Origin of the sequence: Nitrosomonas marina (assembly GCF_900110145.1) — a bacterium.
GTDB lineage: Bacteria > Pseudomonadota > Gammaproteobacteria > Burkholderiales > Nitrosomonadaceae > Nitrosomonas > Nitrosomonas marina.
In genome coordinates, this window is the sequence record NZ_FOCP01000023.1 from 1 (window position 1) to 50,665 (window position 50,665).

General features: G+C 48.1%; 50 protein-coding genes, 1 tRNA gene and 1 pseudogene. 28 read left to right on the forward strand and 24 right to left on the reverse strand.

Annotation, left to right across the window (positions count from 1 at the left end):
* Nucleotides 1-17: 17 nt before the first annotated feature.
* Both BMX44_RS17565 and BMX44_RS16900 read left to right on the forward strand, forming a co-directional pair.
* On the forward strand, nt 18-107 hold the full coding sequence (locus tag BMX44_RS17565) for a PEP-CTERM sorting domain-containing protein (protein ID WP_218143972.1): 90 nt from the start codon (nt 18-20) through the stop codon (nt 105-107).
* Between the two features lie 175 nt (nt 108-282).
* Nucleotides 283-435: a hypothetical protein gene (locus BMX44_RS16900; RefSeq protein WP_177167765.1), complete on the forward strand. Its 153-nt coding sequence runs from the start codon at nt 283-285 to the stop codon at nt 433-435.
* Nucleotides 436-760: 325 nt separating this feature from the next.
* Here the strand turns inward: BMX44_RS16900 and BMX44_RS13335 are convergent, their stop codons facing one another.
* Nucleotides 761-1,762 (reverse strand): bifunctional methionine sulfoxide reductase B/A protein, encoded by a 1,002-nt coding sequence (locus BMX44_RS13335; protein ID WP_090633917.1) that lies wholly within the window; start codon nt 1,760-1,762, stop codon nt 761-763.
* A gap of 287 nt (nt 1,763-2,049) precedes the next feature.
* Here BMX44_RS13335 and BMX44_RS13340 point away from each other — a divergent pair, with 287 nt between their 5' ends.
* The 6 genes from BMX44_RS13340 (at nt 2,050) to BMX44_RS13365 (ending at nt 9,949) form a co-directional block, all read left to right on the forward strand.
* The gene (locus tag BMX44_RS13340) at nt 2,050-4,824 is read left to right on the forward strand and encodes a type I restriction endonuclease subunit R (protein ID WP_245738940.1); all 2,775 of its coding nucleotides are present in this window, start codon (nt 2,050-2,052) and stop codon (nt 4,822-4,824) included.
* Complete coding sequence (locus BMX44_RS13345) at nt 4,821-6,254, forward strand: restriction endonuclease subunit S (RefSeq protein WP_090633921.1); 1,434 nt, start codon at nt 4,821-4,823, stop codon at nt 6,252-6,254. The genes BMX44_RS13340 and BMX44_RS13345 overlap by 4 nt, the downstream gene beginning before the upstream one ends.
* Nucleotides 6,251-7,162, forward strand: coding sequence for a GIY-YIG nuclease family protein (locus BMX44_RS13350; protein ID WP_090633923.1), 912 nt, complete (start codon nt 6,251-6,253; stop codon nt 7,160-7,162). Before BMX44_RS13345 ends, BMX44_RS13350 begins: the two co-directional genes overlap by 4 nt.
* Nucleotide 7,163: 1 nt before the next feature.
* Nucleotides 7,164-8,654, forward strand: coding sequence for a class I SAM-dependent DNA methyltransferase (locus tag BMX44_RS13355; protein ID WP_090633926.1), 1,491 nt, complete (start codon nt 7,164-7,166; stop codon nt 8,652-8,654).
* A 148-nt stretch (nt 8,655-8,802) separates the two neighbouring features.
* Complete coding sequence (locus BMX44_RS13360) at nt 8,803-9,435, forward strand: DsbA family protein (RefSeq protein WP_090633928.1); 633 nt, start codon at nt 8,803-8,805, stop codon at nt 9,433-9,435.
* 37 nt (nt 9,436-9,472) lie between these two features.
* Nucleotides 9,473-9,949: a hotdog fold thioesterase gene (locus BMX44_RS13365; RefSeq protein WP_090633930.1), complete on the forward strand. Its 477-nt coding sequence runs from the start codon at nt 9,473-9,475 to the stop codon at nt 9,947-9,949.
* A 116-nt stretch (nt 9,950-10,065) separates the two neighbouring features.
* On the opposite strand, the gene BMX44_RS13370 is transcribed toward BMX44_RS13365, so the two are convergent.
* Entirely contained in the window at nt 10,066-10,347 is a 282-nt protein-coding gene (locus BMX44_RS13370) for an Lpp/OprI family alanine-zipper lipoprotein (RefSeq protein WP_090633933.1), read from the reverse strand.
* 184 nt (nt 10,348-10,531) lie between these two features.
* A complete protein-coding gene (locus BMX44_RS13375; protein ID WP_090633935.1) occupies nt 10,532-11,089 on the reverse strand; it encodes a L,D-transpeptidase in 558 nt (185 codons plus the stop codon).
* 104 nt (nt 11,090-11,193) lie between these two features.
* On the opposite strand from BMX44_RS13375, the gene BMX44_RS13380 reads away from it, so the two are divergent.
* The 4 genes from BMX44_RS13380 to BMX44_RS13395 all read left to right on the forward strand — a co-directional run bounded on the left by BMX44_RS13380 (nt 11,194) and on the right by BMX44_RS13395 (nt 15,546).
* A complete protein-coding gene (locus tag BMX44_RS13380) occupies nt 11,194-11,451 on the forward strand; it encodes a HypC/HybG/HupF family hydrogenase formation chaperone (protein WP_090633936.1) in 258 nt (85 codons plus the stop codon).
* Nucleotides 11,448-12,599 carry a hydrogenase formation protein HypD gene (hypD, locus tag BMX44_RS13385; RefSeq protein WP_090633938.1) on the forward strand — a complete coding sequence of 384 codons (1,152 nt, stop codon included), beginning with the start codon at nt 11,448-11,450 and terminating at the stop codon, nt 12,597-12,599. The genes BMX44_RS13380 and hypD overlap by 4 nt, the downstream gene beginning before the upstream one ends.
* Nucleotides 12,599-13,657, forward strand: a complete 1,059-nt coding sequence (hypE, locus tag BMX44_RS13390) for a hydrogenase expression/formation protein HypE (RefSeq protein ID WP_090633940.1) — start codon at nt 12,599-12,601, stop codon at nt 13,655-13,657. Before hypD ends, hypE begins: the two co-directional genes overlap by 1 nt.
* A gap of 143 nt (nt 13,658-13,800) precedes the next feature.
* On the forward strand, nt 13,801-15,546 hold the full coding sequence (locus tag BMX44_RS13395) for a hydrogenase maturation protein (RefSeq protein ID WP_090634016.1): 1,746 nt from the start codon (nt 13,801-13,803) through the stop codon (nt 15,544-15,546).
* Between the two features lie 119 nt (nt 15,547-15,665).
* Here the strand turns inward: BMX44_RS13395 and phoB are convergent, their stop codons facing one another.
* Nucleotides 15,666-16,409 carry a phosphate regulon transcriptional regulator PhoB gene (gene phoB, locus BMX44_RS13400; protein ID WP_090633942.1) on the reverse strand — a complete coding sequence of 248 codons (744 nt, stop codon included), beginning with the start codon at nt 16,407-16,409 and terminating at the stop codon, nt 15,666-15,668.
* Nucleotides 16,410-16,894: 485 nt separating this feature from the next.
* On the opposite strand from phoB, the gene BMX44_RS13405 reads away from it, so the two are divergent.
* Genes BMX44_RS13405 through BMX44_RS13435 form a run of 7 tightly spaced genes read left to right on the forward strand, consistent with a single transcriptional unit; the run spans nt 16,895 to nt 25,339 of the window.
* A complete protein-coding gene (locus BMX44_RS13405) occupies nt 16,895-17,671 on the forward strand; it encodes a DUF3450 family protein (RefSeq protein WP_090633944.1) in 777 nt (258 codons plus the stop codon).
* Nucleotides 17,668-19,182: a MotA/TolQ/ExbB proton channel family protein gene (locus tag BMX44_RS13410; protein ID WP_090633946.1), complete on the forward strand. Its 1,515-nt coding sequence runs from the start codon at nt 17,668-17,670 to the stop codon at nt 19,180-19,182. Before BMX44_RS13405 ends, BMX44_RS13410 begins: the two co-directional genes overlap by 4 nt.
* Before the next feature lie 37 nt (nt 19,183-19,219).
* On the forward strand, nt 19,220-19,810 hold the full coding sequence (locus BMX44_RS13415) for a MotA/TolQ/ExbB proton channel family protein (RefSeq protein ID WP_245738941.1): 591 nt from the start codon (nt 19,220-19,222) through the stop codon (nt 19,808-19,810).
* A 6-nt stretch (nt 19,811-19,816) separates the two neighbouring features.
* Nucleotides 19,817-20,221, forward strand: coding sequence for an ExbD/TolR family protein (locus tag BMX44_RS13420; RefSeq protein WP_090633950.1), 405 nt, complete (start codon nt 19,817-19,819; stop codon nt 20,219-20,221).
* A gap of 16 nt (nt 20,222-20,237) precedes the next feature.
* The gene (locus BMX44_RS13425) at nt 20,238-20,891 is read left to right on the forward strand and encodes an energy transducer TonB (RefSeq protein ID WP_245738942.1); all 654 of its coding nucleotides are present in this window, start codon (nt 20,238-20,240) and stop codon (nt 20,889-20,891) included.
* A 14-nt stretch (nt 20,892-20,905) separates the two neighbouring features.
* Complete coding sequence (locus BMX44_RS13430) at nt 20,906-22,078, forward strand: tetratricopeptide repeat protein (protein ID WP_090633952.1); 1,173 nt, start codon at nt 20,906-20,908, stop codon at nt 22,076-22,078.
* A 42-nt stretch (nt 22,079-22,120) separates the two neighbouring features.
* A complete protein-coding gene (locus BMX44_RS13435) occupies nt 22,121-25,339 on the forward strand; it encodes a TonB-dependent receptor domain-containing protein (RefSeq protein WP_090634020.1) in 3,219 nt (1,072 codons plus the stop codon).
* Between the two features lie 20 nt (nt 25,340-25,359).
* Here the strand turns inward: BMX44_RS13435 and hpnA are convergent, their stop codons facing one another.
* From hpnA to tsaE, 10 genes are all read right to left on the reverse strand, one after another.
* Nucleotides 25,360-26,346 carry a hopanoid-associated sugar epimerase gene (gene hpnA / locus BMX44_RS13440; protein WP_090633954.1) on the reverse strand — a complete coding sequence of 329 codons (987 nt, stop codon included), beginning with the start codon at nt 26,344-26,346 and terminating at the stop codon, nt 25,360-25,362.
* A gap of 42 nt (nt 26,347-26,388) precedes the next feature.
* Nucleotides 26,389-27,447, reverse strand: coding sequence for a phytoene/squalene synthase family protein (locus tag BMX44_RS13445; RefSeq protein WP_090633956.1), 1,059 nt, complete (start codon nt 27,445-27,447; stop codon nt 26,389-26,391).
* Between the two features lie 51 nt (nt 27,448-27,498).
* The gene (gene lysA / locus BMX44_RS13450; protein ID WP_090633958.1) at nt 27,499-28,755 is read right to left on the reverse strand and encodes a diaminopimelate decarboxylase; all 1,257 of its coding nucleotides are present in this window, start codon (nt 28,753-28,755) and stop codon (nt 27,499-27,501) included.
* On the reverse strand, nt 28,752-28,931 hold the full coding sequence (gene lptM, locus BMX44_RS13455) for an LPS translocon maturation chaperone LptM (protein ID WP_090633960.1): 180 nt from the start codon (nt 28,929-28,931) through the stop codon (nt 28,752-28,754). Before lptM ends, lysA begins: the two co-directional genes overlap by 4 nt.
* Before the next feature lie 109 nt (nt 28,932-29,040).
* A complete protein-coding gene (locus tag BMX44_RS13460; protein WP_090633963.1) occupies nt 29,041-29,661 on the reverse strand; it encodes an ABC-type transport auxiliary lipoprotein family protein in 621 nt (206 codons plus the stop codon).
* A gap of 12 nt (nt 29,662-29,673) precedes the next feature.
* A complete protein-coding gene (locus BMX44_RS13465) occupies nt 29,674-30,561 on the reverse strand; it encodes an MlaD family protein (protein ID WP_090633966.1) in 888 nt (295 codons plus the stop codon).
* Nucleotides 30,534-31,340 carry an ABC transporter ATP-binding protein gene (locus BMX44_RS13470; protein WP_090633968.1) on the reverse strand — a complete coding sequence of 269 codons (807 nt, stop codon included), beginning with the start codon at nt 31,338-31,340 and terminating at the stop codon, nt 30,534-30,536. Before BMX44_RS13470 ends, BMX44_RS13465 begins: the two co-directional genes overlap by 28 nt.
* Nucleotides 31,341-31,348: 8 nt before the next feature.
* Complete coding sequence (locus BMX44_RS13475) at nt 31,349-32,494, reverse strand: MlaE family ABC transporter permease (protein ID WP_090633970.1); 1,146 nt, start codon at nt 32,492-32,494, stop codon at nt 31,349-31,351.
* Between the two features lie 171 nt (nt 32,495-32,665).
* A complete protein-coding gene (locus BMX44_RS13480) occupies nt 32,666-34,099 on the reverse strand; it encodes an N-acetylmuramoyl-L-alanine amidase (RefSeq protein ID WP_090633973.1) in 1,434 nt (477 codons plus the stop codon).
* On the reverse strand, nt 34,060-34,554 hold the full coding sequence (tsaE, locus tag BMX44_RS13485) for a tRNA (adenosine(37)-N6)-threonylcarbamoyltransferase complex ATPase subunit type 1 TsaE (RefSeq protein ID WP_090634022.1): 495 nt from the start codon (nt 34,552-34,554) through the stop codon (nt 34,060-34,062). Before tsaE ends, BMX44_RS13480 begins: the two co-directional genes overlap by 40 nt.
* On the opposite strand from tsaE, the gene queG reads away from it, so the two are divergent.
* The 4 genes from queG to BMX44_RS13505 all read left to right on the forward strand — a co-directional run bounded on the left by queG (nt 34,549) and on the right by BMX44_RS13505 (nt 38,485).
* A complete protein-coding gene (gene queG / locus BMX44_RS13490) occupies nt 34,549-35,676 on the forward strand; it encodes a tRNA epoxyqueuosine(34) reductase QueG (RefSeq protein ID WP_090633975.1) in 1,128 nt (375 codons plus the stop codon). The genes tsaE and queG overlap by 6 nt on opposite strands.
* Before the next feature lie 5 nt (nt 35,677-35,681).
* On the forward strand, nt 35,682-36,896 hold the full coding sequence (gene purT, locus BMX44_RS13495) for a formate-dependent phosphoribosylglycinamide formyltransferase (protein ID WP_090633978.1): 1,215 nt from the start codon (nt 35,682-35,684) through the stop codon (nt 36,894-36,896).
* A 29-nt stretch (nt 36,897-36,925) separates the two neighbouring features.
* Nucleotides 36,926-37,825, forward strand: coding sequence for a D-hexose-6-phosphate mutarotase (locus BMX44_RS13500; protein WP_090633980.1), 900 nt, complete (start codon nt 36,926-36,928; stop codon nt 37,823-37,825).
* 351 nt (nt 37,826-38,176) lie between these two features.
* A complete protein-coding gene (locus tag BMX44_RS13505) occupies nt 38,177-38,485 on the forward strand; it encodes a DUF1840 domain-containing protein (RefSeq protein WP_342708044.1) in 309 nt (102 codons plus the stop codon).
* 30 nt (nt 38,486-38,515) lie between these two features.
* Here BMX44_RS13505 and rnk read toward each other — a convergent pair whose 3' ends face one another.
* Both rnk and BMX44_RS13515 read right to left on the reverse strand, forming a co-directional pair.
* Nucleotides 38,516-38,929, reverse strand: a complete 414-nt coding sequence (gene rnk / locus BMX44_RS13510) for a nucleoside diphosphate kinase regulator (RefSeq protein WP_090633982.1) — start codon at nt 38,927-38,929, stop codon at nt 38,516-38,518.
* Between the two features lie 415 nt (nt 38,930-39,344).
* Nucleotides 39,345-39,731 carry a hypothetical protein gene (locus BMX44_RS13515; RefSeq protein WP_090633984.1) on the reverse strand — a complete coding sequence of 129 codons (387 nt, stop codon included), beginning with the start codon at nt 39,729-39,731 and terminating at the stop codon, nt 39,345-39,347.
* A 388-nt stretch (nt 39,732-40,119) separates the two neighbouring features.
* Between BMX44_RS13515 and BMX44_RS13520 the strand changes: the two genes are divergently transcribed.
* Nucleotides 40,120-40,488, forward strand: coding sequence for an Mth938-like domain-containing protein (locus tag BMX44_RS13520; protein ID WP_090633986.1), 369 nt, complete (start codon nt 40,120-40,122; stop codon nt 40,486-40,488).
* 152 nt (nt 40,489-40,640) lie between these two features.
* Here the strand turns inward: BMX44_RS13520 and BMX44_RS13525 are convergent, their stop codons facing one another.
* The 3 genes from BMX44_RS13525 to metG are packed head-to-tail and all read right to left on the reverse strand — an operon-like array spanning nt 40,641 to nt 43,912.
* Nucleotides 40,641-41,399: a YggS family pyridoxal phosphate-dependent enzyme gene (locus BMX44_RS13525; protein WP_090633988.1), complete on the reverse strand. Its 759-nt coding sequence runs from the start codon at nt 41,397-41,399 to the stop codon at nt 40,641-40,643.
* Nucleotides 41,400-41,408: 9 nt separating this feature from the next.
* Nucleotides 41,409-41,786: a nuclear transport factor 2 family protein gene (locus BMX44_RS13530; protein WP_090633990.1), complete on the reverse strand. Its 378-nt coding sequence runs from the start codon at nt 41,784-41,786 to the stop codon at nt 41,409-41,411.
* 26 nt (nt 41,787-41,812) lie between these two features.
* A complete protein-coding gene (gene metG, locus BMX44_RS13535; protein ID WP_090633992.1) occupies nt 41,813-43,912 on the reverse strand; it encodes a methionine--tRNA ligase in 2,100 nt (699 codons plus the stop codon).
* A 302-nt stretch (nt 43,913-44,214) separates the two neighbouring features.
* On the opposite strand from metG, the gene apbC reads away from it, so the two are divergent.
* From apbC to BMX44_RS13560, 4 genes are all read left to right on the forward strand, one after another.
* Nucleotides 44,215-45,303 (forward strand): iron-sulfur cluster carrier protein ApbC, encoded by a 1,089-nt coding sequence (gene apbC / locus BMX44_RS13545; RefSeq protein ID WP_090633997.1) that lies wholly within the window; start codon nt 44,215-44,217, stop codon nt 45,301-45,303.
* Between the two features lie 25 nt (nt 45,304-45,328).
* Nucleotides 45,329-45,895 carry a dCTP deaminase gene (dcd, locus tag BMX44_RS13550; RefSeq protein WP_090633999.1) on the forward strand — a complete coding sequence of 189 codons (567 nt, stop codon included), beginning with the start codon at nt 45,329-45,331 and terminating at the stop codon, nt 45,893-45,895.
* Between the two features lie 30 nt (nt 45,896-45,925).
* The gene (locus BMX44_RS13555; protein WP_090634001.1) at nt 45,926-46,510 is read left to right on the forward strand and encodes a hypothetical protein; all 585 of its coding nucleotides are present in this window, start codon (nt 45,926-45,928) and stop codon (nt 46,508-46,510) included.
* Nucleotides 46,511-46,621: 111 nt separating this feature from the next.
* Nucleotides 46,622-46,713: transfer RNA gene (locus BMX44_RS13560), tRNA-Ser, on the forward strand.
* Nucleotides 46,714-46,736: 23 nt separating this feature from the next.
* Here BMX44_RS13560 and BMX44_RS13565 read toward each other — a convergent pair.
* The 5 genes and pseudogenes from BMX44_RS13565 to BMX44_RS16905 all read right to left on the reverse strand — a co-directional run.
* Nucleotides 46,737-47,894, reverse strand: a complete 1,158-nt coding sequence (locus BMX44_RS13565) for a site-specific integrase (RefSeq protein ID WP_090634003.1) — start codon at nt 47,892-47,894, stop codon at nt 46,737-46,739.
* Nucleotides 47,895-48,654: 760 nt separating this feature from the next.
* Nucleotides 48,655-49,260, reverse strand: a complete 606-nt coding sequence (locus BMX44_RS13575) for a DUF6378 domain-containing protein (RefSeq protein WP_090634007.1) — start codon at nt 49,258-49,260, stop codon at nt 48,655-48,657.
* Nucleotides 49,253-49,480: a hypothetical protein gene (locus BMX44_RS13580; protein ID WP_090634009.1), complete on the reverse strand. Its 228-nt coding sequence runs from the start codon at nt 49,478-49,480 to the stop codon at nt 49,253-49,255. The genes BMX44_RS13575 and BMX44_RS13580 overlap by 8 nt, the downstream gene beginning before the upstream one ends.
* A gap of 2 nt (nt 49,481-49,482) precedes the next feature.
* Nucleotides 49,483-49,953, reverse strand: a complete 471-nt coding sequence (locus tag BMX44_RS13585) for a hypothetical protein (protein WP_090634012.1) — start codon at nt 49,951-49,953, stop codon at nt 49,483-49,485.
* A pseudogene (locus tag BMX44_RS16905) lies at nt 49,950-50,665 on the reverse strand (recombinase RecF); the annotation flags it as partial. The pseudogene BMX44_RS16905 and the gene BMX44_RS13585, both read right to left, overlap by 4 nt.

Genomic DNA, 50,665 nt, shown 5'->3' on the forward strand with positions numbered 1-50,665 from the left:
CAACGCCAGATGTAACGGTGCCGATACCTGAGCCAACCAATATAGCGTTGATGTTTATGGGTTTGTTAGGTATTACGCTGGTACGACGCTCATCTAGGGCCGTTTAACAACCAACTAAACCAAGTGGGCAGTTCTCGATGCTGATGACTGGACAGTTTTTAAAGCTGATTGACATTATCTTCTTTGAGTAAATACGGGGCCAGGTTCTTGGCTTCGCCGCACTGACTGCCGACAAGAATCATTCATCTTCCACCGGCACTACACCAAGCGCCGTAAAGGGTAATGCTCGCATGGCTTGAATTTTCCGGTAAGCCTGCTCAATTTCTTGTTCAAATTCCGGGTTATATCCAGCGTGCCCATGTTGGTGACCGTGGCCAGTTGATTGAAATTAGAGCCCAGTCAAGACTGCCTCAATTCGGAGAGTGCCATGGCTAGTATGGCTGTATCGGTCCTGGGTTTTTTGACGACGCGGCTTTTCCTTGTCTTTTCGGCAAACAAGTGATCACGAATATAAGATCCGAGGGGCTGATTTGCCGTCCTTTCACCGGACTGCTTGCGTATCTCGACCGTAAGTCGCAAAGAGAACGGCGGGGTATAACGCCGTTTCGATTATTTGCGGGGTAGGGCAGTACTGACCGACAATGCCTCAAGAACCGTTCATGGTGCCGGTTAATGAATTGGCCCGGTTATACCGATCAGACCGTATTCGGGGGATCATTTTGGCTTTTAAATGATAATGTCTTTCTGTCCATTTTGCGGCTTAATTCTCTGCAACTCGGTTTTTCAATGCCCATTCCGGACGGACCCAGTGACAGGTATATCCCCACGGATGTTTTTCCAGATAGTCCTGATGCTCTTCTTCCGCATCGTGAAACTGTGAAGCTTTAACCACCTCGGTTTGAATACTGCCGGGCAGAACGCCGCTTGCTTCGATTTCAGCGATCAGATCCCGGGCTGTTTTTTCCTGCACTTCGTTCAGAAAAAAAATCGCCGAGCGATAGCTGTCGCCGATATCGTTTCCCTGGCGGTTCTTTGTCGTCGGATCATGCATGGTGAAGAAAAACTCCAGCAGTTTTCGGTAAGACGTCAGGCGAGGGTCGAATACCACTTCAATGGCTTCCGCGTGACCGGTATCGCCCTTTTTGATATCCCGGTATGTAACGTGCGGCGTGTGACCGCCGGTATAACCAGCGCGCGTACGCAGGACGCCCGGTTGCTTGCGGAACAAATCCTGCATACCCCAGAAACATCCGCCGGCAAGGATGGCGGTTTCTTCCTGGCTATCGGATTGAACACGCTTTCCAGTGTTCTCTTTGCTGTTTTCAAACAGATCAAGATATTCGCCGTAGCCTTCTTCTTCAAGCCTGTTTTTGGGGATAAACCGCAGTGATGCCGAATTGATGCAATAGCGCAAACCGCCCTTGTCGCGGGGGCCGTCAGGAAAAACATGGCCGAGATGCGATCCGCCGTGGCGCGATTTTACTTCCGTACGGATCATGCCGTGGCTGGTATCCGAATGCTCAGTCACATATTCGTCACGTACTGGTCTGGTAAAACTCGGCCAGCCGGAGTGGGAGTCATATTTGTCTGTCGAGGAAAACAGGGGCTCCCCGGAAACGACATCCACATACAGTCCTTCTTCTTTATGGTCCCAGAAAGTATTGCGAAAGGGCGGCTCGGTATCGCCGTGCTGAGTGACCTGGAACTGTAATTCATCCAATTTTTCAACTGCTTGCTGTGTTTTTTCATATTTTCCTGTCATTGCGGCCTCCTTCAGTTTTTTGCAGGCAAATTCATTGATATTGTATGGGTCAATTTAAAGCCGATAAAGTGGCAACTGTGTAAAACTTGTTCAAAACCACACTGAAAAACACATCGTGGCACTTAAATCGAACTCAGGATGCCTCATATACCTCGTGTATGCTTCCTTTTTTCGTACGCTTCAATCTGTTGCCTAAGCAGATATAATCAGGCTTTAACACAGTAACCCGAAATAGTATATTGAGTTAATTGAACTGATTGAAATATACGTTGAAAAAAAATTAATGGATGGCAATGACCGATAAATACCGGAATCCTGAACAAAAGGCCCGGGACAACATTGATAACATGTTGCGCCAGGCTGGCTGGCGGGTTCAGGACAAGGACAAGATTAATTTCACGGCAGGACCGGGTATTGCCGTCCGTGAGTATCAATCCGATGTTGGCCCAACTGACTATGTGTTGTTCGTAGACAAGCGAGCCGTTGGCATTATCGAAGCCAAACGAGAAGAAGAAGCACAGAATATTACGGTCGTCGAAGAACAATCCGGCATTTATGCCGTGTCCAGACTGAAATGGATCAAGAACAGCGAACCGTTACCGTTTGTTTATGAAAGCACCGGGGTCATCACCCGCTTTACCAACAGCAAAGACCCGAAACCGCGATCACGGGAAATCTTTTCCTTTCACAAACCGGAAACGCTTAAAGAATGGTTTGAACAGCCCAAATCGTTGCGAAGACGATTGCAGGAACTGCCTCCACTTAACCATGAAGGGCTACGGGATTGTCAGATTACAGCTATTGAAAACCTCGAGCAATCGTTCAAAGAAGACCGCCCCCGCGCCTTGGTGCAGATGGCTACAGGTTCAGGCAAAACCTTCACCGCTATTACGTCAGCTTACCGTCTTCTAAAACATGCCGACGCCAAGCGCATCCTGTTTCTGGTTGATACCAAAAACCTCGGAGAGCAGGCCGAGCAGGAATTCATGAAGTTCGTACCGAATGACGATAACCGCAAATTTACCGAGCTTTACAATGCTCGACGACTATCATCCCGTTATGTGCCAAGAGACGCGCAAGTCTGTATCAGTACCATCCAACGAATGTACTCGATCCTGAAGGATGAAGAGCTGGACGAAGTGGCAGAGGAAATTCCACTGGCCGAGCAGTTAACCAAGCCGAAAGAGCCTGTGCCTGTCGGCTATAACGAGAAAGTCCCGCCTGAGTTTTTCGATTTCATCATCATCGACGAATGCCACCGTTCAATTTATAACCTGTGGCGGCAGGTACTGGAATATTTTGACGCTTACCTGATCGGTCTGACCGCCACGCCGGACAACCGCACCTACGGTTTTTTTGATAAGAACGTGGTCAGTGAATACGATCACGAAAAAGCCGTAGCCGACGGTGTGAGTGTTGGCAACGAAATTTATGTGATCGAAACCGAGAAAACCAAAAGTGGCGGTACCATCAAGGCCAACCAGCAAGTCGAACGCCGGGAAAAGCTCACACGAAAAAAACGCTGGGAAACACAAGACGAAGATGAAGTTTATGCAGCGACCCAGCTTGATAAGGATATCGTTCTTCCGGATCAGATCCGCACCGTCATTCGTACCTTCAAGGAACAACTGCCCAATATCTTCCCCGGACGGAGCGAAGTGCCGAAGACGCTGATCTTTGCCAAAACCGACAGTCACGCCGACGATATTATCCAGACGGTACGCAAGGAATTCGGCGAAGGAAACGAGTTTTGCAAAAAAGTCACTTACCAGTCGAAGGAAGACCCAAAATCCGTACTGGCACAATTTCGCAATGACTATAATCCGCGCATTGCCGTGACGGTTGACATGATCGCCACGGGAACAGACGTAAAGCCGCTGGAATGTTTGCTATTTATGCGCGATGTCAAAAGCCGTAATTACTTTGAGCAAATGAAGGGCCGCGGTACAAGAACACTGGGCTATGACGATTTGAGGAAAGTTACGCCGTCGGCAACCAGCGCCAAAACCCACTATGTGATTGTGGACGCTATCGGCGTAACTAAATCGCTGAAAACAGCCAGCCAGCCTTTAATCACGAAACCTTCTGTGCCGCTTAAAGACCTAGCAATGGGTGTGATGATGGGCGCGACGGATGAAAATACGGTCAGCTCCCTTGCAGGCCGCCTGTCGCGCCTGAATAAACAGCTCAACGATAAAGACCTTGAGCGGATCAAAGAAAAATCCGGCGGTCTGGAACTCACCGACATTGTTGGCAACCTGCTCGCCGCCATTGACCCGGACAATATCGAGAAAAAAGCGCGAGAAATTGATAAAACACCGGCAGATCAGGAGCCACAACCCGAAACTCGTTCAAAAGCGCAAAGCGATCTGGTCAGTAACGCTGCAAATGTTTTCACCGGCGAGTTGATAGAGTTGCTCGATAGCATCCGGCGGGACAAGGAACAAATCATCGACCACGGCGTGATTGATAAGCCGACAAATGTAGGTTGGGTTGGCGACGCAGAAGAAAATGCGCGAGCGATGGTACAGGATTTTGAAGCCTACCTGGAAGAAAATCGGGACGAAATCGAAGCGTTGACCATATTTTATAAAATCCCGCATCGGCGTCAGGATATAACGCTAGCCATGATTAAAATGGTCAAGGCAAGACTTCACGAAGATAAGCCGATGCTGGCTCCGCTTCGTGTATGGAAAGCCTATGCCTACCTTGACGGCTATCGGGATGAGAATCCGGTCAATGAACTAACTGCACTCATTTCCCTCATTCGTCGGGCCTGCGGTATTGATAAAACCGTGTCCCGGCACAGCGAAACGGTACGGAAAAACTTCCAGGACTGGATCATGAAGCACCACAGCGGCGGCGACACAAAATTTAACAAAGAACAAATGGAATGGCTCCATATGATCCGGGATCACATCATCAACTCTTTTCATATTGAGCGTGATGATCTGGAATCAAACCCTTTTGATGCCAAGGGCGGTCTTGGCAAAATGTATAAGCTGTTCGGGGATGATATGGACAAGCTCATTAATGAATTGAATGAGGCACTGGTGGCGTGAGTGAATTGCCTAAAAACTGGACAATTACAAAAGTTCAGGATATCGGTGACGCTGTTACCGGTAATACGCCTTCAACAAAACAGAAGGAAAATTACGGAGATCATATCCCATTTGTAAAGCCTCCAAATCTTTTAAATTCAGTTATTGCAAATACAAAAGAAAATCTTTCGCAAGTCGGGATGGAGAAAGGCAGAGTTGCTCCAGAAAACTCTATTTTAGTTTCCTGTATAGGCAATTTGGGGAAAATAGGTATCAATAAATCACCAGTAGCATTCAATCAACAAATCAATGCCATATTACCGCATGCAGAAATAAATCCCTCATTTGTATTTTATCAAACCCAATCCGCATACTTTCGCTCCCAGCTTGAGGAATATTCTTCGGCAACAACCATATCGATCATAAATAAAGGTAATTTCGAGAAATTGAATTTTCGTTTGGCACCATACAACGAGCAAAAGCGGATTGTGGCCAAGATTGAAGCGCTGTTTTCCGAACTGGATAAGGGGATAGAAAGCCTCAAAACCGTCCGTGAACAACTCAAAATCTACCGCCAAGCCGTTCTCAAACACGCCTTCGAAGGCAAACTCACCGCCGACTGGCGCGAAGACAACAAAGATAAACTCGAAACCGCTGAAGAGTTGCTTGCGAATATTTCGTCGGAACGGTTTAAGAAGCTTGAAGAGCCTGCCGCCGATGAGCTTAAGAAACTGCCTTCTTTGCCAAAAAGTTGGAAGTATGCTCGCTTGGGATATTTCATTGAAAATATTGGTGCTGGAAAAAGTTTCAAATGTGACGAAAGAGAGCCAAAGCAAGATGAGGTAGGAGTAGCAAAAGTCAGTGCCGTAACATGGGGAGAATACGATGAATCGGAAAGCAAGACTTGCACCAACCCCGAAAAAGTCAATTCTTCTTACTTTATTGAACCAGATGATTTTCTGTTCAGCCGTGCAAATACTATAGAGCTTGTTGGTGCATGCGTAATTGCAAAAAAAGTTACAAAGAGCATTATGCTAAGCGATAAGACGCTAAGAATTAAATTTGAAGATATAAACCCTTACTATTTTTTGTATTATCTTCGTGCTCAAGCTGGGCGGAATGAAATAATGAAACGTTCTACTGGTAATCAAGATTCGATGCGGAACATTGGGCAGGAGCGCATAAAAAATATTGTTGTGCCAATTTGCAGTACGGAAGAGACAGAACAAATTCAAAAAGAAATTCAGTTTCGTTTCTCAATAATTGATAATTTTGAAGAAATCATAGACTCAGAACTCCAAAAAACCGAAGCCTTGCGCCAATCCATTCTCAAACAAGCCTTCTCAGGAAAACTGGTTGCTCAAGACCCAAGCGATGAACCCGCCTCTGTCCTGCTCGAACGCATCAAGGCCGAAAAAGACGGCAATAAAAAGAAAAGGAACGCGGCATGACGCCTAATAAAAAAGGACGATCTATAGAGTTGTTTTTTGTAAATGGTGATCCCGATGGCATGCTGACGGCAACCATCCCGTTTCAATGGACGGGGCATGTGCTTGTGACCAGCCGCACGCAGCTTAAAGACGCCCTTAAGCGTGAGGAAGCCAGCAGACCGGGTGTGTATCTTCTGCTCGGTGAAAATGATGACGGGCCGTTATTGTATATTGGCGAAAGTGACGATATTGGCAAACGCATCAAAAATCATGATGCGCTAAAAGATTGGTGGTCTACCTCAATTTTTATCACATCAAGCGGCGAACAACTCAACAAAGCCCACATACGATATCTTGAAAACCGGTTGGTTGAGAAAGCAAGACAGGCGAATAAAATACCGCTGGATAATGGTAATAATCCTGCAACCTCTCTATTAAGTGAGGCGGCGGAAGCGCATATGGAAGATTTTCTGGACAACATTTACCTTGTGTTACCTGCGCTGAAATTTGATTTCTTTATCCAGAATACTAGAGCCACAGAACGGTTGGAAGCTGCAAACACCAACAGTGACAAACCGATTTTTGTATTGAACACACCCAAGCACGGACTGACGGCACGGGCCACAATCGAAGACAGTCACTTCATCGTCGAAGCCGGATCAAAAGCAAAAATGGAGTGGACGAGCGCTACGGCTAAAAACAGTAGCTACGGCAAGCTTTTTGATGAACTGGTCGATCAGGGTGTTTTGATTGTAGATGGGAAGAACCGTGTTTTCACTCAAAATTATGCATTCAACAGTCCCAGTGCGGCAGCAGCAGTCGTCAATGGCAGGCCTGCATCTGGGCCTATGGAATGGAAAGTTGAAGGCACGCGTAAAAATTATAAGAAATGGGAAGCTGAAGAAATTATGAAAGAAGGTCACGCATAGCATGAATACAGCATCAATCGTATCAAAAGTCTGGAGCTTCTGTACCACCCTGCGGGATGACGGTGTGGGCTATGGCGACTATCTGGAGCAGCTGACCTATCTGATCTTTCTGAAGATGGCCGATGAATATACCAAGCCGCCCTATAACCGCGATGTGGGTATTCCTGCCGAATATAACTGGCAAAGTCTTAAATCCAGGAAAGGCGCTGAGCTGGAAGGCCATTACATTACCTTGCTGCGTGAACTCAGCACCAGGAAAGGCATGCTTGGCCAGATATTCACCAAGTCACAAAACAAAATCCAGGACCCGGCCAAGCTATTCCGCTTGATCGATATGATTGACGGCACGGAATGGGTAACAATGGGCGCGGACACCAAAGGCGACATTTACGAAGGATTGCTGGAAAAGAACGCAGAAGACACCAAGTCCGGCGCTGGCCAGTACTTTACACCGCGCTCGCTTATCAAGGCTATGGTGGAGTGCGTGCGGCCCGAACCGGGCAAGACGATTGCCGACCCCGCTTGCGGTACCGGTGGTTTTTTTCTGACGGCTTATGATTTCATCACCAACCCGGATAACTATGCACTCGACAAAGATCAGAAAGCCTTCTTAAAACATGAAACCTTTTCTGGAAATGAGATTGTGGCCAACACGCGCCGCCTGTGTCTTATGAATATGTTCCTTCATAACATTGGCGAGATTGACGGGGAAAGCGTGGTCTCGCCTAATGATGCGCTGGTAGCGGATGAAGGGAAACGCTTTGATTATGTGTTGGCTAACCCTCCCTTTGGTAAGAAAAGCTCGATGAGTTTTACCAACGAGGAAGGCGAACAGGACAGGGAAGACCTCACCTATAACCGGCAGGATTTCTGGGCAACGACCTCAAACAAACAGCTTAACTTTGTACAGCATATCCGTACCATGCTTAAGACCACGGGCCGTGCTGCCGTTGTCGTACCAGATAACGTGCTGTTTGAAGGCGGTGCGGGTGAAACAATCCGGCGTAAACTGCTTGATAACACTGATCTGCATACGATCTTGAGATTGCCTACCGGGATTTTCTATGCGAACGGCGTAAAAGCGAACGTCATCTTTTTCGATAACCGCGAAGCCAGTCCGAACCCGTGGACGAAAGAAGTCTGGTACTATGATTACCGCACGAATATTCACCATACGCTGAAAAAGAAGCCGCTGAGGTTCGAAGACTTGGCGGAATTTATTGATTGTTATAACCCCCACAACCGTCACGAACGCAAAGCGACATGGGATGAGGAAAAGAACCCGGAAGGACGCTGGCGCAAATTCACCTATGAAGCGCTTATGGCACGGGACAAAACCAGTCTTGATCTGTTCTGGCTGAAGGACAAGAGCCTCACAGACCTGGAAAATCTGCCCGAACCGGATGAGTTGGCAGAGGAAATCATTGAAAACCTGGAGGCGGGCCTAAACAGCTTTCGCGAAGTATTGTCTGGTTTGGAAAATGCATCTTAATTCTTGTTCTTGCAGGGTGATTTATCATTACGTGTCACTGAATGTTTGTCGCGCGTCGGCTGAAATATCTTCCAGCATTTGATATCATCTGGACGGTTTCTTTTGTATCGATTCAAATGTGGCGTCAGTGTCTGTGAATTTTTCATCAATGGCTGAACCAAGCCGGCTTTATTATGTCTACGATCCGATGTGCAGTTGGTGCTATGCGTTCGTCAATAGCTGGTCTGCGCTGCAACGGGCGTTGCCCGAGGATGTCGAAGTGGTTTATGTGCTGGGTGGTCTTGCGCCGGATACGACGGAACCCATGCCGGAGGCCACGCGTAATATGATTCGGCAAACATGGCGGAAAATTGAAGAAACGGTGCCGGGCGTGTGTTTCAATTATGATTTCTGGACGCTTAACACACCGATGCGCTCGACTTATCCGGCATGCAGAGCAGTTCTGGCGGCCGGAAAACAGAATCCTGCTGCCGGTGAGGAAATGCTGCGGGCGATTCAGAATGCCTATTATCAGTCCGCCAGGAATCCGTCTCTTTTAGAAACGCTGCAGGAATGTGCCAAAGCGATCGGCTTGAATGGCGCCGTATTCAGATCGGATCTGACCAGCGAAAATACCGATGCGTTACTGCATCAGGAGCTTCAGCTGGCGGCCGAACTGAATGCATTTTCATTTCCTTCGTTGAGGCTGATGCATCAGGGCGCGGTTTATTCGATCGCGGTCGATTACCGTGATCATCACACCATGCTGAAGGAAATCGATGCAGTGATCAATAGCAAATAATGGTTTTTAAAAACGTTTATATCAACAGGGAATTTTCATGAGCAGTATCTGGTTTAAGGATTATACAATTGAATATCTGGAAGGTTTGCGCAACGCCAACATGGGCGAGCATATTGGTATACATTTTACTGAAGTCGGCCCTGATTTTCTGAAAGCGCGCATGCCGGTCGACAAACGTACAACGCAGCCATTTGGCATTATGCACGGCGGTGCCAGCTGTGTATTGTCGGAATCACTGGGTAGCGTTTCAGGATGGATGACGATTGATCCGGACAAATACCGTGCGGTTGGTCTTGAGCTCAATATCAATCATATCCGTGCAGTGACCAAGGGGCATGTCATCGGAACCTGCACGCCGTTGCATACGGGAAGGCGCACGCAGGTCTGGCAGACCGATATTACCGAAGAAGCCACGGGCAAGCGCGTGGCGATTTCCAGGCTGACACTGGCGATCATTGACCACGGTACGCTGAGTGCGCAAAAAGAACATGTGGTCGTGGATAGAAAAGACTGAACAGATTCTTGTTCAGCGCCGGTATTACAGGAAAAGCGGCCAAAGAGCCCAAAGAGCCCGGAAACAAAAAACCCCTCGTGATGAGGGGCTCAGCATATCAAATCACATGAAATTAATTATTTTTGCATTGATTTTTTGAACATACGATCGATTTTTTCTGCTGTATCCATTGAGCGTCTATTCGCTTCGTTAGCAATATTGACGGCATCATTGGCTTTTGCATTGGCTGCCGCAGCATCTGATTTTGCTGCAGCGACATCGGCTGACAGTCTGTCGATTTGAGTTTGCAAATCGGCTCTTGTTGAATCCAAATCGCCTGTGGTTGCGCAGCCGGTTACACCAATGAATGCGCCTGCTGTTACGACTAATGCCAGTGTGCGTTTAATGTCTCTAGTCATGCTAATTTAACTCCTCTTTCATTTTAACGATTTTTTCAATAATGAATCCAACCTTGTTACGAGGCACTTCTGATTTTTTAATATCAGCAGTGATTAGGAATATTAGCTGATTTATTGAGTAAAATAAATGGCTTCCACGGTGAATATGGAAATCTTTTTTTTATGCTGTGTTTTTAACCGGCAGCTAACGGATTTTGACCATAACGCCAGGCTTGAGCCATTTTCCCAGCAGGTCGATTTGTTCGTTTGTTAGTGCAATACAGCCATTGGTCCAGTGAAACTGATCATGGACTTCAGGATCTCCACGACCTATACCGTGAATCCCGATATAGCCGCCTAGGACGGTATTTTGCGGCGGTGTTCTTTCCTGATTGGTCGCTTTCAGTATTGTCAGCCAGGTATCCTGGTCAATCCGGTTTTCTTCAAACGCGCGTCGCGCTGTTTCACGGTCAGGATAGTCCAGGCCGAAAAACCGATAGTACTGGCTTTTTTCATTGATCCATCCGATTCTGAAGTCGCCCAGGGGTGTTTTATCGTCTTTTGTTACCTTGTGCCAGGTTGTACCAAAGCGTCCGATGGCGATGTTTTCGAAAACTTCCTGTATTTTATCGCCCTGCATGACTGTGAGCGTATGATCGATCGTGTTTACGTCTATCCATACATCGCTGGCTTTTGCGCCGCAAGCCAGGAGAAAGAAAAAAAACAGACCAAGAACCTTACTCAAAAACCCAGGTGTATGCATATGTACTATTCAACCGTATTGACTTGACGATAAACACATGTATCAATGTATTCGGCGATTATGTCATAATTTGTGTGTCGATGATCTAATTGTTGAAATTTTATATGTGCCTGGCTATCCCTGCAAAGGTCGAGCAATTTACCGCTGATGAGAACGCGATTGTCGAGTTGTCCGGAATACGCAAGGAAATTTCTTTGGCACTGGTCGATGAGGTCAATCCGGGTGATTACGTAATCGTGCACGCCGGATATGCAATACAGAAACTTGATGTCGAGGAAGCGGAACAAACGCTCGCGCTGTTCGAAGAACTGTACGCGCAAACTGACGATTTTCCGGATTCTTCGAAAACCGGTACCCCATGAAGTATATTGAAGCGTTCCGAGATGGCAGACTGGCGCGTAAAATTGCCGGGCAGATTGCCAAAGAAGCCGATCCGCGCCGCCATTATTATTTGATGGAATTCTGCGGCGGTCATACCCATGCAATTTCCAGATACGGCATAGTCGATCTTCTTCCGACGCATATTTACATGATCCATGGGCCGGGTTGTCCGGTCTGCGTGCTGCCGATGGGGCGACTGGAGAACGCAATTCAACTTGCGCAAACACCCGGAGTCATTTTGTGCAGCTACGGCGACATGCTGCGCATACCGACGGCGAAAGGCAACAGCCTGCTGAAAGTAAAAAGCCGGGGTGCCGATATACGCATGGTCTATTCCAGTTCGGAAGCACTGGACATAGCCCGGCAGAACCCGGACAAGTGTATCGTTTTTCTGGCCATCGGCTTTGAAACCACTACGCCGCCAACAGCCGTTGTGATCAAACAGGCCCAGGCGCTTGGTTTGTCTAATTTTACCGTTTTCTGCAATCATGTGCTTACGCCTTCAGCAATCTCGCATGTTCTTTTGTCGCCGGAAATACGGCAGCTTGGCCAGGTGCGGCTGGATGGGTTCATTGGTCCGGCGCATGTGTCCACCGTGATCGGCTCCAGGCCGTACGAATACTTTGCAGAAGAATTTCAAAAGCCTGTCGTGATAGCCGGATTTGAGCCGCTCGACGTGATACAGGCGGTCCTGATGCTGGTCCGGCAGATAAACGAAGGCCGCGCTGAAGTGGAAAACGAATTTACCCGTGCGGTATTGCCGCACGGAAATATCAAGGCGCAGAAGCTGGTCGCTGACGTATTTGAATTGCGCCGCTCTTTCGAATGGCGTGGCCTGGGGCATGTGCCGTACAGCGCGCTGCGTATCAAATCCTGTTTTGCAGATTTCGATGCAGAGCAGCGTTTCGAGATCCCTGCTTTGTCGCTTCCAGATCACAAGGCATGCGAATGTGGTGCGATTCTGCGTGGAGTTAAACACCCGCGTGACTGTAAGATTTTCGGCACTGTCTGTACACCGGACAATCCGATCGGATCCTGCATGGTATCGTCAGAGGGTGCCTGCGCCGCCTATTTCCGATACGGCCGGTTTCGAGACAATCAAAGCCAGCACGAAATGGCAGGGCATTAATGCAGTCATCGGCAAATAAAAAGCATGCGTATACACGCACGCTTGATTTTAAAACCGGCTGTGTTGAGATGATGCATGGCAGCGGCGGACGTGCCATGGCGCAGTTGATCGATCAGCTTTTCATGAAAGCGTTTGATAATGACATTCTGCGTCAGATGAACGACCAGGCAGGCTTTACAAGCGCGGGCGGTCGTATGGTGATGGCGACCGACAGTCATGTAATTACGCCGCTTTTTTTTCCAGGCGGTGATATTGGCTGCCTGTCCGTGCATGGCACGATTAATGACGTCGTCATGGCCGGTGCAAAGCCGTTGTATTTGTCAGCCGGATTCATACTGGAGGAAGGTTTTCCTCTGGGTGATCTTAAACGTATCGTTGAATCGATGGCTGCAGCAGCGCGGGTAATACCGGTTCCGATCATTACCGGCGACACCAAAGTCGTGGAGCGGGGCAGTGGCGACGGTGTCTTTATCACCACTACGGGTATCGGCAGGATACCCGAGAATGTTTTTATTTCCAGTGAGCGTGCAAAACCCGGCGACAGTATATTGATTTCCGGAACGATCGGCGACCATGGCATTGCCGTCATGCTGGCACGCGAGGATTTTGCGTTTCAAAGTTCGCTCGAATCCGACACTGCCTCACTGCACGACCTGGTCTCCGTCATGGTGGAAGCGGTGCCTGGTATTCACGTGTTGCGCGATCCGACACGTGGCGGCGTTGCCGCGGCTTTGAATGAAATTGCGCAGCAGTCCGGCGCAGGGATGATGCTGTTTGAAGAGCGGATACCGGTGAAACCGGAAGTGAGTGCGGCCTGTGAATTTCTGGGTTTCGATCCGATGTATGTGGCCAATGAGGGCAAGCTGATTGCCGTTTGCGCGCCCGAAGATACGGACAGATTGCTTGATACGATGCGTGCGCATCCTTTGGGACGTAACGCTGCTGTTATTGGTGAAATCATAGCCGACAGTCATTACTTTGTGCAGATGAAAACCCGCTTTGGCGGCACACATGTAGTGGACTGGCTGAGTGGAGACCAGTTGCCGCGCATCTGTTGAAGAAGCACCGTTTTATCGCATTTCAAATCGATGTTCCCTGGACAGTTTTGATGCGGATGTGTTAGCAATCTATAAGCTATATGCCTGCTTTGTGGATCAACTTGATCCTGAATGATATTGGAAGCAGATTCAGTTACCATTTTATGAAAATTCTGTTTTTGACGCACAGCTTCAACAGTCTGGCGCAGCGATTGTATGTTGAACTGACCCGCCTTCGCCATGCAGTGTCGATTGAGTTCGATATCAATGATATTGTCAGTGAACAGGCAGTTGCATTGTTTCAACCCGAGCTTATCGTTGCGCCATTTCTGAAACGTGCGATTCCCGAATCGATCTGGCGTAACGTGCCTTGCCTGATCGTCCATCCCGGCATAGTCGGCGACCGGGGGCCATCTGCACTGGACTGGGCCATGATGCAGGAACAGGCAGAATGGGGTGTAACCGTGTTGCAGGCAAACGGCGAGATGGATGCCGGCGATATATGGGCGTTTGAAAGTTTTCGAATGCCGCCTGTGCATTTGATCAAAAAAAGCAGTTTGTATCGCGATCAGGTCGTCGAGGCTGCCATCCGGGCTGTGTTGACCGCAATCGAGCGTTATGCAGCAGGCGGCTATCGACCGGAACCGCAGGATTATACCCGGCCGGAAGTGCGAGGACGCAAGCACACGCCCATTTACCAGAGTGATCGTGCAATTGACTGGCAACAGGACAATACCCATACAGTTCTGAAAAAAATCAATGCGGCAGATGGCTTTCCGGGCGTACTTGATAAGATATTGGACGTGGACTGGTATGTGTATGACGCGCATTCTGAAGCACGATTGACGGGGGCGCCCGGAAAAATCATCGCGAAACGCCATAACGCCATTTGCCGCGCGACCATCGACGGCGCGGTGTGGATCGGTCATCTGAAACGCAAACCAGACAGTCCAACAGCGCCGTTTACACTCAAGCTGGCGGCGACAACAGCGTTGGAGTCTTACTGTGCTGATCGATTCGACGGTGTGCCTGAAGTGGATTATGATCCGTTCGTGCCGGTGCGCTATGACACATACCGTGACATCTGGTTCGTGCAAAAAAATGATGTGGGTTATCTGCATTTCGCGTTTTATAACGGCGCCATGGACGCCGGACAGTGTCAACGGCTGCAGCAGGCGTATTTGAAAGCGACGCAACAGAAGAATATCAAAGTGATCGTGTTGATGGGCGGTGCGGATTTCTGGTCGAACGGTATACATTTGAACCATATCGAATTCGCCGGCAGTCCTGCGGATGAATCCTGGCACAGTATCAACGCAATGAATGATCTGGCGTTGGCGATTATCACCAACGAACGACAGTTCACCATCGCTGCGCTGCAGGCCAATGCAGGGGCGGGTGGTGTTTTTTTGTCGCTGGCGGCCGATTTCGTTTTTGCCCGGAAGAGCGTGGTTCTGAATCCGCATTACAAGAGTATGGGCAATCTGTACGGCTCGGAATATTGGACTTATTTACTGCCCAAACGGGTCGGTACGGATTATGTAGAATCGCTCACACAAAACCGTCTGCCAATCGGTGCCAGTGAGGCCTGTGAAATGGGGCTGATAGATGATTGCATTGCACTGGACCGACAGGGATTTATCCGTGAAATCGAACAACGGGCGGAACAGCTGGCGCATGCGGCAGACTATACAGCGCGATTACAGCGAAAAGTGCAGCAGCGCTGTCAGGACGAGCGGCTAAAACCGTTGCAGCAGTACCGCGATGAAGAGCTGCAGCAAATGCAGCTTAATTTTTACGGCTTTGATCCGAGTTACCATGTCGCGCGTTATCATTTCGTATACAAAATCCCGCATGCCTGGACGCCGTTGTATCTGGCGGGACACCGGCGGATTAAACACTGTTTATAGACCGGGATCACCGGACAACATAGACAGGTTTTATCTCTTTGAGTATATCCCGGACGTTGAAACAGTCTACAGGATAGGCTTTGAAGCAATGGTGATTTGATAAGGCCTGCATCGTCGACTTACGATTGCTGCTGTTCCCCTGAGTCTGTTTCGTATTCGCTGGAAAACCGGTATCCCGTGCCACGCACGGTCTGCACCAGATAATCTTTGCCGATTTTTTCCAGCACCTTGCGCAGACGGCGAATATGAACGTCGACGGTCCTGTCCTCGATGAAAACATGGTCGCCCCAGATCCGGTCGAGCAGTTGCGTGCGCGTGTAGACGCGCTCCTTGTGAGCCATGAGAAAGTGTAGCAGGCGAAATTCGGTGGGACCGAGTTTAACCTCGGTGGGTTCAGCAGCTGCATTATCGTCGTGATAGGCGAAAACACGGTGCGTTGTCGGATCGATTCTCAGACCGCCGGCTTCGATGATTTCTTCCGATATCTCTGGCACGCGCCGGCGTAACACAGCTTTGATGCGCGCTATCAATTCGCGGGGTGAAAACGGTTTGGTGATATAGTCATCCGCACCGGCTTCGAGTCCGGTCACTTTGTCATCCAGATCGATTCTTGCAGTTAGCATGATGATCGGGATTGACTGCGTCCGCGTATTGCGTCTTAACTGGCGGGCGAACTCGATTCCGCTGGATTTGGGTAACATCCAGTCAAGCAATACCAGGTCGGGTAATACGTTATTGACCATTACAGTCGCCTGTTCGGCATCCATCGCGCAGACAGGCGTCAGTCCCGATTTTTTCAGATTATAGGAAATCAATTCCTGTATTGCCGGTTCATCTTCCACGACCAGTACAGTTATAGACATTAGAGAAGCTCCATCTAATATATGACGTTTATTCAAAAATATTCACTGCTGAACACTATGTCTGTAAATGCCGGTAGAACAGCCTGTTTTACGGATGTATTGCTGTTTTCATTACAGCCGTTGCATAAACATACATAAAAATACATACAAAATAACTATCGACAACGGGGTGTAGGCTTTATATTCAGCCTCTTTCCTGTTATCCGGCTATGTGTTTAGACCGTGCAATACGCCAATCGTATCTATTCAACGCATGACAAATTGCAAAAATATTACAAAGATTAGATGACAGTTTTGTGACATTACACGAAATACTGCGGCTGCATTTATAAAGATAGTGGGGTTATTGAATAAATTCACCAAAGTGTCATGAAAATGAAACATTCGCTTAGTAGCATGCGCTCGTAAAATAATTTTAAAAATGTTGCATAAGGAATGGTCTCGGAATTTTTCTGAAAGCAACATATATCAAAGGTTTGAGAAAAATGAATGCAGGTTGGTGGAAAGCCCCTTTGCTTCTGTTCATGATGTTCTGGGTGTTCTGGCTGGCGCCAGTATCGATGGCAAAAGCAAATAATATTGAAAATCTGGCACGTTCGCTGGCAAAACTTCGTGGAGAAGTTGAAGCGCTCCAAACAGAGCTTGATCTGGAAAAAGACAAACACAAAAGTAAAATCACTTCCTTGTCTTCTCAGCTGGCTGACCTTAGCGTAGAGGAGAGACGACAAAACACTGCGATTGAAAAACTCGAGCATTCGCTGGAGAAGCTGACTGAGGCCTCCGCGCAGGCTGAACAGTCAGGTGAGCAGCTAAAACCGGTTTTGCTCAAGGTACTGGCACGTTACAGGCAGTATGTGCTGACAGGATTTCCATTCAAAATTGACGACCGTGTCAAGGCCATTGAGACGCTGGAAGACAATATCATCAATGATCTCGTCGATCCGAATAAGGCAGTCAACCAGGCATGGGCTTTGATTGAAGATGAAATCCGCCTGAGCAAGGAAAACGGAATTTACCAACAGGCCATTCTGCTTGATGGTGAAAAAGTGCTTGCGGATATCGCAAAACTGGGAACGGTATTTCTTTTCTTTCAAACAAGGGACAACAGGGCCGGAATGGCAAAGCAGGCCGAAAACGGCGAGTGGCGGTTTGAAGCGGTAAGCAGTACCGGCGATATTAGCCGTATTGCGACATTGTTTGATTCCCTGAAGAAACAGATTCGCCAGGGCTATTTTGAATTACCCAATCCCTTAAGAAAATGAAAAAAAATTACCTGATTTTAGCCCTGGCATTATGTGTCAATCTGATCATTACGGCCGATTTGGCCAGTGCTCAGGAGATAAAGCCCAACGAGACAACAGTAGAGGCAACTGACCGGGGTGACAGTGCAGCAGCGGAACCCGGTACCAGGCAAAATCAACCAGCGCCAGAACGGAAAAAAATCAGTCTCGAAACGGCATACAAGCGTGAGCACGCATTTCTGGAAGCACAAAAAAGGGAACTGACCGAACGGCTAAGGAATTATCAGGCCAGCGCTTCAAAGGAAGCACAGGCGCTGAGCCAGAAAATCATTGGACTGGAGCAGAAGTCAATTGAGCGTTCTGCCAGAATCGATCAGTTGAATGCGTTACTGGCAGATGCAGAGCGGAAAGACGCTGCCATTTTCGAGCGCAACGATGCATTGGAGGCAACATACGCACAGGCCGACTCAACGCTTAAAAATCACGAGATACAGTTACCGGCATCGCTGATGGATTCCAAGGGAAATGACCCGACCAAAGTGGGTTTCATTTTTGATCAGGCGCTTTCATTGATTCGTGATCTCGGATTGGTCAAAACAGAGTCCGGTAAATTTTTTCTGGAAACCGGCAAACAGATACAAGGCGATATCATTCGCTTGGGCAATATTGCCGCATATGGCATCAGCGAGGAAGGCAGCGGCAGTCTGGTACCGGCCGGTGGTGGCGATCTTAAAATGTGGAAAGAGCCCAGCGCTGAAGATTCAGCACTTGCGTTAAACAACAATCAGCAACCCGAAATTTTAAGAATCTTTCTGTTTGAATCGCGAACAGCATCCATTGATGAAGCAGCTGAAAAAACACTGCTCAGTATTATCAAATCAGGTGGTGTCATCGGCTGGATCATAGTCGCGCTCGGCTTATTGGCTGTGTTGCTGGCAATATTCCGGGTTTATCTGCTGCGAACCAACAGCGCCAACACGCAGCAAATTTCCGAAGAAGTCATACAGCAGGTGTCAAGCGGAGATTTTGATGCCGCAAAACAGCGTTGTGAGAATGGGTCGACAGCGATGACTCGTGTTCTGGCCAATACGCTGACTCATTTGAAAGATGACAGGGATCACATGGAAAGCGTTGTGCACGAAGCCATTCTGCGGGAGTCCGGTACGCTGGAGCGCTTCGGTTCGGCAATTATTGTCATTGCCTCCGTTTCACCGTTGCTTGGACTGCTGGGTACGGTGACGGGGATGATAGCGACTTTCGATGTCATAACGGAATTCGGAACCGGCGATCCAAAACTGCTCTCGGGCGGCATTTCAATTGCCCTGGTGACGACTGAACTGGGTCTGTCCGTCGCCATACCAACCTTGCTGATCGGTTCCCTGCTGGCAGCCTGGGCAAGAAATATCAAACGTGATATGGAACATGCTGCACTCAGAGTCACAAACGCTTTCCTTAGCAATGTGCAAATGAAACGTGTTGTCGCTGGATCCGGCGATAGTTCCATCAGGGTATCGAGTAATCCGGCGGGCTAGGAAAAGAATGTCCATGAATATGCATGAGTACATCCTGATGTCCAAGGACTTATTCAATGCCGGCGGTTATGTCATGTTGCCGTTGATTTTTTGCGCGCTGCTGTTGTGGTATGGACTGGGCTATCGCTGCTGGGCATTGAGAACACCGGGAAAAAAAACGATTCATGACATGCTGGTTCTATACAGCAAGCAACCGGATCAATTGGCAAAAAGTATTGTGGAGCAGGCAGCGCAAAGGGCTGTTTTGTTGAATGCACCTGACCGGAAGCATCTGCGTCGAATTCTTGACGAAGCTTTTTATGACTATTTCAAAGAAGCCCGAAAATTTTCGGTACTGGTCAAAACAACCGTTGTTATCGCGCCTTTGCTGGGATTGCTGGGAACTGTAATGGGCATGATCGAAACATTCGATTCACTGGGTTCCATGTCCTTGTTTACCCAGTCGGGCGGTATCGCAGGTGGAATATCCCAGGCATTGATTACCACGCAAATGGGTTTGTCCGTAGCTATTCCAGGATTGCTTTTGCATGGATTTCTCCACAAGAAGCAACAGAAGATTGAGCGGGAGTTAACGCAACTCAAGGAATTGATGTGTACACAGGCTGCAACAGGCCAGACAACAGGATAATTCAAAATGAACATCGACAATTCAGATGAGACGGAAGCATCAATCGATATCGCGCCACTGATTGATATCGTATTTATATTACTGATTTTTTTTATGGTCACCACTACGTTTGTTAAAGACATGCAACTGGAACTGGAGCGACCCAAGGCGAGCAGTTCTGTCGCTGTATCGAGTAAAGCCATTCGTTTGTTTGTGGATCAGCATGGCGATACCTATCTTGATGGCGAGCCAATCCGGGTCTGGTTAATACAAAGCAAATTGCGCGATCTGCTGAGTACATCCACCAATAAAGTAGTTCTGGTAGTCACTGACGAAGGCGTTCCAGCAGGAAAACTGGTTGAAGTCGTCGATCAGGCACGTTTGTCCGGTGCGGAAAGTGTCGGCGTGGCGACCAAAAAAGAAGCGGGATAAATCATGGGGGTAAACGATGATGTCAACATCACAAAAAACAATTTTCAGTAATAAACACAGAATTGCAGCACTTACAATGCTGTTTGGACCGATCTTGATTTTCAATATGATACTGGCCATGAACCACTTTCTGGGACAGATCGAACAAACACCACCGCAGGAAGTTACCGAGATCGCAATGGTCAAACAGATCAAGGAGGAGCCCAAACAGGAAGTGAAAAAAACACCGCCGCCGCGGCGGACGACACCTAACGAGGCGCCAGCACCATTTACCGGGCTTGACACGGCATTGTCCGGCATCGATTTGGGAATGCTCGGTTTCAATGCCGGTCAGTTAGGTGAGCTGGATGAATCTTTGATAGGCGATACGAGCAATGCCGTGATGACTGCCGAACTGGTCGATGAGCCGCCTCGCGCTGTTTCGACAGGTTCGTTCAGGTATCCGCCTTCGGCAAAGAAAAACGGTATCAAGGGCTATGTTGTGCTATCGATACTGGTTACAGAAGATGGGTCTGTAAACCAGGTCCAGGTACTGGAATCTCAGCCAAACGGTGTTTTTGATGCCGCGGCACTGCAGGGTATCCGTGCCTGGCAATTCGAACCGGCAAAATACAAGGGTGAAGTGGTCAGGGTATGGGCAAAGCAGCGAATTCGATTTGATTTGTCGTGATCAGGTTTCATTGAATGCGCACACATATCACTGCATTTATCAGGCGAATCGGGATTTTCAGTGTCGCTCTGTTACTGGGTTTTACCGCTACCTACGCCTGCTCCGAAGATAAATCGCAACCGGTTGATTTTCTTGAACTGGCTGCGGTCATGCTCAGGGACGGACACAGCGATCGCGCACTATTGGCCCTGCAAAGCGTCGATCTTGAGGATGAAGATGCCGATCTGGCGCGCTTTTATACGTTGCAGGGACTCGCATATATCAATCTGAACGATTTTGTCGCAGCAAAAGACAGTCTGCTGGATGCGATCGCGAACGGCCAGACGGACGCGGTGATCTATACCTATCTCGCGCAGACGCATTATGCGCTCAAGGAGTATAAAAACGCTGTTCAGGCGATCGATCAATCAGGCGAACATGCGCAGAAAGCCAATTTAATCACTCTGAAAGCGCAGTCTTACTGGCATATGGAAGAACCAGAGGCGGCGATTCTCGCTCTGAACAAGGGTCAGCAGTTATATCCACAGGACTACAGTTTTCTCAGACGCAAGGTGTTTTATTTTGTCGAGCTTGAGCTGTTTCATGAAGCGGTGAAGCTTGGCAGGGAATATCTTGACCAGTCACAAGCTGCCGCTGAGGATTATATCGCTATCGGTAATGCACTGCGCCTCAGTAAGCAATACCAGGAGGCGCTGGATATTCTGGAAATTGCCCGCTTGCAGTTTCCTGATCATGAAACCGTAGCAAAGCTGCTTGCTCATACCTATCTGGATCTGGGACAGCTGAACGCAGCGGCTTTTATTCTGGAGCAGGCAGCACTGCTGAATCCGGAATTTTTGTCGGAAGCCGCAGAGGTTTATCGGCGTGCAAACCGTTTTCATAAAGCACTGACACTGAACGAGGGTATACAGGACCAGCAGGTCAAACTCAAACAGCGTTTGTCAATTCTGCTGGCACTCAAGCAATTTGAACGTGCTGCCAATATGGAATCCGGTCTGTACCGTGTTGGTCTTTTGACAGACCAGCATGTTCGATACGCATTGGCGTATGCCTGTTTTTCCAGTGGCCGGTTTGAGCAGGCCAGTCAACACCTGGATCATTTATCCGAGAGCGAACTGTTCAGGAAGGGCGTCGAGTTACGCAGGTTGATGCAGGTGTGCAAAGAAGAACCCTGGAAATGCATGTAGCGCTATGAAAACACAATATCCGGCTTGCCGGATACCGGAAAAATGGCTGAAAACAATATAATAAAAAGTCTGTTTCAACTGTTTGCGCTGCTTGCGGCTTGTTTATTCCCTGTTTCCGCCTGGAGTGAAGTGGAAAATCCTGAACTGGCCGAGTTTTCAATTCATCTGTTTCAGGAAGGAATGCCTGTTGCGGGGGCGGAGTTGATCATTCTCAGCCTGGATTATGAAGTGGCCGAGGGTCAATCGATCAACGAAATGCCTGTGTACAGCTGGGGAGGGGATGATCAGGCGGCGCTTAAAACTAATACCAGCGGCAGTATTGCAGCAAAACTGCCGCCCGGCAAATATCATATGACGCTGACATCGGGCGATCAGTCGTATGCCTTTGATCTGCCGTTGCATCCCGGCGAGAATGCACAGATTCTGCTTACTTTTTTTCCCGACGGGCGCGAGCCTTTACTGAATATTGAAAGTTCTGCGACTGGAACGATGGCAGGTGCCGATACGATAGTCGAAAAACAGCAGGCAGAAGGCGACGGCATGATCAGCGTACAAGTCCTTTCCGCAGAAACCAGCCGGCCGGTCAAGGATGTACAGGTGTTTATCAGTGGTTTGCGGCAACAGTTTCGAACCGATGAAAAGGGAAATATGGAAGCTACAATACCGGCCGGGAATTACAGCGTTTCTTTACTGCATCCGGCGTATAGCAGCCAGACACAGGACGAAGTTGAGATTTCCCTGGATCAGACGACCGATCTGTCTTTTACACTCACACCTGCTGGTGTGGAACTTGCAGAGTACGTCGTGCTGGAGCCGCATCTTGCAGGTACCCTGGCATCGGTAATTGAGGAACAAAAAGCTTCTTCAGAAGTGACGACAGTGCTCGGCGCCGAGCAGTTCAGCCGTAGCGGCGACTCCGATGTGGCCAGCGCACTGCGGCGAGCTTCCGGTTTGACGCTGGTGGGTGGCCAGTTTATTTTCATTCGCGGCCTGGGCGAACGGTTTTCTTCGACGCTGATAAACGGCGCGGCAATCCCGAGCCCGGATGCTACCCGCCGTGTCGTTCCGCTGGATCTGTTTCCCACTAATTTTCTGGACAGCGTACTGGTGCAAAAAACCTATTCGTCAGACAGGCCTGGCGAGTTTGCTGGGGGTACGCTGGAAATGCGTACACGTGGCATACCGGACGAGTTCTTCTTCAATTTCAGCACGAGTACCGGGATTAACGACAATGCGTCTTTTTCTGATAATCTGTCCTATAAAGGCGGAGGAACTGATTTTTTGAGTTTTGATGATGGCGCGCGCAGCCTGCCGAATTCAATTGCGAATGCTATCAGCGGTGGCGGTACGCTGCAGCCGAAGACTCTTTTTAACCCGGATGGGTTTACACCTGAAGAGTTTGAAACGTTTGGCGAAGATCTGTCCGATGTGTGGGACGTATCGACCAAAACGCCCGGACCGGACAGAGGTTTTGATGTCGCGATGGGCAACGTATTTGATATCGGGAACTTCAGAACAGGGTTTATTGCTGCTGGCGGGTGGAGTCAGCAGTTCAGGAATCAGAACGAGATCAATCGTGAATTTACCCCTACGACCGGCAGCGATACCCTGCGGCTGATCCAGGATTTCGATACCAAACGGTCACTGCGAACAATGGAACTCAACGGATATCTGGGGGCGGATATCGAATATAAAGATAAACACCGCATTTTTTCACGCACCATGTTTTTGCGCCAGGCGATCGACGAAGCGCGTATCAGCCAGGGATTCACCGACGCAGAAGTGACCGATGTGCGCCGTACCAAACTGAGATTTTTTTCCAATCAGTTATTCATGCAGCAGGTTGGTGGTGATCATCAGTTTGACTGGGCCAAGGATCTGTCGATCCACTGGCTGTATACCAATGCAACTGCCAAACGAGATGAACCCAGAACACGTGATTATCGATATGATGAAATGCCGGATGGCAGCTTTGCATTTTCTCGGCGTGCTGACAGCAATCAGATCTTATATGCCGACCTTGTCGATAAAGACGAAAGCTGGCGCATGGATGCCAAACTGCCACTGGAAATAACGCCGGATTACAAGCTGAATCTGCAGGGCGGATTTATTGATCAGAGTAAAACACGTGACTCCGGAATAAACCGGTTTGCTTTTTTTCCAGTAGGATCGATCGGGACAAATCCCGCAATTCTGGGGTTGTCATCGCTGGAGTCGATTTTACAGCCTTCCAATATCGGTGCAAACGGGTTTCAGTTGCGCGATACCACACGCCCGACGGACAGTTATAACGCATCCCAGAAACTGTTTTCCTATTACGGAAAAATGGATCTTGAACTCTATGAACGCTTTAATATCACCGGCGGTGCACGCTGGGAGAAAAATGACCAGTTTGTGGAAACATTTCAGTCTGTCGCCAATTCAAACCAGTCGGTAACGAGCGAAATCAACCGCACGGATATGCTGCCATCCGCAACAGCCACCTGGTTCATATCGGAAAAGCAACAGTTACGCGCCGGTTTCAGTCAAACAATTTCACGGCCGGATTTCCGGGAACTGTCGCCAGCACCGTTTACTGATCTTAATACCAACCAGGAAACGACCGGTAACCCGAATTTGCAGCAGACGGATATCACCAATTTCGATGTTCGGTGGGAGTATTTTCTGTCCACAAGCGAATTGATTATGGCAAGCTTTTTCTGGAAAGACCTGACACAACCGATTGAACTCGTTACACTACCGGGAACGGCCGGCCTCCAGACATATCAGAATGCCGATAAAGCAAGGGTTTTCGGATTTGAGGTGGAATTACTGAAAGGACTGGGTTTTTTGCATCCGTTACTGGAGAATTTCTTTGCCGGTGGCAACTATACCTGGTCGGATTCCAACGTGAAATTGAATGAAGAAAATCTGGGTGCACAGACCACGAATAACCGCGCGCTGCAGGGGCATTCTTCACAAATTTTCAATTTCCAGATCGGTTACGAAAACCCCGCATGGAAAACGCAGGCCACACTGCTCTATAATATAGCCAGCAAACGCATTGTGTCAGCAGGCCTGTTGGGCGCACCCGACAAATATGAACAGCCTTTTCACCAGCTCGATTTCGTCTATAACCAGACCGTGAACAAATGGTTGTCCGTACGACTGAGTATGCAGAATCTACTGGATGACGATGTGCTGATTTTGCAAGGCGGTGAATTGACGCGGCAATTCCGCAGGGGGCGTCAGTTTAATCTGGGGGTTCGTATCAATTTCTGATAGAAGTGGGTGAAAAATCATCAGTCATAGCCGTTTCCCTGGTACCACTTGACGGCATCTTCAAGCGCGATCCTGGCCGGGCGGAACCGATAGCCCAGTTCACGAACTGCCTTATCGCTGGTGAAGAACATCAGTTTTCTGGCCATGCGAAGGCTGTCCAGCGTTGCGCGTGGCTCCTTGTGTGTGATTAATGCAATTTTTTCCATGATCCAGGCGACGGGAAACATGAGATTGATAGGCAGGGCGGCTCGTTTCCTGCGCTTTCCCAGAATATCGTCAAGGGTTTCCAGAATTTCCAGCAGCGTCATATTATCACCGCCCAGAATATAGCGTTCTCCCGTTTTGCCATGTTCGCAGGCGAGCCAATGACCGTAGGCGATATCATCGACATGCGCGATATTCAGACCGGTATTGACATAGGCCGGCATTCTATTGTGCATTACATCAAGGACAATACGTCCAGTAGGCGTCGGGCGTATGTCCCGAGGGCCGATCGGTGCTGAGGGGTTGACGATAACGAGCGGCAGTTGATGCTGGTCTGTCAGTTCTTTAACTGCCTGTTCGGCGATATATTTTGATCGTTTGTAATGCCCGGTGATGCAGTCCAGGCTCGATGCTGTTGCTTCATCGGCGGGCGTGCCGTCAGAAGTCAATCCAAGTGCAGCAACGCTGCTGGTATAAATAATTCGTTTCAAGCCTGCATTGGCGGCCGCGATGATCAATGCCTTGGTACCCTGGACATTGATCGCATACATCGTTTGCGGATCGGGCACCCATAACCTGTAATCAGCAGCAACGTGAAAGAGATAATCACAACCTTTAACTGCTGCTTCAAGTGACTGATGGTCGCGCAAATCGCCTTCAGCGACTTCGACGGGCAAATTTTCAATATTGCGCCGGTCGCTGTTGGATCTGACCAGCAGGCGCACATCGTGGCCAGCTTTAAGTAAGCAGTGCATGACTGCGGAACCAAGAAAACCTGTGGCACCTGTAACCAATGATTTCATATCAATGCTGTTTTGCTATGGATTGTAGTAAGACCTGGAAAGCTATCGCCTGTAGAATAACTCATCTGAAATTGCCGTATCCGGAAGTTGTTGTGAAACAAGTTTGAAAAGCTGATTCAGTACCCAGTCGTTCCCTGCAAAAATACTCGTAGTCAGGACGGTTGCCTTTACGGTACGGCGGGTAATCTTCACTTGTTGACCGTCGTGAAAATCGCGATGTCCGTTAATTTTTCTCAGTGTCAGAATCGCCATACCCAGTGCCCAAAGGCAAAACCTGCGTATGCCTTTTTCCTGTGGTGGAATCAGGCAGGTATAGATGAGGGCATTGCATAAATGCTTTTTGGCTACGCCGATTAATTCCGCCAACCCCTCCTGGAAACCGGGCTTCGAATGGCCAGATTGTAGTTCTCGTAGAACAATGCCTTTTTTCAGAAAAATATCCTGCGGCAACCAACAGGCCCCTCGTTTTCTGTCGTCCCAGATATCTTTAAGAATATTAGTCATCTGCAGGCCCTGGCCAAACGAGACTGACAACTTCATCAGCTCGGATTTGTTGCGATTGATATCGGGTGAATAATCGCAAAACAGCTCTGTCAGCATTTCGCCAACCACGCCCGCAACGTAATAGCAATACAGGTTCATGGCAGGCAAATCCTTCAGGCCGTCTAGTGTTTCAGTTTCCTGATAATCGGCCATGCCGCGGCTCATGATCCGCACACACCGTTCGAGGGCCTTGCGTTGTACCGGATTGAAACTGTGCGTGACCCGGATGACAGCCGGTGTATGTTTGATCAGATCATGCTCGGCCGGGATGGTGTGGTCTGACAGCAGGGGATACAGTTCATCGACAAACTGCTCTGCAGCGACATGACCGCAAACGACTTCAGAAAACATGTCAGACAGGTATCGTGTCTGCTTTGTTGTCAACGCGTTGTCATCTTCGATGGTGTCCGTAATCCGGCAGAGCAGATAGGCATTGCCGATCACATGTCGCAGCATTTCGGGAAGCTGGGGAATCGTCAATGCAAAGGTGCGTGAAACGCCTTTTAATATATCATCCTGGTATTGCGCGTCGTCTAAAGTCGGCGGTTGACTGATCATAGTGGATTAGTTTAGCGGAAAAACCACATATTACTATATAGCAGCCGTTTTTTACGACGGCAGAATTGCCTCTGGAGCAATCATTTGATCAATAGTTTCACGTGCCCTGATCAGGTGAACCGTCTGCCCGTCGACCATGACCTCGGCCGCCCGCGGACGGCTGTTATAGTTGGAACTCATGCTCATACCGTAGGCTCCTGCGGACATGACAGCGAGTAAATCGCCGGCTTCCAGATTGAGTTTGCGATCATGTCCGAGAAAATCGCCGGTTTCGCAGACCGGACCGACAATCTGATAGTTGCAAGCACCTCCGGTTCTTTTATTGATCGGCAGAATCTGATGATAAGCTTTGTACAGGGATGGCCGCATCAGGTCATTCATGGCAGCGTCGACGATCGCGAAATGACGTTCCGGAGTGTGTTTGATATAAGCCGTACGGGTTAATAGCAGGCCCGCATTGCCAATCAACGAACGGCCCGGTTCAATGACCAGGCGTAGTTTCATGAGACCGAGTGTTTTACGTAATGCTGTAACATAATCCTGAATTGATGGCAGTGCTTCGTTTGTATAACGTATACCCAGACCACCGCCGAGATCGAGGTGGTTGATCTTCAGGTTATGTGATTGCAGCCGATGTAGCAGGCTCATCAGTCTCTCGCCGGCCTGCACGAACGGATCAAGTTCGGTCAGCTGTGATCCAATATGACAATCCAGACCGATGAAACGGATATTTGAAAAAATATCGGTCGACAGATAAATTTGTTCGGCTTCTTCAATCGGTATGCCGAATTTGTTTTCTTTCAGACCGGTCGAAATGTAGGGATGCGTTTTGGCATCTACATCGGGATTTACTCTCAGGCTGACTGGAGCAGTCATATTCATTGCCGCTGCAATCTGGTTGAGCAGCTGCAGTTCGCCGATGGACTCGACGTTAAAACAAAGAATATTTGCGGCCAGAGCCATGCGCATTTCGTCCGCAAGCTTTCCTACGCCAGAGAACACAATCTTTTGCGGATCACCACCGGCTTTCAAAGCGCGCTGCAGTTCGCCGCCAGAAACGATATCAAATCCACAGCCAAGCTTTGCGAGCAGGTTGAGAATGGCAAGATTGGAGTTGGCTTTTACTGCATAACAGACTAAATAGTCATCGTCCGCAAAAGCCTGCTGGAATTCTTGATAGGTTGCTGCTATGGCAGCGCGTGAATAGACATAGCAAGGGGTGCCGAATTTCTGGGCAATGGTTTCCAGAGGCACCTGTTCAGCGTGCAGGATATCCTGCTTATATTCAAAATGGGGAAAAATACTCATTCTTCAGTGTCATCTTTGATAGTAGCGGCTGCAGGCGGCGTGGTCGGCGACATGTTTATTGACTGTACTTCGCTCTCCGGCAGGTAGAGCGGCCCTTTGTTGCCACAGGCGGTTAAAACGAACAGCGTCATGATGGAACAGGTCAGGGTAAAAATTAAATATTTCAATTTGTGCACAAGCGCTCTCCATTAAAATTTCGAGTACGGGATACTACCATAAAGGTGAAATAATATCGGTACGATCATGGTTTTCGATTGGTACTGCATATTCGTTCTGCACTGTTGTTCAGATCGTACGTATTTCTGCCTGCAACCATTCAACCAATGCATCGACCAGCTTGTTGCTGGCAATGGAAAACGCCTCAACTGCGCCAGCTGCATCGGCTGTTGGCGCAGTTTGCTTGATACTGAATATTTTCTGGGCGATCAGCCGGTGTGTATTGTTGACCAGGCTTGCACGAAATCGAATAATGACATGGCTGTCATTCAAGGTGTCAAAAACCTGGGAGAACTCTTCAAGTTCTACATGCAGTTCATTTTCAGCAATCGCCATGCTGGTATCTTTGATGACCAGGTGACGCGTGGCTGTGGCAATTTTGTGCTTGATTTGTTGCGTTAACAAAAAAGCAGGGGGTGATGACCAGCGACTGTTCGCGTAGGTATACGACTGGGATCGGTTATGATATTTAAGACGATAGTTGATACCACGGGTATCGAGCCATAATGGCGCGGTTATTGGAGCAACAAGTATTTTTCGGCCATCTCCGCCGGATTGCAGAACGCTGGACCCGGACTCGTCCGTATCGTCAGCTGCAAAATTAAAGGTGGCTATGTCTTTGGAAGCTTCGGGCAGGATTGTGCATCCCGAAACAAACAGCATACTAAAAAATAAGATCAGGTTTCTCATTGGGTTGTCCTGTTATGGCGCTGTAAAGCCGTCTTCGCCAGGGCCAGGCTGCGACGATGGCCGTCCGAAAATAAGCATTTGTGGATTTTCTTCCAGTTGCTGCAAAACACGGTCCAGATTCTGAGAATTGCGTACCAGCCCGTTACTGACCTTGCGTAGTTCTGGAATCGTGGTTGCCATTTCCTGTGCGCTGGTAGACAGGCTGTCTATAATTCCACCCTGTTGGTTTACATTGCGAATCGATTGATTGATTTCGGTAAGTAATTCATCAAGGTGCCGGACGAGAACACCGGATTCCGAGGTCAAATGCGTCATTGAATCGAGAATAGGTTGCAGATGCCCGGTTACATTATTGAAATTGTTCATGGACTTATCAATATTTCTCAATATACTGGTTATATGCTCCTGATTTTCATCGTTGAGCAACTGATGCACCTGAATAATCAATTCATTAACATTGTTGAGAATGTTCTGACCGTATCCAGTAACTTCATCAAGCAGAGACGGACGCATCGTTATGCGTGCATCTTCAGGCAGGATCTCTGGAGAAATGACAGATTCATTTCTGAGTTGAACATAAGCCAGGCCTGTAATGCCCTGATACCCCAATTGAGCATACACATTATTGGGTAATTGAATATTTCCGTCGATGGCAATATCGATGAGAATCTGTTGCATGTTTTCCGGATCGAAATAAATCCGGTTAACTTTGCCGATGTTAACGCCGCGATAGTACACCGACGCCTGCACGCTTAAACCGGTCACGGATTCCCGCGAAACAACCTGATAATGGTCATGCTCAATAGAATCGCCTTTGAACCACTCCGCTACGATAATCAGCGCGATCCCAAGGCCGATAACAAATAAACCCGCTATGAGGGCATGGGCCCGGTTTTCCATGATAATTCCCTATTGTCGGTATGTTGGTGATTTTTCCGTATGCTTTTAAAAAAACTTGCTACAAACGGGTGAGGATGAGTGCTTACTTGATCAAGCGTTCCTGCTGCGATGACTTTTTTATCGGCCAGAATTGCAATGCGGTCAGACAAGCTAACGAGTGTGTCGACGTCATGCGTCACCATGACAATTGTTAAATCCAGTTCTTTACGCATGTTCAGAATCAAACGCACAAAACTTTCGCTCAGTTCAGGGTCCAGGCCCGCAGTGGGTTCATCCAGAAACAGCAACTCCGGATCAAGTGCCAGCGCGCGTGCCAGCGATACGCGCTTGATCATGCCTCCAGAAAGATTTGCCGGCATTTTATACGCATGTTCCGGTTCGATAGCAACCATATTTAACTTGATCATAACCAGATCATGTATGACTTGTTCGTCTAGCGTGCGCAGTTCACGCAATGGCAGCGCAATATTGTCAAAGACGGTCAGCGCACTGAATAATGCCCCTTGTTGAAATAAAACGCCAGTACGGTTTCGAATGTTTCTTAGCAACGCGAAATCACAATTATAGCGTGATCTGCCAAAAATTTTGACTTCCCCTTTGGCGGGCTGTTCAAGACCCAGCATCTGGCGCAGGAGCGTGGTTTTTCCACTGCCTGATCCGCCGACCAGCGTCAGGATCTCGCCTTTTTTTACACTCAGATCCAGATCCTGATGAACGACGTGACGACCGAATCGGGTATCCAGATCTTTGATTTCGATAATATACGGTACGTGTTCCATATGGTCGTTTATATAATTCCGACATCAGAAAAGACAATTGCGAAAATCGCATCGATAATGATTACTACAGTAATGGCTGTCACCACCGAAGTGGTCGTCCCTTCTCCGAGGCTTTCTGTGTTTGGTTTAACCCTGAGACCAAAATGACAAGCGATGACAGCAATCACCATACCGCAAACTATGCCTTTTCCGAGGCCAAGCCACAAATTGGCGATCGGTACTGCATCCGGTAAGGAATAAATAAAATAGTAATAATTCAGGCCAAGCTGGATTTCAGCGGCAATAATACCTCCCAGCAGCGCGATGGCGCTGGTCCACAGTACCAGCAGGGGCATCGCGAGGCCCAGACCAATAATTTTAGGAAAGATTAATCGCTGACTGTGGGAAATACCCATGACGGTGAGTGCATCCAGTTCCTGGGTGACACGCATTACCCCTAATTGAGCAGTCATCGACGAGCCGGAACGGCCTGCAACCAGAATGGCGGCCAGCAGGGGGCCGAGTTCGCGGATAATGCTGATACCCAGAATATTGACAATAAAAATATCTGCACCGAACATTTGCAATTGCTCAGAGGACAGATAACTTAAAACAATTCCGATTAAAAATCCGACCAATGCTGTAATTCCGAGTGCCTGTGCGCCGGTGCGAAACAGGTTTGCAGAGATCTCACGCCAGGGGATGTAGGTCGGATTTCGCAAAAAAAATACAGTATCGAGCAGTAACTGACCGATCATTCTGATTATGCCGGTCAGGTTATCCCACATCAGCATGGTCAGCCTGCCGGCTGCATAAACCGGCATTAAAAAATTTTTTTGGTCGGGTTCAATTGTTTCTGTCGGCAGGTGCTCGATGCGTTGGAGCATTTTGTCGTGTTCGTCACGCAGGATAAGCTGAGCAGGGCGTTGTGTATCCCAGGCTTTCCACAGCATGACGATGCCCGCATTGTCCATGTATTTGATATCGCTTAAATCCCAGCACAGATCGGGGTTCTTCGCATGTTTGGCAAGTTCGGCAGACAGCGCTTTGGACCGTTTGTTTAAAGCGGTAAGGGTGAAACTGCCAGTTAAAACGATACGGCGCGAATTGCCATCGTTAATAAGCTGATACCACTCCGAGGTGTAACTTGGATTTTGTGTGTTGGTTGGCTTCAAATCGAATGTCTGCCTGTTTCGGGTTAGATATCGGCTCAGGATATAAATGCAAACCGGTTGACTCAGTATATTACGTCAAACGAATGGTTGTTGCATTATGGCGGGATCGAAAAAAAAAGTAAATTTCCGCTGCAATTACTTCAGGACGTGGATGCAGGATATTCGAGCAACTCAGGGTGCCCGCGCAACATCGGTACGCGCAGCAAGGGCGGGGTTGGTGTCGAAGTATTTTTTGATACCGCCAAAGATTGCATGCGCCATTTTTTTCTGATAGGTCTTGTTTCTGAGTTTCTTTTCTTCGTTTGGGTTGGTAATGAAAGCTGTTTCAACCAGAATAGAGGGGATATCCGGTGATTTGAGTACAACGAATCCAGCCTGTTCAACCGTTTTTTTATGTAACCGGTTGATCTGCCCAAGTTCGCCAAGAACGAATTCGGCGACTTTGACACTGTCGTTAATTGTGGCGCTCATCGACAAATCCAGTATGATCTCGCGCATATTACCTGTTTTGTCGGTAATATCCACACCGCCTACCAGTTTGCTGTCAACGCTGTTTTCTTTTTGCGCCAGCCAGCTTGCTGCGGTAGAAGTCGCTCCATTTTCCGACAGGGTATATACCGATGAACCATGTGCATGCGGTCGGGGACTGCCGTCTGCATGGATGGAGATAAACAAATCGGCATTATGCTTGCGCGCAATTGCCTGTCTGCGTTTGAGCGGAAGATCGAAATCATCGTCGCGCGTTAATATGGCGCGCATATACGGTTCTTTGTCGATCAGCGCTTTGAGTTTGCGCGAGATTGCCAGTGTAATATCTTTTTCCCGAGTGCCGCCGTCGCCTACTGCGCCGGGGTCTCTGCCGCCGTGACCAGGATCAATGGCAACGATGATGGTTCTGGGTGGTGACGGTTTGTGATATTGTGCGACATGAAAACTGCGAGGCGGTCGTGTCTTACTGTGGCTGTTCGTGTCTGTGGGTTTCTTCTTCACTAATGATGCAACAAGTTCGCCAAGGCTGTCATCAGCGTCATCCTGTAATCTGAATGTCGGATTTGAGTCGCCAATACCGGTTTCTGCGAGAGCTGCCTTGTCCGGGTAATAAATGTCCAGTACCAGACGGTAGCCGTGTTGGCCGTCTGGCTTCAGAATAAAGGTACGTGGGACGACATTTATTTTAAGATCAAACACAAGGCGAACGACATGCGGCTTGAACTGTCCAAAGCGAATCCTTTCAACAAAAGGATCAGCTGGATCGAGCTTGCCCGGCAGGTCTTTGATGACCCGGTTCAGCATGGCGTTTTCCAGGTCGACGACAACCCGTCCAGGATTTTCCAGCATACTTAATTCGTACTGGATAGGCTGGTCGGATTCCAGCGTAATGCGTGAATAATAATCTGACAGGGCCAGCCGGGTTGAGTTAATAATGATATCCGCCGTATGCGCGGGTTTGCTGAACAAAAATACAGGCAGGCAGCATAAAAACGCTGCCAGAATTATCAAGTACGACCACTGACGCTTCGTATGCTCAATTGTGCGAATAGACGAAGAATGTATGAAAACCGCCGTCAATGAGGGGATTCTGTATCTGGCCAATGCTTCAAACATTGTTCTCCTGCTTCCGTATCAGCGTGAATGATGATATTTCGGCCGGTATCAAGTATTTGAAAATCAACCCGCAAATCAGCGGCGGGTAATAATCCAACTGCGTTTTCCGGCCATTCGATCAGGCAGATTGAGTCGGAATTGAAGTAGTCCCGGAATCCTGCCTCCTCCCATTCATAAGGATCGTTGAATCGATATAAATCAAAGTGATACAAGTATAACCTAGAAAAATTATAGATTTCAACTAAATTATATGTCGGGCTTTTGACTGCATGCTGGTGGCCGAGTCCATGTAGAATACCCCTTACCAGCGTTGTTTTCCCGGCACCAAGATTCCCGTTCAGGAAAATAACCAGACCCGGCTTGATCAGCGAGGCTATTTTTTTTCCGAGAGACAGGGTTGCAGCTTCGTCGGCAAGGTAGAATGAAACATTTGATTTTAGATTTGAACCATGGATACGGCGCAACAGAAAACCTCCTATAAGAATTCCACTGATTGTAAACCTGATTATGTTCGCCTGGCGACAGAGATCAAGGCATGGGGCAGGGAGCTCGGCTTTCAGGACGTGCGTATTGGTAATGCCAATGCAGATATGTCCGAAGCGGAAGCAGGCATGTTCGCATGGCTTGAAGACGAAAATCACGGCGAGATGGATTATATGGCAAAACATGGCACTAAACGCTCCCGTCCTGCTGAACTGGTACCGGGTACGCAACGGGTCATTTCCGTGCGCATGAATTATTATCCACCGAATGCGGCGGATAGCTGGACAGTGATCAATCAGAGCGAAAAGGCATTTATATCCCGATATGCGCTCGGGCGCGACTATCATAAGGTACTGCGTTCGCGCATGCAAAAACTGGCTGACAAAATTCAGCAGGTTGCCGAGTCGTTCAACTACCGTGTTTTTTCCGATAGCGCACCCGTTATGGAAGTCGAATGGGCGCAGAAATCAGGTCTTGGCTGGCGCGGTAAGCATACGCTGTTGCTATCTCGGCAGGCTGGCTCGTATTTCTTTCTGGGTGAAATCTATACTGATCTTTTGCTGCCAGTTGATGAACCTGTCGGTACTCAGGGGAGTTTCTGCGGCAGTTGCACCAAGTGCATCGATGTCTGCCCGACACAGGCTATTGTTGCACCGTTCAAAGTCGACGCGCGACGCTGTATTTCTTATCTGACGATTGAGTTGAAAAGCAGTATTCCCGAATCGTTGCGGCCATTGATAGGCAATCGTATTTACGGTTGTGATGATTGCCAGCTGGTATGCCCATGGAACAAATTCTCACACCTGACCGGTGAATCGGATTTTCATGTGCGCCACGGACTCGATGATGTTACGCTGGTGGAATTGTTCCGCTGGAATCAGCAAGAATTCGAAACCAGGCTGGCGGGTAGTCCGATACGCCGAATCGGGTATCCGCAGTGGTTGCGCAATATCGCTGTCGGACTCGGTAACGCCCCTTACTCAGATGCTGCCATCGCGGTTTTACAATCCCGGCTGGACGATCCGTCTGAAATGGTGCGCGAACATGTGCAGTGGGCACTTGAACAACAATATGCAAAAAAGGAAACGGAGTAATTTTTATGAATCAGCCATGGGTACTGGGTACCCCACTAAGCCCAAATGCAATTCGGGTTATGTTGCTTGGCAGCGGTGAGCTGGGAAAAGAAGTGATTATTGCCTTGCAGCGGCTTGGTGTTGAAACCATTGCGGTAGACCGCTATGCGAATGCGCCCGGGCATCAGGTCGCGCATCGGGCGCATGTCATCAATATGGCTGACGGTCATGCATTGCGTACGCTGGTTGAGCAGGAGCGACCGCATATTATCGTTCCTGAAATAGAAGCCATTGCAACCGGCATGCTTGCAGAGATAGAAAAGGAAGGGCTGGCAACTGTCATCCCGACGGCTCGTGCTGCTCAGCTGACTATGAACCGCGAGGGAATCCGCCGCCTGGCGGCGGAGACGCTGCAGTTGCCCACGTCGCCGTATGTATTTGCCGACAGCCTGGAAGAGCTCAAGACAGCGATTGACGAAACCATCGGTTACCCCTGTATTGTCAAGCCAGTTATGTCGTCTTCGGGCAAAGGTCAATCCAAAGTGGATTCCGCAGCAGAGGTAGAAGCGGCCTGGAATTATGCCGCAAGCGGTGGCAGGGTTGATCAGGGCCGGGTTATTGTTGAAGGAGTTATTCAATTCGACTACGAAATCACGCAATTAACGGTGCGCGCAAAAAATGCAGCGGGTGAGACAACGACATATTTTTGCGAACCGATTGGACATGTGCAGATGCATGGCGACTATGTCGAAAGCTGGCAGCCACAAGCGATGTCGCCAACTGCGCTACAACACGCACGCGAATTTGCTGAAAAAATTACAGATAATCTCGGCGGGCTCGGAATTTTTGGGGTTGAATTATTTATCAAAGGCGATGAGGCCTGGTTTAGCGAAGTCAGTCCGCGACCACATGATACCGGTCTGGTCACGTTGTGCAGCCAGGTTCAGAGTGAATTCGAATTGCATGCACGCGCGATTCTTGGCTTGCCAGTCGATGTCACGCTGCGATTACCCGGAGCCAGCGCTGTAATATATGGCGGGATGGACGTAAAGAACATTGCGTATAAAGGCGTTCAGGATGCATTGAACGTACCGCAGAGCGATCTGAGACTGTTCGGCAAACCCGAGGCATTCACACGCCGCCGCATGGGCGTCGCACTTGCATGCGGCAGCAACACCGACGAAGCCCGTGTGCGTGCTAAACTGGTTGCCAGTAAAATCATGCCCGTTAAGAATCAGTAAACCAAAAACAAATCAACAGGAAACAGATAATGAATATTGCACAACTCAACGCCGCACACGGCATAGCACAATCAGTCGAATTTATCGAAGGCAGCGGCGGACTGACTATGATCAAGGTCGACACACCCAAAGCCAGAGCGCTGATTTCAACCCATGCCGGACAGGTGTTGTCGTTTCAACCGACGGGTGAAGAAGATCTGCTGTTTTTAAGCGAAAAGGCCTATTATCAGAGTGGGAAGGCGATCAAAGGCGGTACGCCTATCTGCTGGCCGTGGTTCGGGCCTGATCCAGAGGGCAAGGGACGGCCAGGTCATGGCTTCGTTCGTAACCGTGCGTGGAATGTGATCAATACGCAAGTCATTGCCAATGGCGCCGTCAAAATTACGCTCGGACTGTCGGAGACACCGGATACCATGGAAATCTGGCCACATGCGTTCGAATTGACTCAGGAAATCGTCATCGGAGATTCACTCAACCTGACCCTGTGCACGCGCAACACCGGTACCGATTTATTCACCATCACACAGGGTTTTCATACGTATTTCAAAATCGGCGATATCAATCAAACCAGCGTACTCGGATTTCAGGATTGTGGCTATATTGATAAAGCCGATGACAGTGCAGAAAAACAGCAGACTGGTGAAGTCACTGTTGCCAGCGAGGTCGATCGCATATATCGGCATGTCAGCAATACTCAGATCATCGACGACAAAGCGCTTGACCGTTGCATCCAGATTCTCTCACAAGGCAACAAGACCGCTGTGGTATGGAATCCATGGGAAAAAATTTCCAAAGAAATGGCCGATCTCGAAGACTCCGATTATCAGCGCTTTATCTGTGTGGAAACCACGAATGCGGCAGATGATGTGATCGGAATCGCACCGGGTGAGGAATTCAGGCTGGTGGCGGATTATCGCGTGATGCGGTAATTCAAGAAAAAAACATTGAATCAGTTTTGAAAAAGACCGGGTATTCAGGTCATGTGATTTCCCAAAGACGAGCATGATAAGTTTTGTCAGCCTGCCTCGAGTTGAATTTACCCGTCAATGCTGATGCTGCAGTGTTTGAGAATCTCTCTTCCAAAGTTAAAGCCAGGAGAATTTAAGCTAACGTTATGATCAGTGATGGTGTGCGAAAGCAGATTGATTTGACTGAGAACGTGCAGCGAATATCTGCAAAACTTCAGTAAAAAGTGTTGGCTTGGCGTAGCCGGTCTTTGCAGTATGTATCGTTACAGGTGGAAGTTGTTATCTTGTGTACTAAATGCAACAGCAGTATCAATGGAGGATTTAATGCTGGTGACTTTCAAAACAGATGTTGGCAACATTACCATGTTTGGTAATGATGCACTTCAAATGATCAAGATGATGGGGCACAGCGAAACCGTACCCGGCGCTATTCTGGCTGATGAGGTGCCGCAGGCGCTCAGCCGCTTGAAAGCGGCGTTGAGAAAGGAACAAAATGTTGCGCCATCTGATGAAGACGACGATGAGAATGAGCCTGTAGTCAGTACCGCGCACAGAGGATTGCCGTTGGTAAATCTATTGACTGACGCGGTAGCTGCCGGGTGTAACGTGATGTGGGAATAACTGTCACCCGGCATCTGGGATTATCGGAAATCAGCGATGGTATATTCCGGTGCGTTCAGGCTGGTAGGTAATTTCACTTAAGTTAACGCGCAGAATGCCGCCCCCGGGTTTGGGCCAATCGATGGTGTCCCCCCGGGAAAGACCGAGCAGTGCGCTGCCGACCGGCGCAAGCACTGAAATCTTATCGCCGCTGCTATCTATATCCTCGGGATAAACCAGTGTCATGCAAAATTCTTCTGATGATGATTCCACTGTGAATCTGACAGTGGAATTCATGGTCACCACTGTTGGCGGAATAGCGTCTGGCTCGACAATATCCGCCCGTGATAGCTCGGCTTCCAAGGCGTTGCTGCCAGGAAAAGTGTTGCCGTGAATAGATTCAAGCAGCGCATACAGCCGCTCTGCGTCCAGCGATGAAATGATAATTTTGGGTTTGTTACTCAATGTGATTACCTTTCTAGCAACAATAAATCGATTGGCTGATTTCCAGCTGGTTCGGGGGCGTCGTAAATCGGATATGCGATTTGATCTTTAGCAACTTTCAGGCAGTATTCCTGGCTTAGTGACCAGCTCGCACCGGCCTGTTATCTCAATCTATAACGCTAAAATCCCGTCAACGAACCACAACAGGTCTGTACGGGATCTCTTCAACTAGCCGGATTATTGGAAAATATTCTTTTTTACATTGGATCTGGAGTCTGCGTAATTAAAAATTTCTGGATATTGCCAGAAGCTGGTGGTCTACCAATCAACAGGCTATCCAGTCAGATCCAACTCATGCACATCCGGCCAATCTTGATTTTCATTACCAAGGGTGCAAGAGCTGGATCAGATCGTTCAGTGTGACAGTTCGCCGGAGTTAATGGTGACCGGTTTGCTCCGCTTCTGCCGCATGGTCGGACATTAAATCCTGTGATGCCATTGTCTGGTGATAAGCGGCCTTGTCCAGATAAGCCGTTGCCGCTGATTCGCAGCCACGAATTTTATTTGCAACATAGTTTTTCAGGTTTCGTCCATTTGCTTCAAAGAAACTGAAATGCGGCTTGCGGTTTAGCACCTCCAGTATCTCCATTTGCTCCTTTATTCGGTCCTGCATGTCACTGGCCATACTTTCATACTGGCGGGCCAGAATATCGTGACCGAGACAATCCTCATCATTATGAGCAGATGCAAAAGAATTCATTGAAATATCTAAAATCAGAATCGTAAAAAAAGATATCAACACAATTAATTTACCAGTTTTCATACTATCTACTCCATGTGAATTGGCGAGTTTGCATCGTATGCAATTCGATACGATAATTAAATTGGGGAAACCATTGTTTTTTCCTCAGTGAAACTATTATTGACCGTACTGCGAGGTTGCTGACCGACCGGCCGGACTAATAACGACTGCCGCTCGTTAAAACATGACAAGGAAGCAAAAGAATTTTAATTACGTTGCACCAATATGAAACACATCCAGCTGCTTTCCTGTCAGATATGCAAGAGCGGTGCGTGCAAGGCTTAAACCAAAGCATTTATATCGGTTTTACCTGGATGAACTGTCCGCGTTATAATTAAAGCCATTCATAAATTGAAGTGGTACCGTTTTTTTTCAGCAATTCCAATTCATCAGACCACAGGAGCTTCTTTTGAAATTACATCTCGCAAATTTTGATCAGCAGAATGTGTTTTCCGGTTATGGTGATGGCTATGTCATGATCAATCGAGTTCGCCACGAGCAGAATTTGATAGTTTTTCCCGATGAGATTATCGAGCAATGGCCTGTGGATTCTGTTGGTGGGCTTAGTTTAGAGCATTTCGACAGTGTCTTGCCGCGCAAACCGGAGATTATCCTGCTGGGTACCGGTACGCAGCTCAAATTTCCCGATTACGCCTTGATGGCCAGAATCATTCAGACGGGTATCGGATTTGAAGTCATGGACACCCAGGCTGCCTGCCGTACTTACAATATTCTCGTCGAGGAAGACCGCCAGGTAGCAGCGGCGATTATACTGTAGTCCGTCTCGAATATTTTACTGAATACCGTGAAAACAAAATTCGACCTGCGCGCAACACATTGGAAATAGAACTGGCGCAAACTAAGCCTGCAGGTTGCAAATGCCAGCCACAGCCTTTTTCTCAGCGTTGGTGATACTAACGCAACAGTGGTTTATCCAAAACCGGGCCAGTAGTGGCTATCAGGCAGGGGCCGCTTACCAAATATTGCCTGACCTACGCGTACGACAGTAGCGCCTTCTTCTATCGCCAGTTCGAAATCACCGGACATGCCCATCGAAAGTTCATCGAACGACAAACCCGCTGGCGCAGTCTGGCGCAGCCGTTCCTGCAACTCACGCATACGGACGAAACAAGCGCGCACACGGTCATGATCGGTCGAGAAGATTGCCAGTGTCATCAGTCCCCTGATCTGCAGCGATGAATAATTTGGAAGCTGCCTGATGAAATCCTCTACATCTTCCGGTGGCAGACCAAATTTACTGGCTTCTCCAGAACTGTTGACCTGAACATAGACGTCCATGCCGCGGCCTGCGGACTGCAGGCGCTTGTCGAGCTCGGCGGCGACCTTCAGACTGTCAAGCGCCTGGAATTCATGCGCGAAGCGCGTAATGTATTTGACTTTATTGGTCTGCAGATGGCCGATGACACTCCATTTGATATTAAGATCGCCAAGTACTTCAGACTTTTCACGCGCCTCCTGCACCTTATTTTCACCCATTTCATGGCACCCGGCTGCATATGCGATGCGCAACCGCTCGGCTGGAACGGTTTTGGTAACAGGCAGCAGTCGCACGGACGATGGTTCACGTCCGGCTTTGGCGCATGCGTCGGCTATTTTTTGTCGAATGACTGCAAGATTGGTTTTGATTTCGTTTAATTGCTGTTCCGCCGTTGGTGTTGCCGCTTCCAATTTGTTCTCCTAAATACTGCGTGTTGCCTGATGAAAAACCATTTTCCATTGATCGCCGCGTCGCTGCCAGATCGAGCTTCGAATAGATCCTGAATTTACTGCGTTAAAAGTTTTCGTTGCCTTTTCATGTTTGACAGCGCGGTAAATTGCTATGACCGTATTATTTGATAATCGTTTAATACGGAAATCCTGCAGCGACCATTGCTGCGCGTTGTCCTTGTTCAGCAGCCATGATACCACCTGTTGTCTTGTATTGATCTGCCCGTTATTGTCAATTTCTTCAAATGTACTGTCGAGTAGCTCATCAATGACCGTCGGATTGGCCTGCATGTCTGTATGCAGCAGTTTCAACTCGAGTTGCTTGATTTGTGCCGCAATAGTCTCCATACGAAGGATAGCTTTTGTTGGCCGGTTTATTTGATGCGCATGCCTGGTAGCGCGCCAGAATCGGGACTCAGAATAAACAGCTCGCTGCCGCCACTTCCTGCTGCAAGCACCATGCCTTCGGACAGGCCGAACTTCATCTTGCGTGGAGCAAGGTTCGCGACCATAACGGTCATTCTGCCTATTAACTGGTCCGGATTGTATGCCGATTTGATTCCGGCAAATACCGTACGTTGTTCGCTGCCAATATCGAGCGTCAATTTCAACAGTTTGTCTGCACCTTCGACATGTTCCGCATTCATGATCTTGGCTACGCGCAAGTCGATTTTACTGAAATCGTCGATTGAAACCGTTTCTGTAATCGGTGCGATCGTTGTCTGCTTTGTTGCAGCAGTGGTTTTGGTTGAACCTGCCTGATCTGCCGTCAGGCTTTCTCGATTCGCTTCCACCAATGCACCGATCTGTTTGCTCTCCATACGTGTCATTAAATGCTGGTATGCGTTAATGGTATGTCCAGGCGGTAGCAGCAACTGTGAAACCGGTTCGCTGTCAGCCAGTCGCGGCCATGTGAGTGGTCGGCAGTTCAAGAATGTTTCAACCTGGCGAATGGTTTCCGGCAGGATCGGCTTCAGATAACGTGACAGCAGATAAAAAAGTTGTATGCCCAGGCTGCAGATACGTTGCAATTCGGCATTCCTGCTTGCATCTTTGGCAATTTCCCAGGGCGCCATTTCATGAATAAATTCATTGGCTTCATCAGCAAATTTCATCATCTGCCGAACAGCTTGGGAATAATCGCGCTCCTCATACGCTGTTTCGATTGTGCCCGGACGCCAGTTTGTGAATCGTGTATCGATCAGTTGCTGCATGCTGATATAGCTATCTGCATCAACCAATTTGCCGTCAAAACGCTTGGCGATAAACCCGGCGCAGCGACTGGCAATATTGATGAACTTGCCAACCAGATCGGAATTGACGCGTACAATAAAATCGTCCAGATTTAGATCGATATCTTCCATCGTACCGTTAAGCTTCGCAGCGTAGTAATAACGCAGCCATTCCGGATTTAGTCCTTGTTTCAGATAGCTGGCTGCGGTAATGAACGTTCCACGCGATTTGCTCATTTTTTCACCGTTTACTGTCAAAAAACCGTGTGCAAATATGCGTGTTGGTGTGCGGTAACCGGAGTTTTCGAGCATTGCGGGCCAGAACAATGCATGAAAGTACAAAATATCCTTGCCAATAAAATGGTACAGCTCGGTATCCGTATCCTTGTGCCAGTAAGCGTCAAAATCAAGATCCTCACGTGTGCACAAGTGCTTAAAGCTACCCATGTAACCGATCGGCGCATCAAGCCAGACATAAAAATATTTTCCGGGTGCATCTGGGATTTCAAAACCGAAGTAGGGTGCGTCGCGCGAAATATCCCAATCCGAGAGTTTGTTTTCACCGGCATCGCCGAGCCATTCATGCATTTTATTGGCCGCTTCCGGCTGCAGATGTCCTGCGCGCGTCCAGCGGCGCAGAAAATCCACGCAACGCTGATCCGACAGACTGAAAAAATAATGCTCGGATGATTTTTTGATAGGAATGGCGCCTGAAATAGCAGAATACGGGTTTTTTAGATCAGTCGGGGCGTAGGCGGCGCCGCAGACCTCACAGGAATCGCCGTACTGGTCCCTGGCAGCGCACTTGGGGCATTCTCCTTTGACAAAACGATCTGGCAGAAACATGTGTTTCTGCGGATCGTATAATTGCTCGATACCGCGCACCTGTACCAACCCGGCTGCTTTCAGTTTGTGATAAATATCTTCCGAGTAGTGACGTGTTTCGTCGGAATGCGTGCTGTAATAACTGTCAAAATGAATATGAAAACCGGTGAAATCTTCGAAATGCTCATCGTGTACGCGGGCAATCAGCGCTTCCGGAGTGATACCCTCTTTTTCGGCGCGCAGCATAATTGGGGTGCCGTGTGTGTCATCGGCGCAGACATAATAAATTTCATGGCCGCGCATTTTCTGAAAACGCACCCAGATATCCGTCTGGATATATTCCACCAGATGGCCCAGATGGATGCTGCCATTCGCATAGGGTAGCGCTGAAGTCACCAGAATTCTTCGTTTAGTCATTCGTAAGTTAAGTTATCGTTCAATGTTCGTTAAATGGTTGGGCAGAATGTTGAAAGCCGATTTCTTGTGGCATCCGACGTAAAACGAAAACAAATATAAAACAGTATTTATGTGTAATAAATAACCATCTGGTATCTGTGTCTGATGCGGCATCGGTAACATGGAATGATGTTCAACGGACTGCCAAAGGGGTATTCTAACAAATTGTGTCAGTGACCTGATATTTGTTACCATGCCAATTTCAACTGATTGCATTTCTGCGCCATGATCAACCAGTGGCTGCAGTATTGAGGAGTTTTTGAGTGACCATATCTGAACAACACATTCAATCCGCGCTTGATAATGTAATAGACTCTACAACAGGAAAAACTTATACCGCTACCGGCTCCATACAGAATATTCGTATTGATGGCGCTAACGTGGCACTGGACGTTGAACTGGGCTACCCGGGCAACAGCGTCAAGGCTGATGTGCAGCAGCAGATAATTTCTGCTTTGCAGACCATTCCAGGCATTGACAAAATCAGTGTGACTGTTTCCAGCAAAATAGCACCGCACGGGGTGCAGGGTGGGGTCAAGCTGATACCCGGCATCAAGAACATTATCGCTGTGGCATCTGGCAAAGGCGGCGTTGGTAAATCCGCCACTGCAGTCAATATAGCACTGGCACTGGCAGCAGAAGGCGCCAGTGTCGGCATACTCGATGCCGATATTTACGGGCCATCCCAACCGCAAATGCTTGGTATTACTCAGCAGCCGGAATCCCTTGATGGCAAATCGATGGAACCGGTTATCGCGCATGGGTTGCAGGCGATGTCGATTGGATTGCTGATCGATACTGAAACACCGATGGTCTGGCGTGGTCCGATGGTGACCCAGGCATTGCAGCAATTGCTGAATGATACCAACTGGAAGGATGTGGATTATCTGATTGTGGACATGCCACCTGGTACCGGTGACATACAGCTGACACTGGCGCAGAAAATTCCAGTTACCGGTGCAGTGATTGTTACTACACCACAGGACATTGCCTTGCTTGACGCACGCAAGGGACTCAAAATGTTTGAGAAGGTCGGTATACCGATATTCGGGATTGTCGAGAATATGAGTACGCACATTTGTTCAAATTGCGGACATGCCGAATCGATATTTGGTACCGGAGGTGGAGAAAAAATGTGTAGAGATTATGAAGTGGATTTTCTCGGTGCACTACCGCTGGACATTCAGATACGCGAACATACAGATAGCGGCAAGCCCAGCGTCATTGCGGACCCTTCGGGTAAAATAGCGGAAACCTATCGCACGATAGCACGTAAAATCGCTGTAAAAATAGCCGAATCTGCTGAAGATCACTCGGAGATATTTGCCAAAATCATCATGGAAAACGATTGACTTTATCTGGCGGCGCTAAACATAAATGACAATAAAATCAGATAAATGGATTCGGCGTATGGCGCTGGAACATGGTATGATCGAGCCTTTTGAACCCGGCCAGATCCGGCAGAAAGATAACCACTCGATTGTCTCCTATGGTACGTCAAGCTACGGCTACGATATTCGCTGTTCGGATGAGTTCAAGCTGTTTACCAATATTAACACCACGATTGTCGATCCAAAGAATTTCGATTCCAATTCGTTCGTAGACGTAAAAAACGATATCTGCATCATCCCGCCAAATTCATTCGCGCTGGCGCGAACAGTAGAATATTTCCGTATACCGCGTAATGTGCTTACCATTTGTCTTGGTAAATCCACCTACGCCCGCTGTGGTATTATTGTAAACGTGACCCCGTTTGAGCCAGAATGGGAGGGATATGTAACGCTGGAGTTTTCCAACACCACGCCGCTTCCGGCAAAAATCTATGCCAACGAAGGTGTCGCCCAGGTTATTTTTTTCGAATCTGATGAAGCATGCGAAACATCTTATAAGGATCGTGGCGGCAAATATCAGCGGCAGAACGGTGTAACACTCCCGAAAATGTGAATAAACACAAATGATAGAGGTACCCGGCAAATGAACTCACGATATCAAACTGACATCAGTCATGCTATCAAACCGTTAGTTGGATTGCTGTTGATTATCAACTGTATGCCGGCTGTATCAGGTGAAAACCGAACCAGCCAAAATAACGAATTGTTGAATGCTGTCGAAATCTCTGGAATATCGATTTCGACACCACCGGAAGAAATTGCGGATATACTGGATGGGCAGGGTTATACACAGGTCAACAGTTCGCTGTTTACCAAACAGGAGCAACTGGACAATAGACGTAAGACGATTTTCAGGTTCGAAGTTGAAAACACGGCTGCATACCGCCAGATCACATATCATAGAAGTCTGAGCGGTGGACGTGTCAAGTCGTCTGTTGAAGAAAAGCCAATACCAGCATTTGAGATTGATACTGCGCAACAACTTTATCAGATCATCTGTGCAGATGTAACTGAAGACGTCAAAACCGATCGATCCTGTGAATCGGCTGAACAGAAGCGTATATACGCCGGACAGGGGCGTTTTATCGATATTGACGATCACTGGGCGGTGCAATTGAGCGCTACCGATTCGAATTCAGCGTTCGGGATAAGGTACACATACGAATAGCGGTATTGCAGATCACTGCGGAGTATCAGTTGCTCTTAAACCTGAACTGGTTTATCCTGTGCCACCTTTTTTAATGCGCCGGGCCAGAACAACTGGTTGGCAATTAATTTCGGAGAAGTGACCGAGCGGTCGAAGGTGCACGCCTGGAAAGCGTGTGTACGGTTTGTACCGTACCGCGGGTTCGAATCCCGCCTTCTCCGCCATTTTTTCATTGTAAATCAATAACTTAATTTTCAATGTTGCCCAAATGTTGCCCATACATTTGTGCCGCTTTTGCTCCATGCCGCTCATCATTGTTAATCCAGCGGGCGTATGTTTTAGCTGTAATTAGCACATTTGAGTGTCCCATTTGCGCAGATACCCAGGCTATATTTTCACCGGCTGATAGCATCATTGATGCAAAAGTGTGGCGAGTTTGATACGGATTTCTATAGCGCACGCCCGCTTTTTCTAGTAACGGCATCCAAAACCCTTTCCTGATCTGCTGGTCGCCGGTCCATTGCTTTCCGGTATAGGGGTTCAAAAATACTTTGCCTCCTTGCAGGAGGGTATGTTGTTTTTGATCGATTAACGCATTCTCAACATGAGGCAGCATGTCAATCTCACGATTACTTGATTTTGTTTTTGTTGATTCGTCGCTTTTGGCGGCATAGGTGTGTGCTTTATTAATCTTTATTTTTTTACGTTTCCAGTCAATGTCAGACCACTCCAATGCGATTAACTCTGAAGTTCTCATGCCAGTCCAGAAAAACACAATGCATTGATTTTTTATCGACCCTGTTGCGGCTTTTATTATCGACTCTTGCTCATCCGCATTAAACGGATCAACGTATGATTTTTCTTTTGGCGGCTCGTTGCGTTTGTATGTCCAACCGAGAAGTGGGTTAACAGGTATCAGGTCATCATGCTGGGCGTCTTGCAGAGCGGCTCGTAGCGGACTCAAGATATTGATAATCCTTTTATTTGAACAATCCATACTGGAAACCCAATTACGCACGTCTGCGCGCGTCAGTTTGTGTAGTGGCAGATATCCGAATTTCGGTATTACCAGGTTGTTTATGATCTTTCTGTAATCTTTTAGTGTGCTTGCTTTTATTGTTGGTTCTTTATTCGCCAGCCATTCAACAAGGTAAGTTTTTACCGTGTATTGAGACGATGCGAATTTCTTAGCGTTTCGTGAATCAGGGAATGTTACAGAATAGTCGAACGTGCCGTTTTCAATCGATAACAGGATGGCCGCACGGTGATTTGACGCCCGTCTCAGGTTAGCGGGAGTGGGCTGCAGTTTGATGCGTTCACGACATTTTTGCCCCTTGTAGTAGAAGCTGATCTCAATTGATGTCGCGCTGGCTGCGGTGACGCCTGGGTATTTGTTTCCGCCCATGAGTTATATTCTTGTATATTAATCAATATCCTGCCATCCGGCGCCTTAGTGTACTGCTTGCCGAGAATCCAGTCACCGCGCTTGATTTTAGACTCTACAGCTGCCTCTGTATAGCCTGTTTCATTGCAGAATTTCTTTATTGTTACGTATTTAATCGACATTTCTATTCAGTTTCAATAGGTCATTGCGCGGGTAGAGCATTATCCGTCCGGCCGCAAAATTCTTATCAATATTGAAGTCATGGAAACGTATCATTCTCATGTTCCCGCGAAGGTATCTAAGACCTTCACGGTGTGTCTCCTTTGGAAGCCATATACCAGTCGATCTTTTGTATATCCTGTCAACTTTCGCGGTTTGTTTAGACTTTTTGCCCCTACGAATGCCGGTTTTTTTGATAGGTCGGCATAAAATTGTTTCCATAATGATGTCAACATCATTGGGGTTTTCCCTATGTCTGGCTGTTGACCCGAAAAGCCACGCTCTCTTTACCCTCATGCACTCATGCCCGCATTCAGGAGTCTGAATAATCCCATTTATGGCGTGGAGTCTTTCTGCCACAGTTAAAGCATGCCTGATCGCCGTTTTAAGCCTCATTTTCTGATCCGGTTTTTCGTGCAGTATCCGCTTGACAGAATGGCTGTCCGCCCAGGTATGCATGTTTTCTCGTTACAGCGTGAACCGTACCTGCGAAGTTCGTCTGGCTTTGTTCCGGCCTCGAACTGGTCATAAGCCCATGCGTTGAGTGGGAAGAAAAGCGGCTTCATTTGCCTTCCCTAATTTTGTCTTTCAGCGCAACATAATCAGCGATATCAACCCAACTATCTACATGTTCAGGATCATTGCCAAGCCGCGCCATTTTTAGCAGCATCATCATTATGCAAACATCATATTGAGTAATATCGATGCCGAGGTGAATCGACCAGTAACTAGCTATGCGCCGAAGATTTTTGCCCGTATCGCTGTATATTCGTTCCCGGTCTCCATGAACGATCTGTTTCGCTGTATCGAGAAAACCATCAGGTTTCTGTTGAATAGGTTTATTTCCTGTTGGATTAACGAGAATGTTTGCGGCTGCGGCTACTTGGTTATCTGAATTTTTCTTTAATCCATCTGATTTCTGAGCGTCTATCTCGTAACCTTCAAAACCGTGAGAAAATTCAGCAAGCACATAGCTGAATCGCACGTTGTCTATTCTCTTGCGTGCGATCAGCTTGTCCGCTGACGTGTAGAGTGATCTGATAGCCTCAGAAACATCTTTCACACTTTCTGCGCAATCAATTGCGTCGTATGCTTCGGCTGTTGTGAATGGCTCTCTCTTTTTCTTCGCAAAATCGAGCACCGCTTGTTTAAGTACCTGTTTATCCATCTTTCATTCCAAAACGAGTATTGTTTCCATTTTTGTCATGGAAAACGACCGTGATCCTTGTTGCGCCCAATAACAATTTTGGATTGTTTGTGTAAATGTATGCACTTACGTCCATGTTTCCCCAACTTGCCTCAACAAAAGTAAATCCATCAATTTTTTTGCCCAACTTGGCGATCGCGCAATCAATTGCTTCTGTAACATCCATTTTCCCTATGATCATTTTCAATCCTCTGCGAGTTCGTAAATAATCCTGCTGGCTTCCTTTTCATCAATACCCGCTATCGCCGCAGTTATTTCCACAGACAGGTTGTAGACTATTCGGCAATGCCTAATGACCGCCTTGGTGTCGCCATTTGATTTTCGCTTGGTCATTGCTATGGCAAAATATTGGGTAAATCCGCCGAATGTCAGCTCGTTTCCGTTTTTGTCTGTAAGGTATCCGGCCTTTCTTGCTGCCTCGTAATGTTCTTTTCGTTTCCCTCTGACCGTCATGGATTCTTGTGATACAAGGAAATCGACCAGATCAACTATTTGTCTGTAAGACAGATAACACTTGAACATATCCCTCTTGTTGCTGCCTGCAGGTCCGCCAGCGACCGGTTTCTTAACTGGCATGGTGTTATCATCGTTTGCTGGCATCATCAGACGGAGCCACATGATCTGGTCTTGCTGTTGCTTGGCTGATAGCTTCATGCCGCCTCCTGACTTTGTGCATCATCAGCAACAACTTCGCCGTTCTCAACCCAGTACGCTGTAATGGTCTCGGGAAGGGATACCGGTTTTTTCTTCATCGTTCCGAAAATGATGCATGAGTCGAGTTCGCCTGCTTGCGCTAACTCATCCAGCCAGTAGATAAGGCTGCTGCGATTGCCAAGGTCCAGAACATCAAAGCGGTCTAGTACCAGTGTTTTAGTGCCTGAAATGTGCGATATCGCCTCGGCAATCATCGCATCGACGCGCCATTGCTCAGATTCAGATAGCAGTGCATAAGGAATTGAAAGACTGCCACCATCCTTGGTTGCGGTGATGTTCATTTCGCTGTCGATAACAGGGTGTAGCATCCAGGAAGCCATTGCATTTGATTTCAGGCGGTCATTGATCGGTTTCAGAGCCGTTTTAAGCAGTTCTCCTGGTATTCCGGACGGTGATAATGCATCTGCTATTGCCAACCATTCCATGATGTCCTGGTGCAGCTTTTTTGCCTTGTCGATTACCAGCGCACGGTTTGAATGCTGGTCCACAATATCTTTGTATTTTTTCTCGTCAGCCTGCCACTGGCTTAAGTTTTCGTTGAGTTCTTTAATCTCAGCCTGCAGTGGCTCGATATCGATAACTGAAGATCCTGTATCGCCGGATTTACCCAATTGCTCAAGTTTTGCTTTCGCATCTTCAGCGAGCGCAATAT

Bases quoted from the DNA above. Each gene is read 5' to 3' on its own strand.
- BMX44_RS16900 (WP_177167765.1), top strand. From the start codon at position 283: ATGCTCGCATGGCTTGAATTTTCCGGTAAGCCTGCTCAATTTCTTGTT.
- BMX44_RS13335 (WP_090633917.1), bottom strand. From the start codon at position 1,762: ATGACAGGAAAATATGAAAAAACACAGCAAGCAGTTGAAAAATTGGAT.
- BMX44_RS13340 (WP_245738940.1), top strand. From the start codon at position 2,050: ATGGCAATGACCGATAAATACCGGAATCCTGAACAAAAGGCCCGGGAC.
- BMX44_RS13350 (WP_090633923.1), top strand. From the start codon at position 6,251: ATGACGCCTAATAAAAAAGGACGATCTATAGAGTTGTTTTTTGTAAAT.
- BMX44_RS13355 (WP_090633926.1), top strand. From the start codon at position 7,164: ATGAATACAGCATCAATCGTATCAAAAGTCTGGAGCTTCTGTACCACC.
- BMX44_RS13360 (WP_090633928.1), top strand. From the start codon at position 8,803: ATGGCTGAACCAAGCCGGCTTTATTATGTCTACGATCCGATGTGCAGT.
- BMX44_RS13365 (WP_090633930.1), top strand. From the start codon at position 9,473: ATGAGCAGTATCTGGTTTAAGGATTATACAATTGAATATCTGGAAGGT.
- BMX44_RS13370 (WP_090633933.1), bottom strand. From the start codon at position 10,347: ATGACTAGAGACATTAAACGCACACTGGCATTAGTCGTAACAGCAGGC.
- BMX44_RS13375 (WP_090633935.1), bottom strand. From the start codon at position 11,089: ATGCATACACCTGGGTTTTTGAGTAAGGTTCTTGGTCTGTTTTTTTTC.
- BMX44_RS13380 (WP_090633936.1), top strand. From the start codon at position 11,194: ATGTGCCTGGCTATCCCTGCAAAGGTCGAGCAATTTACCGCTGATGAG.
- hypD (WP_090633938.1), top strand. From the start codon at position 11,448: ATGAAGTATATTGAAGCGTTCCGAGATGGCAGACTGGCGCGTAAAATT.
- hypE (WP_090633940.1), top strand. From the start codon at position 12,599: ATGCAGTCATCGGCAAATAAAAAGCATGCGTATACACGCACGCTTGAT.
- BMX44_RS13395 (WP_090634016.1), top strand. From the start codon at position 13,801: ATGAAAATTCTGTTTTTGACGCACAGCTTCAACAGTCTGGCGCAGCGA.
- phoB (WP_090633942.1), bottom strand. From the start codon at position 16,409: ATGTCTATAACTGTACTGGTCGTGGAAGATGAACCGGCAATACAGGAA.
- BMX44_RS13405 (WP_090633944.1), top strand. From the start codon at position 16,895: ATGAATGCAGGTTGGTGGAAAGCCCCTTTGCTTCTGTTCATGATGTTC.
- BMX44_RS13410 (WP_090633946.1), top strand. From the start codon at position 17,668: ATGAAAAAAAATTACCTGATTTTAGCCCTGGCATTATGTGTCAATCTG.
- BMX44_RS13415 (WP_245738941.1), top strand. From the start codon at position 19,220: ATGTCCAAGGACTTATTCAATGCCGGCGGTTATGTCATGTTGCCGTTG.
- BMX44_RS13420 (WP_090633950.1), top strand. From the start codon at position 19,817: ATGAACATCGACAATTCAGATGAGACGGAAGCATCAATCGATATCGCG.
- BMX44_RS13425 (WP_245738942.1), top strand. From the start codon at position 20,238: ATGATGTCAACATCACAAAAAACAATTTTCAGTAATAAACACAGAATT.
- BMX44_RS13430 (WP_090633952.1), top strand. From the start codon at position 20,906: ATGCGCACACATATCACTGCATTTATCAGGCGAATCGGGATTTTCAGT.
- BMX44_RS13435 (WP_090634020.1), top strand. From the start codon at position 22,121: ATGGCTGAAAACAATATAATAAAAAGTCTGTTTCAACTGTTTGCGCTG.
- hpnA (WP_090633954.1), bottom strand. From the start codon at position 26,346: ATGAAATCATTGGTTACAGGTGCCACAGGTTTTCTTGGTTCCGCAGTC.
- BMX44_RS13445 (WP_090633956.1), bottom strand. From the start codon at position 27,447: ATGATCAGTCAACCGCCGACTTTAGACGACGCGCAATACCAGGATGAT.
- lysA (WP_090633958.1), bottom strand. From the start codon at position 28,755: ATGAGTATTTTTCCCCATTTTGAATATAAGCAGGATATCCTGCACGCT.
- BMX44_RS13460 (WP_090633963.1), bottom strand. From the start codon at position 29,661: ATGAGAAACCTGATCTTATTTTTTAGTATGCTGTTTGTTTCGGGATGC.
- BMX44_RS13465 (WP_090633966.1), bottom strand. From the start codon at position 30,561: ATGGAAAACCGGGCCCATGCCCTCATAGCGGGTTTATTTGTTATCGGC.
- BMX44_RS13470 (WP_090633968.1), bottom strand. From the start codon at position 31,340: ATGGAACACGTACCGTATATTATCGAAATCAAAGATCTGGATACCCGA.
- BMX44_RS13480 (WP_090633973.1), bottom strand. From the start codon at position 34,099: ATGTTTGAAGCATTGGCCAGATACAGAATCCCCTCATTGACGGCGGTT.
- queG (WP_090633975.1), top strand. From the start codon at position 34,549: ATGGATACGGCGCAACAGAAAACCTCCTATAAGAATTCCACTGATTGT.
- purT (WP_090633978.1), top strand. From the start codon at position 35,682: ATGAATCAGCCATGGGTACTGGGTACCCCACTAAGCCCAAATGCAATT.
- BMX44_RS13500 (WP_090633980.1), top strand. From the start codon at position 36,926: ATGAATATTGCACAACTCAACGCCGCACACGGCATAGCACAATCAGTC.
- BMX44_RS13505 (WP_342708044.1), top strand. From the start codon at position 38,177: ATGGAGGATTTAATGCTGGTGACTTTCAAAACAGATGTTGGCAACATT.
- BMX44_RS13515 (WP_090633984.1), bottom strand. From the start codon at position 39,731: ATGAAAACTGGTAAATTAATTGTGTTGATATCTTTTTTTACGATTCTG.
- BMX44_RS13530 (WP_090633990.1), bottom strand. From the start codon at position 41,786: ATGGAGACTATTGCGGCACAAATCAAGCAACTCGAGTTGAAACTGCTG.
- metG (WP_090633992.1), bottom strand. From the start codon at position 43,912: ATGACTAAACGAAGAATTCTGGTGACTTCAGCGCTACCCTATGCGAAT.
- dcd (WP_090633999.1), top strand. From the start codon at position 45,329: ATGACAATAAAATCAGATAAATGGATTCGGCGTATGGCGCTGGAACAT.
- BMX44_RS13555 (WP_090634001.1), top strand. From the start codon at position 45,926: ATGAACTCACGATATCAAACTGACATCAGTCATGCTATCAAACCGTTA.
- BMX44_RS13565 (WP_090634003.1), bottom strand. From the start codon at position 47,894: ATGGGCGGAAACAAATACCCAGGCGTCACCGCAGCCAGCGCGACATCA.
- BMX44_RS13575 (WP_090634007.1), bottom strand. From the start codon at position 49,260: ATGGATAAACAGGTACTTAAACAAGCGGTGCTCGATTTTGCGAAGAAA.
- BMX44_RS13580 (WP_090634009.1), bottom strand. From the start codon at position 49,480: ATGATCATAGGGAAAATGGATGTTACAGAAGCAATTGATTGCGCGATC.
- BMX44_RS13585 (WP_090634012.1), bottom strand. From the start codon at position 49,953: ATGAAGCTATCAGCCAAGCAACAGCAAGACCAGATCATGTGGCTCCGT.